Source organism: Acanthopleuribacter pedis (genome assembly GCF_017377855.1).
GTDB lineage: Bacteria > Acidobacteriota > Holophagae > Acanthopleuribacterales > Acanthopleuribacteraceae > Acanthopleuribacter > Acanthopleuribacter pedis.
The window spans coordinates 230,685-288,355 of record NZ_JAFREP010000001.1; the positions used below are offsets into that span (position 1 = coordinate 230,685).

Consider the following 57,671-nt stretch of genomic DNA (forward strand, 5'->3'; position numbering starts at 1 on the left):
CGCCGACCCCTGTTCCAAACCAAATGGTTATCAGGCGGGTTCCTGCAACAGCCTGGAGGCGGACATGGAAAACGGGGAAACCCTCAAGCAGCAACGCATCGCGGTCATAGGTGCCGGGGTAATGGGATGCGCGCTGATTAAAGGCATGTTGGCGGCGGGCCGTATTACCCGCGACAATGTGTGGGCCGTGGTGGCGACGAGCAATTCCCAAAAGCGGATTGCCGAGGAATTGGGTATTCGTGTTTACCGCGATTTGCCGGTCGACGAAATCGCCCAAACCGATACCTTCCTGATTTGCACCAAACCCTACCGCGTCGTCCAGGTACTCGATCAGCTAAAGGCGTCGAAGGCGTTGAAGCCCTCGGGTCTGGTGGTATCGATTGCGGCGGGCACCACCATTAAACAAATTGAAACAGCGTTACCGAACTACGCGGTGATTCGCGCCATGCCCAACACGCCCAGTTTGATTCGCGCCGGGGTGACCGTGCTCGCGGCCGGTTCCCATTCGCAAGACGATCACATGTTGGTTGCCCAGGAAATTTTCCAATCGGTCGGCAAGGTGTGGCAGTTGGATGAGCGCCATTTGGATGCGGTGACGGCGGTTAGTGGATCGGGTCCGGCCTACATTTACCTGATCCTTGAGTCCCTGGCGGACGGCGCGGTAAAAGTGGGCTTGCCCCGTGATATCGCGTTCCAGTTGGTATCACAAACCATGTTGGGTGCGGCGATGATGGTACAAGATACGGGCAAGCACCCGGCGACCTTAAAAGACGAGGTCACCACGCCGGCGGGTTGTACGATCAGCGCGCTGCTTACCATGGAAGACGGCCGCATTCGCTCCACATTGGCGCGGGCCGTGGAAGAAGCAACCCGAACCGCTGCCGGTTTGGGGAACGCTTAGGATGCTCGAGGTGGAAGCGATGGCGCCGGATTGGGAAAACCTACTTGAAGATTACGACACGGATTTAGCTGATTTGGGCGTGGCCGTTTTTGCGTTCGATGGCTTGGTCGCTTACTTGGAAATGGTGTGGGAAGAAAATCAGCGCATCAACTTGTTTAGCCGCAAGATGGAACCCCGTGTGCTGATTGAGGCGCACTTGCTGGATTCCCTCGCCGCGCTTCCTTTCCTGCCGGATGTTGCGGCGGTTGCCGATTTGGGTACCGGCGGCGGTTTTCCCGCGATTCCCTTGGCCTTATGCCGCCCGCAAACGCGCTTTTTCCTTTTTGAGAAAAGTCCGCAAAAGAACCGCAGCCTGCGCCGTTTTGAATCCTTGCCGCTCAAGTTGGAAGTCATGGGTGCGATTCCCGAGGACGGCGTGTTGCCCAAGGCGGTTAAGTTGGTGACGGCGCGCGCGTTTAAGCCGATTGGGACCATGCTTCACTTGACCCGTCCCTTTTACGAAAAAGGGGGTCGTTACATGTTGCATAAAGCACGACGCGAGAAAATCGACAGCGAGCTGGCGGCATGTGGCGCGGATGTGAAGGCGCGAATTCAGGCTTTGAAAACCTATGGCGGCGCCGAGGAACGCCACCTTGTTTGGATCAATGACTGATTGAGGGGTAACCGGTTCGTCGTTGTGATGCCGGTGCCTATTGTTCGTCCCTGCCCAGCATGTTCCTTTCCCGTTCAAAGTGTTGGAGCGCGGCCAGGATCATTGTCTCCTCATTGGCCGTGTCTTGTGGAGTGTAGGCTTCATCCGGGCGCGTGGGGTTGCTTTCGAGCCGTTGGCCCGCCGGGGTGGTTAAGTCGGCAACCGGGGCTTGGAGCCGGTAACCGTGGGGCAGATCGAAAATCATGCTGGGCAGCACCAAACCTTGGGTGGGGCTGCCAATCAGGCGAGCGCGGCCGTATTCCTGCAGCGTCGCCGCAAAAATTTCCCCGGAACTCGCCGTCCAATAATCAATCAGCACGACGAGGGGGCCTTGGTAAAAACGATCCTTGCGTTTGGCGCGGTGAACTTTGATGTTGGGTGTTAAGCCGGGGCGGTGCTTGTTCTCGCGAACCTCGTGGAAAAGGGCTTTGCCGTGGGGAATCATGAAGGACATGAGGTGCTTGAGGTTGCTGATCTCACCGCCGGGATTGGAGCGTAAATCCAGAATCAAACCGCCGGCGCCGGTTGCGTTTTCGAACAAAGCCTCAACCACATCTTCGTCATAGGTGCCGTTGTCAAAACTCGGGATGCGCAGGAAATAAATGTTTTGGTTGAGAATGCGTACCGGGCCGGGGCGTTCCTTGGCGTAAAGGCTGTTTTTGAGAACGCCGTCGCGTCCGATGTCCTTGTGCCGCCAGGAAAGGGCGTAAATCTGGTCTTCGTTTTTGCGTAGCTGGGAGAGTTTGGTTGCGGGCTCCCCATTGATTCTGGTGATCAGGTCGCCGCCTGCCAAGCCGAGGCGTGCCGCGGGACTGCCGGGCGTGACCCAAGTAATCATGAGGCCGTTTTCGGCCGGCATGGGATAAATTCCGAGCCCGCGTTTGCTGCCCAGTCGTTTGCGGCGCTCCGCCCGTTTGGTTTTGATTTTCACGTGGGAGACGCCGAACTCGGAAAGTGCGAGGTTCACCGCGTTCAGGAACGCCGTCTGTGAGTCGGCCGCTTCGATGGCGCCGCGGTGTTTGGCCAGATGGTCGGACCACCGCGAGAAATCGGTTTCCAGCGCAAAGGCTTCACGGTGGAGGATGCTTTCGATTTTGGCCAAAACCGCTTCGCGTGCCTCGCTTCCGGGCGGTTTTTCGGCGTGAACCGGCGCGGCGAGGACAAAGCCAAACAACAGGCACCACCAGAAAACGCGGCCGACGGTTGGGAAAAAGGTGCGGGAAGAGACGAGGTGCATGGTGTGAAACCTTCCTGGTGGTGGTTCGCCTATTGTAGCGGATTTGGACGGGAACACCGGTATAGAGAATTGAGGCGATTCGCGGGGATTAAGGGCGTTTTTTATTGTTGACGGATGACGGCCGCCTCGGCTTAAGTTTTCTGGAAACATAGACTTGGGTTTGCCTTTTTCGTGGCAAAGAGGGTGCCGTTCCCCGTCGGGTACCTGCTTTGTTGAACGCAAAGACGGGGTGAAACCTAAAGTGTGCGATTCGGGTGGATGCAATAGCCCAAGTATCGGCGCAGGACGCGCCGAGGGTTGGTGCGAAAGGTGTTGGAAAAAGCGCACCGGGGTCGCGCACGAGACGGGTACCTGGAAGGTACGTCGTGCATGTTTACGGCACGTTGCACCCCAACGCTTGGCGCAGGACGCGCCGATACTTGGGCAAGTGCGTCGCCAAGAATCGCTCACTTGAGGTTTAAGTTCCCACGTGGGACGCCGCGGCTTTTTTGTGGTGCTGCCGAACTGTTTTGCCACGAAAAGGTCCCGAGTGGCGCGAGGCGTGTGGATCCATCGCCTTGGCGGGGCGGCCGGCGTGAATGCTTGGTGGTGTTTATTCATTCAGGTTTGTTTCTTTCCAAATTGGATTTGACCTTGACCAGGGCTCCCTATAAGATGAACCTCTAACACCCCCTCTTATTTTCTTTCCGACCCGACCCCCATACACTTTTCAATTACGCAGTTTTATCGCGTTATTTGGTATATCCATCGTGCGAATGGTCGTGGTCCAGCCTGGGAGCAAGGTTATGTTTATGCGATGCGATTTGCGACGCACGATGCTGTTTTGTAGTTTGGTTATGGGTTTTCCCGTATATTCACAAATTTCCGACCGTTTTACCATGGTGGTCGATAGCGATCAAAACGCCGCCACCGGGTGTTCCTACACCTTGGCTGATGGACAGACTGTTAACGGGGTGGAACAACTCATTCACTTGGACGTCGTGCGTAACGGGTCCGCTTTGGAAGTGCGCAATATTCGCCGCCAGGTGTGCGGTGGCGCCGGCTTTGGTGCCGAGATTTTGCTTAGCCCGGGTGGATGGCCGGTTGGCAGTGATAACGGAAACGGCGGCGCCGATGTCATTGAGGGGCGCATCCCGCTCGAGCTGTTCCGCGGTAGTGACGGCTTGCGTTTGGTGCTGGAATCGGTGGCCGGCGACGGCGACTACGACGTGGTTAGCGCGGTGGCGCCGGGTGGCGCGCAAATTACCTACCTTTTTCCTGCACCGATTCCCACGCTGGGTGCCTGGATGATTCTGGTTTACATCGTATTGATGTTGGTTGCCGCGATGGTGTTGCGGCGTCGTGGGCGTATTGGGCCGGGTGCCAACCTGTGCCTGTTCATGATTGCTTTGTTCTTGATGGGTTTTGCCCAAAACATTTTTACGGACGGACAAGTGGGTGATTGGGCGCCTGAGGCCTTAGTGGCCCAGGATGCCGCGGGCGATACGCCGGGCGGGAACCCGCGTGCGGATATTGTGTCCTTTTATGCCTGCGATGCGGGCGGTTCCTTTTTCTTCCGCTTCGACGTGATCGATCTGGAGATTTTTGGGCCGGAAACCACCGCTGATGCGGTGACCACCGATGAAGAAACCCCGGTAAATGTGGCTGTGCTTGCCAATGACAACGATGGGAACGGCGGCGCGCCGGGTGCCAACCTCACCTTGGTGGGTGTGGAAGACGCACCCCAAAATGGGACCGCGACGGCGGAAGCGAACATGACCATCACCTACACACCCGCCGCCGATTTTGTGGGTGAAGATACCTTTACCTATCGCGTGCGTAATGGTCAGAACGATGAATCAGTGGGAACGGTTACCGTCACCGTGAACAACACCCCGGATCCGCCCACGCCGGCCGATGATACCGCGACCACCGACGAGGACAACGCGGTTACCATCGATGTGTTGGCCAATGATACCGATCCCGACCCCAACGACAGCTTATCGATTGTGGCCGTGGCGACGCCCGCCAACGGCAGCACCCAGATCACCGGCGATCAGCGCATTACCTACACGCCGGATGCCGATTACAACGGCGACGACACCTTTACTTACACCGTGGAGGACGGTGACGGCAGCCAGGTTAATGCCTCGGTAACCGTGACGGTGACCCCGCAAAACGATCCGCCTCAGGCTGTCGACGATGCAATTACCGTGACGGATGCGGCGGTTGGCGAAACCCTGGATGTTTTGGCCAACGACAGCATTGCACCCGATACGGGCGAAACGCTGAACATTACTGAAGTCGGCACGCCCTCACAAGGTGGAACGGTGGTGATCGCGGCCGGTGGCGCCAACCTGGCCTACACGCCGCCCAACAGCTTCCTGGGAACCGAAACCTTCACCTACACCATCAGTGACGGCAACGGCGAGAGCGATCAAGCGACCGTGACCATCACGGTGGTACCGGACAACAATCCGCCTGTTGTTAACGACGATACGGTGGCCCTTGCCGAGGACAGCACGGATAACGCCATTGATGTGTTGGCCAATGACACCACCGCGCCGGATGTTGGCGAAACCTTGACCATTGAAAGCGTCGGCACGCCGAACCAAGGTGGCGCGGTTTCCATCAATGCCGGCACCAGCCTGGTTTATACGCCGCTGACGAATTTCGCCGGCACCGAGACCTTTACCTATACCGCGAACGACGGCAACGGCTTAACCGCCACCGCCACCGTGACCGTGAATGTTGCCAACAGTGCCGATCCACCCGTTGCCCTCGATGACACGGCGACCCTGGACGAGGATGCGGACGTACTGGTGGATGTTTTGGCCAACGACAGCGATCCCGATCCCGGCGATACCTTGACGATTACCTTGGTCGGCACGCCTGCCAACGGGGCGGCCGTTTTGGAGAGTGGGCAAATTCGCTACACGCCCAACGCCGATTACAACGGTGGCGATAGTTTTACCTACACCATTGAGGACGCCGATAACCAAAGCGTCAGTGCCACCGTGACGGTCACCGTCAACCCGCTAAACGATCCCCCCAGTGCGGTGGACGACAGCTTCCAGGTTACCGATGCGGCCGTGGCCGAACCCTTGACCCCGCTGACCAACGACAGCTTTGCCCCGGATAGCGGAGAAACCCTAACCATCACCGCCGTGAGCGCGGCCTCCCAGGGCGGTACCGTCACCATTATTGACGGCGGCACGCGTGTGGCCTACACGCCGCCGGCCGCCTTTTTGGGCGATGAGACCTTTACTTATGACATTGCCGACGGCAACGGTGGTACCGACCAAGCCACCGTCACCGTGACCGTGGTGCCCGACAACAATCCGCCGGTTGTGAATGACGACGCCTTTACCGTGGCCGAGGATTCCAGCAACAACAGCCTCGATGTTTTGGCCAACGACACCACCGCCCCGGATGTTGGCGAAACCCTGGCGATTGAATCGGTGGGTGTGACGGACAATGGCGGGACCGTGGTGATTAACGGCGGGACCTCGCTCACCTATACGCCCGCGGCCGATTTCTTCGGGGCCGAAACCTTCACCTACACCGCCAACGACGGTAACGGGTCCCGTGCCACCGCCACGGTGACCGTGACCGTGACTGGTTCGAACGACGACCCCACCGCGGTAAATGATACGGCGACCGTTGCCGAGGACAGCACCAACACGGCGATTTCGGTGCTGGCCAATGACCTCATCGCGCCGGACACCGGTGAAACCCTGTCGATTACCGCGGTTGGTGTACCCGACAACGGTGGTGCGGCCGTGATTTCCGGGACCGACATCAACTACACCCCGCTCGCCGACTTCTTTGGCACGGAAACCTTCACCTACACCATCGGCGACGGCAACGGCGGCACCGCGACCGGCACCGTGACCGTCACCGTAACCCCTTTGAACGACGACCCTACCGCCGCGGACGATGCTTTTAACGCCACCGAGGACGACACGGTCGCCACCTTGCCGGTGTTAACCAACGACAGCTTCGCGCCGGACACCGGTGAAACCCTGACCGTGACCGCCGTGGGCGTAGCCGACAACGGCGGCACCGCCGTGGTGACCGCCGGCGGCACTGGTGTGGACTACACGCCGGCGGCCGATTTCTTCGGTACGGAAACCTTTACCTACACCATCGGCGACGGCAACGGCGGAAGCGCGACCGCAACCGTGACCGTGACCATTGCCGCGGGTAACGACGATCCCACCGCCAACGACGATAGCTTTAACGCAACCGAGGACGATCCTGTCGCCACCTTGGCCGTATTAACCAACGATTCCTTTGCACCGGATACCGGAGAAACCTTAACCGTGACCGCGGTCGGCGCAACCAACAACGGTGGCACGGCCGTGCCCGCGGCGGGTGGTAACGGGGTGGATTACACGCCGGCGGCCGATTTCTTCGGTACGGAAACCTTCACCTACACGATTGGCGACGGCAACGGCGGCAGCGCGACCGCGACCGTGACCGTGACCGTTGCCGCGGCCAACGACGACCCCACCGCGGTCGACGATGCCGCTACCGTGGCTGAAGACAGCAGCAACAACGCGGTCAGTGTTTTGACCAACGACAGCTTCGCCCCGGATACGGGTGAAACCTTGACCATCACCGCGGTTGGTGCACCCAATCAGGGCGGTGCGGCCGTGATCGCCGGCGGCGGTACAAGCATCACCTACACGCCGGTAGCCGATTTCGCCGGTACAGAAACCTTCACTTACACCATTGGCGACGGCAACGGTGGGACCGCAACCGCGACCGTCACCATGACCGTCACCAATAGCAACGACGACCCCACCGCGGTCGATGATGCCGCCACGGTCGCCGAGGACAGCACCAATAATGCGGTGACCGTCCTGACCAATGATTCCTTTGCGCCGGATACAGGCGAAACCTTGACCATTACCGCGGTCGGCGTACCCGACCAAGGTGGCGCGGCCGTGATCGCCGGCGGCGGTACCAGCATTACCTACACGCCGGTGGCCGACTTCTTTGGTACGGAAACCTTCACCTACACCATTGACGACGGCAACGGCGGCAACGATACCGCGACCGTGACCATGACGGTGACCGGTTCCAACGATCCCCCCACCGCCACCGATGATACGGGCACGGTCCTGGAAGACAGCACCAACACCGTGGTCAGTGTTTTGACCAACGATAGCTTTGCACCGGACGTTGGTGAAACCCTGACCATTTCCGCGGTGGGTGTGCCCAACCAAGGCGGCGCGGCCGTGATTTCCGGCGGCGGCACCACGGTGACCTACACCCCGCTTGCCAACTTCTTCGGAACAGAAACCTTCACCTACACCATCGGCGACGGCAACGGCGGCGGCGATACCGCAACCGTGACCATGACCGTTACCGGCACCAACGATCCTCCTACCGCCAATGACGATACCTTCGCCGCCGATGAAGACGATCCCACCGCCACCCTTTCGGTTTTGGCCAACGACAGTTTTGCACCCGATGTGGGCGAAACCTTAACCGTTTCCGCCGTGGGCGCCACCGACAACGGCGGTACAGCCACCATTACGGCAGGTGGGGTTGGGGTGGATTACACGCCCGCGCCGGGTTTTTCCGGTACCGAGACCTTTACCTATACCGTCAGCGACGGCAACGGCGGCAACGACAACGCCACCGTTACCGTCAACGTCGCCGCCGGCAACAGCCCGCCCGTGGCCGACGATGAAACCTACAACGTGATTGGCAATACCCTGCTGCATGTCAATTCGGCCGGCTTGATCGGTAACCCCGCCGCCGGGGCGGCTGTGTACGATTCCGCCATTGACCACCTGCTGGTGGGCGACACCGATCCCGACCTGGATACCTTAACCGTCACCGCGGGAACCTTTGCCACCACCAACGGCGGCAGTATTACGCTCGCCACCGACGGTTCCTTCAGTTATCGGCCCCCCGCCGGTTTCACTACCGATAGTTATACCTACACCGTCAATGACGGCAACGGTGCATCCGATACCGGTACCATCACCTTTAATATGAGCGAGATGATTTGGTACTTCGACGATTCCTTCGGCGGGGTGTCCGATGGGACTTCCTCCGCGCCGTTTAACAGTTTGCAGGATCTCACCGCCGCGCCTTTCGCGGACAACCACATTGTGTTCATTCACGAGGGGACCAGCACCACGCCGGGCAACGAATGGGACGGTGCCTGGACCTTGCGCAACGGCATGCGTCTGATCGGCGAGTCACGTGCCTTGGAAGTAAGTCACCCCGACGCCGTGGGTGATTTGACCCTCTTGGCCGCCGGCACGCACCCGGTTTTGACCAACGCCGCCGGCGACATTCTCACCATCACCGATGCCGCCGGGGTTGTGGTTGAAGGGCTCGACTTGCGCAACGCCGGCGACAATGCCTTGGCGATTACCGCCGCCGCGGCCGCCACCGGCGTCACCGTGCGCAACAACCTGTTCAGCGGTCACACCAACGAAGGCGTGCTGATTCGCAACAACCACACCGGCGACCTGACCGCCACCTTCGACAGCAACACCTTAAGTTCGGCCGGGAACGCCTTCGACGCCGCCTTGACCAGCACCGGCAACATCATTTTGCAAATGGACAACCATGCTGATGTGACCGCCACCGCGGGCAGCGCGATTGTGCTCAACGGATCCGGCGGGGCCGGTTCGCTGTTTGTCACCTCGTTCAGCGGGAACTCGATTTCCGGGGATACCGCTGGTGCCGGCCTCAACGCCAATACCGTTGTGTTCGACACCGATACCGCTCTACCGCTTGCCCAAGTCAACCTCGGCACCTTTGCTGTCGGGTCCGGCGCCAACGAGGTCGGCGGTACCGCGGTGAGCCTGACGGCTGTTGACGGCTCGCTGGCTTTTGACAACCTCAACCTCTATGGTACCGCGGGCGGTTTGGTGAGCAGCACCACCAGCACCTTCGACACCAATGCCGGCGGTTTGCGGTTGCAGACCACCGCCGCGGTGTTCCAAGCGACCACCGGCCCGGCCTTGACGCTGACCGCCTCGACCGCGCAGCTCGGCGTTACCACCATCAACTCCGTGAACAGTACGTCTACCGGCATTTCGCTGACCGGCGTCGAAGGAACCTTGACCACGACCGGTGACGCGACCGTGAGTGGCAGTACCTCGCATGGCTTCCAAATCAGCAACGCCTCCGTGGCCGTGACGCTGAACCGATTGGACATTGACAATGTCGGTGGTTCCGGTCTGTTCTTCGACGGCTGGAGCGGCATTGTAACCATTAACAGCAACGGCGCCGGCAGTGACATCTCCAACACCACCGGCACCGCGGTGGATCTCAACAACGGCTCGGCCAACCTGACCTACGCCGGTTCGGTTGCCAACACCTCCGGTCTGGTCGTGGAACAAACCGCGCAGCAGTCGGGCACCGTCTCGCTGACCGGCACCGTCACCAGTAATGGCGGTGGGCAAGGTGTCTCGGCGGCGAACAACGTCGGCGGCGAATTGGCATTTAGCGGTTCTGTCACGCTCAATACCGCGGCCAACGTCGCGCTGAGCCTCAGCAACAATACCGGCACCACGCGTTTTACCGGCAACCTCGACATCGACACCACCACCGCTTTGGGTGTCAGCGGCTCGAGCGGCGGTACCCTGCACATTCACACCGGGGTCAACACCCTCGACACCACCAACGGCCAGTCCTTGAGTTTGACCAACACCACCATCGGTGGCAACGGCACGACCGAGGGTTTGGTGTGGCTCAGCATTAACAGCAACGGCGGCACCACCGGGATTTCCTGTAACAATACCGGCACCGGCCGTTTCGTGGTTACCGGGACCGGGAGCACCGACGGCAGCGGCGGCACCATCCAAAACAAAACCGCGCGCGGCGCCGAGTTCATCAACGCGAGCAACATCAGCTTGTCCAACATTGATTTTGCCAATACCGCCACCACCGACGGGGCGGCCGCGAATTGCACGAGTACCGATACCGGCAATACCGGCTGTAACGCCGCCGTCCACCTGGAAACCGTGACCACCGCCGTGTTGGACAACATCAGCACGAATGGTGGGCAAACCGGGGTTAACGGCAACGCCGTCGCCAACTTCACGCTGAGCAACAGCACCGTGCAAAACCACGGCAACGGGGTCAATGAACACGGCGTTCGTTTGATCAACGTCACCGGTACCTCCGCGTTGACCAACTCGAACATTTCCAGCAACAACCGCTTTAACGTGTTCATTATCAACAACGGTACCTCGGTCCTGAACAGCCTTGCCGTGACCGGTTGCACCATCAACAGTGCGACCAACGAGTCCGGTTTCAAATACGAGGGCAACGGCAGCGCCCAAGGGACCCTGACCTTCTCCGGCAACACCATGAGCAACAACAGCTCGAGCGCAATCCTCTTCGACAGCACCGACAGCGCCGTTTCCGGGATCACCCTCGGGACCACCACCGCAACCGGCAATGCCACTTTCCTGCAAATTTCGGCCGACGATGCCGCCCAGGTGACCTACGATGTGAACGGAAACACCGGGGTATCCAGTACCAACCAGGCATTTGTGGTTGGTTCACCCAATACCGCGACAACCGCGACCCTAACCGGTCAGATTCGCAACAACTCGTTTATCATCACCGCGCCGACCACCGACGGGATGCGGGTGCTTGCCGAGGGGGGATTGACCCACGTCACCGCGATTACCAACAATTCCTTAACCTACACTGGACTGTTTTCCGCGCTGCTTGTCCGGGTTTCGGACGGTTCCGGTTCACTTTCCGCGACCATCACCGGGAACAACATTCAAACGACCAACAACTTCGGTTTGGAAACTATTGACATCACTTCCGGTGCCGCCGCGACCGATGCCGGCACCATGTGCGTTGAGGTTTCCGGCAACACCACGTCCCATTCGGGCGGGTTTGCCGATATCTACCTGCGCCAGCGCTTTTCAACCGTCTTTCAAATCGAGGGATTGGGCGCGAGCGGGGTGACCAACGGGGCCACGGTCGAAGCCTACCTCGCTGGGCAAAACCCCGCCTCCAACCTGGTTGAAGTGCGAACCTCCGGCTCGGGAACCGTGGTTGATTACGACGATCCCGGCGCGGGCGGGTGTGCCTCTCCCTAAACGCCTTGAGGGGTTTGGTCCGCCCCCAAGGCCTTTGAAGCATGAAGTCTTTCTCATCACCGCCCCGTGTTTCACGACACGGGTCCCATCAACACCAACCCGAACCCTTCTCGCCACGGGCGTTTCCGGCGAGAGGCAGTCAACCATGGGAGGAATGGATGTCCGAGCCCTTTTTAGCGGAAGTCCGTATTGTCGGCTTCAACTTCGCACCGCGAGGTTGGGCTTTCTGCGACGGTCAAATACTACCAATCAACCAAAACCAATCGCTCTATTCGTTGTTGGGGACGACCTATGGCGGCGACGGCCGCACCAGTTTTGCCCTGCCCGACATGCGCGGCCGGGCACCGATGCACGTCGGCAACGGTCACCGCGAGGGCCAAAAATCCGGCGAGGAGACCCACACCCTGGCTGCCAATGAAATGCCCAACCACCAGCACAGCTTAACCGCTGTCTCGACCGACGCGACCGCCGTTCTGCCCACCAGTTCTTTGTTGCTGGCGAGTGTACCCACCCGGCTTTATTCCGAATACAGTGCCGCCGAGGCCGTGACGCTCCATACGGGGACCATCGCCAATGTCGGCGGCGGACAGGCGCACGAAAACATGCAGCCTTACATCGCGGTTAACTTTTGCATTGCCCTGCAGGGTCTGTTTCCTTCACGCAATTAGGAGCTTTTATTATGTCGGAACCCTTTGTTGGTGAAATTCGAATGTTTGCGGGCAATTTTGCCCCGCGTGGTTGGGCCTTTTGCGACGGGCAGTTGCTGGCCGTTTCCCAAAATGACGCCTTGTTTAGTTTGTTAGGAACCATTTACGGAGGCGACGGTCGCACCACCTTCGGCCTCCCGGATATGCGGGGACGCATCCCGATTCACGCCGGCTCCGGTCCCGGTTTGAGCCCGCGCCGGTTGGGTGCCAAGGGTGGTGCTGAAAACGTCACCCTGACCGTTAACCAGTTACCCAGCCACGGGCACCCCTTGCGCGCGGTAACCACCGTAGCCGACCGTTCTAATCCTCAAGGTGCCGTGCTTGCCGCATCCCTTGCCGCCGATTCCTACAACACGGAATTGCCGACAGAAGGCCTTTCCAGCGCCGCGGTGTCGAAACTAGGGGGCAGCCGATCGCACACCAACCTTATGCCGTATTTGTGCATCAACTTCATCATTGCTTTGTTCGGCATCTACCCCTCGCGACAGTAAAGGAGCGCTCTTATGTCTGAACCGTTTATTGCAGAAATTCGCATTTTCGCCGGCAATTTTGCGCCGCGCAGTTGGGCCTTTTGTGACGGGCAACTCCTGCCGGTTTCCCAAAACACCGCCTTGTTTTCTTTAATCGGAACCACCTACGGTGGCGATGGTCGCTCCACCACCGCGTTGCCCGACCTACAAGGGCGGGTGCCCATGCACCCCGGCCGCGGGCCGGGTCTTACCTCGCGACGCTTGGGCCAGCGCGGGGGGGTCGAAATGGTGAGCCTCACCGAGGCGCAAATGCCGAATCATACCCACCCCATGAGTGGTACGCGGGATCGTGGTGATTTTACGACCCCGGCGAGTGGCCGCTCCCTGGCGCGTGCTCAAATTTACGGCAATGCGTCTAACACCCATGTAACCATGGCCTCCCAGTCGTTGCCGTCCGCGGGTGGCAGTCAACCCCACAACAACCTACAACCCTTCATCGCCATGAACTTCATCATCGCGTTACAAGGGTTGTATCCCTCGCGAAGTTAGTTTTTGATGCGCCGCCGCCGCGCCCGCGGCGGTGGCGATGGTTTTCGGCGTCACGTTCATTTTGCAAGAAGGGAGCACCATGACCGACCAACCTCGCATTCAACTACGACCTTGGCAGGAACATGACCTGCCGCTCTTAAAAGAAGTGTTCATTTCGACCCGTTGGGATGAGTTTATTGGGGCGGGTATGCCGGAAGAGCAGCTCCGCCCACTGATGGATCAGCAATTTCACGCCCAGCACACCCATTACCACAAGGCTTGGCCGGAAGCCGATTACGACATTATTCTGATCGACGGCGAACCGGCGGGGCGTTTGTACGTGGATCGGGATCGCAAGGTGGAACTACGCATCATCGATATCGCCCTGTTGCCCGCGTTCCGCGGCCGCGGCATCGGCTCGCGGATGCTTCGCGAGCTGATCGCAGAAGCCCACGGCCAGGGGAAAGCCGTGCGCATCCATGTGGAGCACAACAATCCCGCGCTGCGACTTTACGAACGCTTGGGTTTCAAGCACATCGACGACAGCGGCGTGTATTACCTGATGGAACATCCCGCGCCGGAACCCGCGACCGAGGGTGCGAGTTAGCCCGCCTTTCTCGTGAGGGCTTGCGTTGCGACCTTGAAACCCCTGGTATATCAACGGCGGCTTGGTGAAAAACACGGGCTGAGCCGCGCTTGTTCGCGGGGGTAAACCCAATGTCGCTCAAGTGATAGAACGCCATTCCACGGCACCTTTTGGTGTTGACCTTGCCGGGGCCTGCCAATTATCATCAAATCGTCCCCCGCATTTACGGACCTGAACAACGCACCAAGGAGCTGCATTAAGGCAACCGGCCCTGAACGTTTTTTTCGCACGCGCTTTTCTTGTTCAAGCGGAACGGCATAAGACCCGATTAGATCATCATGCGGTTATCCTCTTTAATTGGCGAGCCGTGGGTTCTTTTCCTTTTGCCCGTGTTTCACCCGGAATCGGTCCGTGTGGCGCTTACAGAACTTCAGACCTTTTGACCTTTTGCCGCGAACGGCGCTCGTTCAAGTTGGACATTACCCTATCCCGGAGGCCTTTGTTGAGAGTTCTGCTTATCTTATTACTTCAAGTCTGTTCGGTGATTGCGGTTGCTCAAAGTGCATACTTTGACGAAAAAGTTGATGCGGCGGTTGCCGACCTGATCGTCACGGTTGACGAAACGGGTATGATGCAAATTAAGGACGCGAATGTTAAAAGTCTCCAAGGACAAGACGTCATCTTTAATACATTCCTCGGGGTTATCGACGATTCCGGTGTCGAGCATTACGTGGGCAAGTTGATCACCAAAGATCCTGAACAGGTCAAATTTATGGTCAACGAGTTTTCCAAGGAAATGATCGACGAGAAAATCGCCGAACTCGTTAAGAAAGGTAGTTTGAAATCAGGCGGTACCGCGCCAAGTGGTACCCAGGTTGAATTCATTGTGCGCACCTCGATCGACCTCTACAAAAAGGTCGCTCGTTCCTATGCCAACATCCAGCCAAGTGGTTCAAACCTGGCTTTTGGCAAGGCGGAATCGTCTATTTCCTACACGCACGCCGCCAAGGAAAGCACCCAGACCAAGGCGAAAGACTGCAAAAACTGCCCGTCGATTCAATCCGATAACTACTTCTTTGCCGAACAACCCCAAACCTCCCTTAATGCCGCTGCAAAAATCGTATATCGCATTCCCAAAACCAATAAAACCATCATCTACGGCGTTGCCTTGTGCCTTGGCGAAGGTTGCGAACAGTAACATCTTTTGGTTTTATCAAAAACGAAACGCCCCGCGAGAACATGGTTCACCGCGGGGCGTTGTGGTTTTCGAGCCGGTTGTGGCGCCTTACGCGCCGTATTGTTTCTTGACCGCCGGGATCAATAGGTTTTCAAACGCTTTTACGAAGGCGTAATCCGGTTGCCAGCCCCAATCGCGACGGGCCGCTGAATCGTCCAGATCACGCGGCCAACTGTCGATGATTTGTTGCCGGAAAGGCACCACCTCGTAGCTGAGGTCGGCCCCGCTGAAATCGCGCAACACGCGTTCGCGGATTTCGGCCGCCGAGGCAGAGAAACCATTGACGTTGTAAACGCTGCGTGACAGGTCGCCGATTTGTGCGCGCGACAGGTCGAGCAGTGCTTTAACCGCGTCTTGCATGACCATAAACGGCAGGCGCGCTTCCGGTTTCACGAAGCAGGCATAGGGTTTTCCCTGAGCCGCCGCGTGCAGCATCTCGGGACCGAAATCACTGGTTCCGCCGCTGGGCACCGATTCAGCGCTGATGATGCCGGGAAACCGCAGGCAGCGGAAATCCAGATTCACCATGCGCTGTTCTTCCATGGATTTATCGCGCACGCTGAAATACTCGCCGAGTTGTTCGATGTAGTGCTTGTTAATACCGTACATCGTGGTCGGCCGCACATTTTCATGTTCCAGCAGTGCGCGGTCCGGGTTGGGATCGCCCAGCAGGCCGTAAACGGCGATGGAGCTTGTGAACATAAAAACCACCGGCTTGTGACGGCGGTTGGCGTCTTCCTGCGCCATTTTGAGAATGTTGATCGAACCGTTGACGTTCACGTCGTGGGCCAGGTATGGGTTCTTTTCACCGCTGCTCGAGAGCAGACCGGCCAAGTGAAAGACCTTGTCAAAACAGTGGTTTTGATGAATTTCGGCAATCAATTGGCTGTCGAGAATGTTGCCGACATAGAAGCGTGAACACAGACGGCTTAGTTCCGCCGTTGGTTCGCGTAAATCACAGCCGACCACTTGGTAACGCCCTTCTTCGGCGAGAAAGCGGATCAAGCTGTGGCCAATTTCACCGTTGGCCCCGGTAATCAATACTTCTGCCATGGTTCCCCCTGTTCCAAACAGAAAACAGCTTTATCTTAACCGAAAGCGCAGGCCGGGGCGGCTTCTTTTCGGCGCCCCTTACGGCGTGATGTTCGCGCCTTTGCTTCCCGCGGAATAGGGGTGTTTCGCGGGAGCGGATAAGGTAAAATGGACAACTCACTTTTTTCTTAAACCAGACCAATCGCGTAAAAAAAAGGGGTTCCCGATGGAAGAGCTAACCATCCCCACCGAATTGTCTGAAAAGTTGCGTGCGGCCAAGAAAGTGGTCGCCCTAACCGGGGCCGGCGTTTCAGCAGAAAGTGGCCTGGCCACCTTCCGTGACGCCCAAACCGGTTTGTGGGCCAAATACCGACCGGAGGAACTCGCGACGCCCCAAGCTTTTATCGCCAACCCCGAACTGGTTTGGAATTGGTACGCTTGGCGGCGGGAGCTGGCGGGAAAAGCCGAGCCCAATCCCGGGCACCATGCCTTGGTTGCCATGGCCGCCAAGGTTCCCGAATTGTTATTGGTCACCCAGAACATCGACGGCCTGCACCAAACGGCCGGCAGCGAAAAGGTGATTGAATTGCACGGCAACATCCACCGTACCAAACGTTTTGACGACAACCAAATCGTCACCGAATGGGCGGAGACCGGCGAGGTGCCGCCGCGATGTCCCGCCACCAACAGTTTGTTGCGACCCGATGTGGTTTGGTTTGGCGAAAACCTACCACCGGGCGCTTTGGCGCAAGCCGCGATTGCCGCCGCGGAATGCGACGTCTTTTTCTCCATCGGCACTTCCTCCGTGGTATTTCCCGCCGCTTCGTTGATTGGGGAAACCCTGCGCAACGGTGGCTTAACCGTGGAAATTAATCCCGGCGAAACCCCTCATTCCTCTGCTGTTTCCTTTGTCCTGCGCGGCCCCTCCGGTTCGGTTCTGCCGGCTTTGGTCAAGCAGACCTGGCCTGATTGATCGTGCGTCCGCCCGGTGTCTCGGCGGCATAAATTCCCCGCTTCGCGTGTTCTGTTTGTACCAACCCCGCTACCGGAGGCCCGCCATGACCCGTCGTACGCTGTTTCAAGCCGCCGACTTTGACCCCGATCAACTCGATGATTGGTTGTTTGTCGATTGCCGCTTTTCCATTAACAATTCCGAACAGGGCTATCGTGATTATCTCGAGGCCCATATTCCCGGGGCGCGCTATGCCCATCTCGACTTGGACCTGTCGGGCGCCTTTGAAGCGGGTATTACCGGTCGCCATCCCTTGCCCAAACTCAAAGAGCTCAATGCGAGTCTGTGCAAGCTGGGGATTCATCGCGAGTCGAAAGTCGTGGCTTACGACGATATGGGTGGGGCCATTGCGGCACGGCTTTGGTGGTTGCTGTATTACCTCGGCCACGAGGACACCTACGTGCTGGACGGCGGTTGGTCCCACTGGCTGGCGGCAGGGATGCCGACGGCGCGGGGTGAGGAACCGAGCGAGGAACCGGGTAATTTTGCCGGTTTGGCGCAACCCGAGTTGGTGGCCGACGCACTCGATGTGTTGGCGGTTCTGGAGGATCCCAAACGTACCTTAATTGATGCCCGTGCCGCCAAGCGTTATCTCGGTGAAGAAGAACACATTGATCCCATTGCCGGTCACATTCCCGGCGCGGTGAACATGCCGTTCACCGAAAACCTCGGCGAGGACCGGACCTTTTTGTCGCCGCAAGCCTTGCGCGAACGGTACGCTACCCAATTGGCCGGTTTTGATACCCAGGACTGTATTGTTTATTGCGGTTCAGGAGTGACCGCCGCACACCACGTCCTGGCGATGGTGACCGCGGGTCTTTGCCCCGCCAAGTTGTACGTGGGTTCTTGGAGTGATTGGATTACCGATCCATCGCGTCCGGTTGTGCCGCCGCGGCATTAGCATCGCCGGGCTTTTCCTGCTATGGTAAGGGGCTCCGCGCCAAGGACCCACGCCATAAGTTGGGTTTCCCAGAACGCCCTTGATGGAGGCTAAATCATGAAACTTTGCCCGGAATGTTTGTCCCCCTTGGACCACGTCCAGCACAAGGTGTTTGAGTGTTGGCGTTGTCCCGAGGATCACGGCACCCTTTATCCCAAGGGTGAGCTTGAAAAGGTCGTTGCCGCCGTCGCCGGTTTGGGTGAGGTGGATATGAACATCTGGAGCGACCACGACCGTTATTCCGTCATCCAGTCGCCGCTGATTAATCCCGAGACCCACACGCCTTTGCTCGAGGTTCGCGACAAGCAGTTTATGAACATCATCATTTACGGTGATCCGGTGACCCAAGACCTTTGGGTTCACAGCGGCGAGGAAGAAAAATTGTTGGAGCACATCGAACGGGCCCAAGAGGCGGACTCGGTGGGGACCTACCTCAAAATCGCCGCCGGTGAAGCGGCCAAAATTTTCGACGACGACGAGAACTCTATTGAAGCCGCCGGCCATTTGGTAACCGCTTTGAAACTGTTGGGAGACCGTTTGTTGCGCGCCTTTCCTACCTTCAGCATCTGAACCGACGGGCGCCCTGAACCCGCGGGGTTCAAGTCAGCGCGCGTTTGATCCGATGTTTTGGAAGGTCCATTGTCGGTAGGTTCGTTTTGAGGCTTCTTTGACTGCCAATCTCGCGCTGTTGAACGCACACATCGCCGTCTTTTTTATGGGGATCGCCGGGGTTCTTGCGGTCGCCTCCGGCTTTGACGCTTGGCTGGCGGCCGGCTACCGCGTCAGTTTCGGCGCGGTGATCCTCGGTCTTTATTGGCTCGTTTTTGCCAAAGATCGCCGTTTGCCGCCGTGGCCGATCGCACTGGGCGCCTTTGCCATGGGCGCCGTGCTCGGGGTGCATTGGTTTGCCTTTTTTCACGGCATGAAGCTATTGGGGGTGATGCTGGGCAGCGCCTCCATCGGATTGGAACCGCTGATTGTCGCCCTGGCCGCGCGTCTTGTTTTGAAGGAACGCCTACAAACCAAAACCCTGTGGGCCATGGGCTTTAGCTTGATTGGGTTCGCGCTCTTGGCCATGGCCGGCAACTGGGAGCGCGAGCATCTTTGGCTGGGTTTTGCCTGGATGGTGTTTTCCTATCTTCTGTTTGCCGTCCTCGTTTTGTGCAACCGCGTTTGGGTTCAAAAGGAATCGCCGGTCCTGATTACCACCCTTGAGATGGCCGGCGCGATTCCTGTCACGCTTCTGTTTTGCAGCAGCCCTTGGTGGCCGCAAACCCCGGTTGCCTGGGCTTATGCACTCGGCCTGGGTTTGTTGTGTACCGGTCTTGCGTACGCCCTTTACAATGCAAGCATGCAGGTGTTGGCGGCACCGACCGTGGGTTTGCTGCTTTCCCTCGAAGTCGTTTACGGCATGATCGGTGGGTGGGTGATCGGTGATTCTCTCACCTCGGCCGAGTTGGCCGCGGCCGTTTCAATTAGCAGCATTTTGGTGATCGATATCGGCTTGTTTCTGCGGCGGCGTTACGTGCAACGGCTTGAAGCACGCAACACGCCGCCCAGATAAAAGGGGGGTGACCATGGAACACGCGCTAGACTCGCCCGCCTGGGCCGCCTTTCGCCAATTTGTTTTGTCGCTTGGGTTTTCGGATGTGGCCGCCGCGCCCGTCCAGCCCGTCAAACGGGCCCAGGCCGTGAAGGATTGGGTAGCCGCCGGCCACCATGCCGACATGCACTGGTACGCACGCGGTCTGGAAAAACGACTCGACCCACGTTTGGTGGTGCCCGAGGCGCGCTCGATCATCGTTTTGACCATGCCCTACCATCCCGAACCGGTTACCTTGGCCGGTAAGAAGCTGGCGCGTTACGCCTGTGGTGACGATTACCACGACGTTATTCTCAAAAAACTGAAGTTATGCACCGCTTGGCTGAGCGAGCGGGTTCCCGATTCGGCCACGCGCCATTATGTCGATACCGGGCCCGTCCTGGAACGGTATTGGGCCCAAGAAAGTGGCTTGGGTTGGATTGGCAAAAATGGGAATTTGATCAGCCGCCGCGAGGGGAGTTACCTGTTTTTGGCGTCGATGGTCACCACCTTGCGGGTTCCCTACGGCACACCCCATCTCGATTTCTGTGGTTCGTGCCGCGCCTGTATTGACGCCTGTCCCACCGACGCCATTGTTGCCGACGGCGTCGTTGACGCCCGCAAATGCATCAGCTACTTGACCATCGAACATCGCGGGCCTTTTGAGGATGCCCCTGATTTTTCCGATTGGCTGTTTGGCTGCGATATCTGCCAAGAGGTGTGTCCTTGGCCCAATAAATTCTCTCAGCCTACCGCGGAACCCGCCTTTTTGCCGCGCGAGGCCTACGGGGAACTGACCGAGGAGGGGCTTGCCGCCATGGAGCAGGCCGACTTTAGCGCGACCTTTCGCAAGTCGCCCATCAAGCGCACCAAAATCGCGGGCATTCAGCGAAATCTCGAGCATTTGCAATCGAAAAACGAATAATTATCTTTTGTTCCGCGCGCGCCGATAACCTGGTCATATTCCCAATGAGGATCGCGGGTGGGCGGCTTGTTTGGTCCATCCATGCTTGGGTTGGAAAGGGGAACCTATGGAGAAAGCGCGTTTTTTGGGCGCACTGGTCGGTCTGGCCTGTGGTGACGCCTTGGGAACCACCGTGGAGTTCAAGTCACCCGGCTCGTTTATTCCCGTGCGCGATATGGTGGGTGGCGGGGTGTTCCAACTCAAGGCCGGTGCATGGACCGACGACACCTCGATGGCCTTGTGTCTGGCCGAGAGTTTGATTCAGCGGCGAGCCTTGGATCCGGTTGACCAGCTTACCCGTTATCTGCGTTGGTACCGTGACGGCTACCTGAGCAGCACCGGCGTGTGTTTCGATATCGGCAACACCGTACGCGCCGCCTTGCATCGGTTCGAACGCACCGGAAATGCGTTCTCCGGCTCCACCAACGCCAATACCGCCGGCAATGGTTCGTTGATGCGGCTTGCCCCCGTGCCCATGTTTTTTTGCAACGCCCCGCGCGAAGCCTTGCCCGCCGCCGCGGATTCCAGTCGTACCACCCACGGCGCGCGCGAGGCGGTTGACGCCTGTCGTTACTTGTGTGGCCTGCTCATTGGCGCCTTACGTGGCGAGGATCGCGAGACCTTACTGGCGCCGATGTACGAACCTGAGCCAGGTATCTGGCACGAGGAACCTTTGGCGCCAAAAATCGAAGCCGTGGCGCGGGGCAGCTATAAACTCAAGGCACCGCCCGATATTCGTGGTGCCGGCTATGTGGTTGCTTCGCTGGAGGCCGCCTTGTGGGCTTTTTACCACGGTGATTCGTTTGAGAGCGGTTGCCTCGCCGCCGCGAACTTGGGTGAGGACGCCGATACCACCGCCGCCATTTACGGGCAGTTGGCGGGCGCGTTTTACGGGCACACCCAAATTCCCTCAAGCTGGCGGGCCAAGCTGGTAATGGGTGAGACCATTGAACAGTACGCCGAGGCGTTGTTCTCATTGGCGCAAAAACGAGCCGCGTGAGCGGTTTGTAATACGGCGTCCGGCTTAATCCAAGGTGAAGCCGACCATGCTCATGTCGTCGTCGAACGGCTTTTTGCCTGCGAACCGTTTCACGTGGCTGAGGATGTCGGCAATGGCTGTCTCCGCGCCGGGATAGGCACAATATTTCAGCAATTGCATGAGTTTGGAATCGCCGAACAAGGCGCCTGCTTCGTTGGCCGTTTCAACCAATCCATCCGTGTAGGCGATCAGGTAATCGCCCGAGTGCATCTCGATTTCCTCAGCCTCGTAGTTGGGATCATCAAAAATGCCGATGGGCGGGCCGCCACCGTCCTCGAAGGTTTGGATGGTTTTGTGGCTGACAAATAAGGGACCGGGGTGACCCGCGCGCACAAAGCGAAAACGGCCGCACGCCAAATCGAGAATCCCATAGAGAAAGGTAAAAAACTGACCGCTCTGTTCCATCACCGGAAAGCGGCGGTTGAGGGTTTTGGCGACCTCGATGACGTCCGGGATTTCGTAGTAGGGTGGATGGTTCAGCCGGCGTTTGAGGATGCCCCCGTATTGGGCAAACGGGGTGAGCACCCGGCTGAGTGAAACCGACAGCAACGCCGCTTGCACCCCGTGTCCCGAAACGTCGAGGATGTACATGCCCATGCGGTGTTCGTCCAAATAAAAAATGTTGAGCATGTCGCCCGCGACCGCCTCACATGATTGAAACGCCCACGCCGGCTGGACGCCGCGAATGTTGGGGGTGCGATCCGGCAATAAGGAACGTTGGATTTTGCCCGCCGCCTCTAGGTCGTGTTGGAGTTCTTCATGCGCCTTTTGAAGATCCCTAAAGCGTTCCGAGAGCTTGGCTTCCAGGCGCGTAATGCGTTCGGCGACCCTTAACTGGGCTTTGAATTCCATCAGGTTTAAGGGTTTGTGGATGAAGGCGTCGGCGCCCGCTTCCATGCCCTCCAGCAGATCGCTTTTCTCTTCTTTGGCGGACAGCATAATAATGTGAATGTGCCGGTCCCGCTTGAGGCCCCGCACCAGCCGGCACAGTTGCAGACCGTTCATGCGCGGCATCATCCAATCGGTAATCAACAGAAAAATGTCTTGGTGCCGGTTGAGCAATTCCCAGGCGCGCTCGCCGTCGTCGGCCGTGAGCACGGTGTGGCCCCAGCGCTCCAAATGATGGGTTAACATCTTGAGCGTGATGCGGTCATCTTCGGCAATGAGGATCTTCATACCTAGCCACCCGTTTCGCGGTTACCGGCTCCCATGTCGCGGGGGAAGTTCGGGCTTCCGTTGATGTGGGGATTCAGAAGCGTTTCTGCGCGGGATCAGGTATTACTATCAATCGCCCATTCCGTGGATAGCTTGAGACAAAAAGCGGTGACATCCTGGTCGGAAACCAAGACAACCGTTGCCGCGCGCCTTAACCGATCCATCAGCGAGCGGCCGTGTCCAACCTCGCCGCATCCGTCGATCAGGATATGGCTCACACCTTCCTCGTCCATTTGACGGAGGTTCATGTACAGGTCGTGAATCAATGAATCGACACCGTCATCGCCATAAAAGTGGGTGCTGGGCGCGTCGGTTACCAGGTGGCGGCGTGTTCCGATATAACCCAGCTTGGTGCCCTTCTGCTTGAGAATTAAGTGTTGCAGGGTGTTGAAGGCCGCGTCGCCGACGTCGGGCGCAAGCACAAACAAAGCCGCGTCGGGACTGTAGTGACGGTAACGGGTGCCCGGTGAACGGTGGGCCTGTTTGAGGTCGGCCTCGCGGGTTACCGGGCTGCCCAGCACCTCGTCCAGTTGCGCGCCTGTGATCCAGCCAGGCCGCAAAACCGCCGCTTGGGGTTGGGATAGGTCGAGCACCGTTGACTCAATGCCGACGCGGCAGGGGCCACCGTCGAGAATCATCGGGATGCGGCCGTTGAGATCGTTCCACACGTGTTTGGCTTTGGTGGGACTTGGTTTTCCCGAGATGTTGGCGCTGGGGGCCGCCAAACCCAGACCGCTTTTTTTGAGCAGGGCAAAGGCCGTGGGGTGTGCCGGTACGCGAATACCGACCGTATCCAGGCCGCGACACACCGTGTCACGCAGGTGCGGCTTGGCCTTCAAAATCAAGGTCAAAGGTCCTGGCCAAAAGGCTTTGGCTAGAATACTAACCCGTTCATCCGTGTCTATGCAGAAATTCGATAGTTGGTCGCGTTCTGCCACGTGGACGATGACCGGATTGTCGTTCGGCCGGTTTTTGGCCACGTAGATTCGGGCCACCGCCGCCGCGCTGGTGCAATCCGCGCCGAGACCGTAAACCGTTTCCGTCGGAAAAGCCACCACTGAACCCGCTTGCAACAGCGCCGCCGCCTCGGCAATGGCCGGGTGGTCGACGCTGGGTTGATCGATCACGTGCAAGCGGGTTTCAAATGTCATGGTGACTTGCCTCTTGGACCTAGCGAGCGCCTACCATTCCAAAACGTGGCGGCGTTCTTTGATTTCGCTCGCCAGCATCGTGCGGAATTCGGAGAACGGCATCGTTTTCTGTTGCTTAATCTTGTATCGGCGAACCGTGACCGTTTCCTCCAACATTTCCCGTTCGCCGATGATCAGCAGGATCGGAATGCGACGAACCGTGTTGGTGCGCACCTTTTTGTTAAAGGTCTCGCTGGAGTTGTCGATCTCGGCGCGAACCATGTCGCCGAGCAGTTCTTCCTCGACCTTTTTGGCGTAATCGGCGAACTTTTCGCTGATGGGGATCACCTTGACCTGAACCGGGGCCAGCCACGTGGGGAAGGCGCCACCGTAGTGCTCGATCAGAAAGGCAATGAAGCGTTCGTGGGTGCCGAGCGGCGCGCGGTGAATACAGAACGGCGTGTGCTCCTGGTTGTCCGCGCCGATGTACTTCAAGTTAAAGCGTGGGGGTACCGCGAAGTCCAATTGGTTGGTGGACACCGTGAACTCACGGTCGGCAACCGTCAGGAACTGAATGTCGACCTTCGGACCGTAAAACGCCGCTTCGCCTTCTTCGACGCGGTAGGGGGCGCCGAATTCGTCCATGGCCTCTTTAATGAGACGCTCGGAATAGTCCCAGGCTTCTTCGTTTTCGACGTATTTGCCTTTGGTGTTTTCTTTGTCGCGCATGCTCAGGCGGAAGTAGTAATCCTTAAAGCCGAAGATGTCGTACAACTTTTTGTGTAACTCCATCACGCGGATGAATTCTTCCTTGATCTGCTCTTTGGTGCAGTAAATGTGCGCGTCGTTCATGGTCATGCCGCGCACGCGGGTCAAACCCTGCAAGGCGCCGGAACGTTCGAAGCGGTAAACCGTGCCGTACTCCGTGAAGCGCAGCGGCAAGTCGCGGTAAGAACGGGGGCGAGAGCCGAAAATTTTGTGGTGGTGCGGGCAGTTCATCGGCTTGAGGAAGTACCGTTCTTGGTGGTTTTCTTCCTGACCTTCCTCATTCAAACGCGTTTCTTCCAGCACCATCGGCGGGTACATGCCTTCCTCATAAAAGGGAAGGTGGCCCGAGGTGTAGTAAAGCGCTTCTTTGGTGATATGCGGTGTGGCGACCTTTTTATAGCCGTCTTTAAATTCCAGTTCAGCCGCGAGTTTTTCCAGTTCGTCGCGCAGAATTGTGCCGTTCGGCAACCACAGCGGCAGGCCTTTGCCCACCTCGTCGTCGATGTGGAACAGGTCGAATTCCAGGCCCAGCTTGCGGTGGTCGTTTTTGAGCGCTTCTTCTTTTTTCTGCTTATAGGCTTTTAGTTCTTTGCGGTTGGTGAACGCCAATGCGTAAATCCGCGTGAGCTGCACGTTTTTCTCGTCACCGCGCCAATAGGCCGAGGCGATGCTGTCCAGGCTGAAGCCGTCCTGCGGCAATTTGCTCGTGTTTTCCACATGAGGCCCTTCGCACATGTCCAGGAAGGGACCGTTGCGGTAGAAGGTCAGCGTCTCCAGCTCGTGTTTGGTGATCAGCTCTTGGGCGTATTCGAGCTTGTGGGGTTCCTTCATCTCGGAGGCGATGCGCTCCAAGGCTTCCGACGCCGGCAGCTCCTCGTAGGAGAATTCTTGTTTACTTTTGATAATGCGGCGCATGATTTTTTCAATCTTGGGCAAATCGTCGGGTGTGATCGGTTCCGGCAACAAAAAGTCGTAATAAAAGCCGTTGTGAATCGGCGGGCCGAAACCGAGTTTGGTTCCGGGGCGGTACTCCTGAACCGCTTGAGCCAGAACGTGCGACAGTGAGTGTCGCATCTTGTATAGAAAACTGTTTTCATCCACTTCTTTTAGCATGGTCGATCTCCCGAAAAAACGATGTCCCTGTTGCTGTCGGGTCCTGCTACGCCGCTTCGCTAGCGTGGGGTTAATCCGCATGAAATGAATGGATTAGCGAAGGTGAGGTTTTTTTTCGGCATCTTGCCGAAAGCCCCTTCCCGACAGAAACATGCATTATTGCACAAAACAACCTTATTTTGTCAGCGCTTCGCCCCGAAAGCCTTGGTGCCGACCATGAGCCTCGTTTCCCGCGTGCCCACGGGTCAAGACGGTCGTGTCGCGGTGCGGCGCATCACGAATCACATGGGGCCGCGAAACATGGGTGACGCCTTCCTTCCAAGATTCATGTTTCTTAGGTTGAATGATTCCCGAGAGTTTGCTTGGATGATCTTGAATCGCCCTTTTCCCCTTTGGACACCTCGCTTATGCGCCCCTTTTCAATCTGACCCGGTTTTTTCAATCCAGGTCGGCCCGATGGTAACCTGTTCCGCGCCTTGAGCCACGGCTGTCCCCGCGCGACCACCCCTGACGATGCTGTGATGGTTATTTCAGCGAAGGAGTTTCCCCTATGAATAAAGTTGCCCAGATGCTCAAGAAAGTTGGTGCCGCGTTTGGTGCCGGTTGTGCCTCTATCTTTCGCGCCTTTCCCCGCGGCGCCAAAGGGGTCAAGCTCGCTTCCGCTCTGATGCTGCTGTTGCTCCTCGGTTTGGGCGGGCTCGGTTGGTACTGGAGTCGTGAGCCGCTTGCCTTTGACGTGCGCGCCAGCCCCGCCTTGTTCAAGTCCACCCAGGGTCGCAATGTGGTCACCGGTTCCGTGACCACCGCTACCTTGATTCAGGTCGGTGAAACCTTGCTCGACAAACCCGGTGGTTATTTGAGCAATGACCGCACACCCCCCTCCATTTTTCTCGATAACATGCCCAACTGGGAATTTGGGGTATTGGTGCAGGTTCGTGATTTGACCCGCTCCCTGCGCAATGATTTGTCCCGCTCGCGCACCCAGTCCCTGGAAAATCCTTCGCTGGCCGCCGCCGAACCCCTTTTCAATTACGACAACAATTCCTGGGTTTTGCCCGCCTCCGAATCACAGTACCGCGAGGCTTTGAGCCATCTCCACACCTATATTCAAGGATTGTCCCAGCAGCAAAACCCCGATACCCAATTCTATGCCCGCGCCGATAACTTGCGCGATTACCTCACCATTGTGGAGAAACGCTTGGGCGGTTTGTCGCAGCGGCTGAGTGCCAGTGTCGGCCCAACCCGTGTCAACATTGATTTGGCGGGGGATCCCAACGCCGGTCAATCCACGCGGCCCGCGGTGACGCGTGGCCACAAAACGCCCTGGCTGGAACTCGACGATGTGTTTTACGAGGCGCGTGGTTCCACCTGGGCCCTGATCCATTTTCTCAAGGCGATTGAGGTTGATTTCGCCGATGTCCTGGAAGACAAAAACGCCAAAGCCTTGCTTCAGCAAATTATCTTGGAGCTGGAAGCAACCCAGCAGCCTGTTTGGAGCCCGATGATTCTCAACGGCAACGGTTTTGGTTTTTTTGCAAACCACTCGTTGGTCATGGCTTCCTATATTTCCCGCGCCAATGCCGCCCTGATCGACATGCGCGCCTTGCTCACCGACGGCTAAGCCGCCGATGGTTCCTCGAAAGGGTTTTATGAGATCATTGTAAGGTTGATTTTGCCCGGTGTCTTTGGTTTTGAGTCACCGGGTTTTCTGCATTCGCGCGTCGCATCGTAGCTTCGACCCTCTTGCCAAACGAAAGGGGTGAGAACGGCGCGTGATTCGCGGCAACCATCTTCCTTAAATATGGAGTGTCTCTCATGACATCGTTTCGATTGATTTTGGCGACCTTGTGTTTCCTGTCCTGTTTCCTGCTTTCCGCGGGGGAAAAATCCCATGCTCCTTGGTCTTATACCGGCGACACCGCCGCCGATCATTGGGGTAAGTTGGATCCCGCTTACAAACCCTGCGGTGAAGGCAAAGAACAATCGCCCATTGACATCACCGGTCAGTTTAAAAAATCGGCCCAGTCGATCACCTTTAACTACCATCCATCGCCGCTTCAAATTGTGAACAACGGTCACACCATCCAACTCAACATCGACCCCGCTTCCAAAAGTTCCATGACCATCGCGGGCACGCAATACAATCTCCTGCAAATCCACTTTCACGCGCCCAGCGAACACGCCGTCGACGGCAAGCTGTTTGCCATGGTCGCCCACTACGTTCATGCCGACAAAAACGGGCGTCTGGCCGTGGTTGGTGTTTTGATTGAAGAAGGTGCCGCCAACGACATGATCGGCAAGGCTTGGCAGCATCTGCCCGCCGATAAAGGGGCGCCCCAAGACCACAAAAACGTCAGCATCCAGCCCGCCGACCTGTTGCCCGCCAAACACGACCTCTACCGCTACGACGGTTCCCTGACCACCCCGCCTTGCAGTGAGGGTGTGCTTTGGAATGTCATGGCCGCGCCGGTCACCTTGTCCAAGGCCCAAATCAAAGCCTTTACCGATATCCACGGTGGAAACAACCGCCCTTTGCAACCCCTTCACGCGCGATCCGTCGTCTTTTGTGGCGGCAAATAAACTGCTTTGTTTCTGGAAAACGTGTCGCTCCAGGGCGATGCGTTTTCCAAACCAACCGAGGTTCTATGAAACTGTTGATGTACATGGCACACGCCTTTTCGTGGCAGCCCTATCAAAAAACCCTGGACGACAGTGACGCCGCCCAGGTGACCGGCACCGCCGAGGAAGCTGTTGTCGTGTTCTTACACGCCGAGGCTTTTGATGAAGCCAACCCCAAGCTGGTCACCAAACTCGTGAAACACATCAAATGGCTGGCCAACAAACGCGACCTAAAAACCGTGGTGCTGCATTCCTTCGCCCATCTCGCCGCGACCAACGCCGACCCCGGTTTTACCCAGGAAACCATGCGCGCCGCCGAGGCGCGCTTGGCGGCGGTAGGCTACCGCGTCCTACAAACCCCCTTTGGGTACACCTGCGCTTGGCAACTTTCCGTTTATGGCGAATCCTTGGGCAAAGTGTTTAAAGAAATTGGGCCGCCCGCCGGCGGTGACGGAGGCTGAGATGGAAGAGGTTGAAGGCCTGGCTTTTCGTGTCCATGGTCGTGTGCAGGGGGTTGGTTTTCGTTATTTCACCCAGACCACCGCCCGTCGTTTGGGCATTCGTGGTTGGGTAAAAAACGAAGCCGACGGCACCGTCTCCGGTTTTGCCGTCGCCGAGGTCGCCCCGCTGCAGGCGTTTATCCAGGCGCTTCACCAAGGGCCGCCCTATAGTCGTGTCGATCAGGTTGAGACCCAAACAACCGTCGAACCGAATCCCGGCCCCGAATTTCAGGTGCGTCGCTGAGGCGATTTGGTTTTCCCCGCTCCGTTCTTGGTTCGCGGTGCGGGCTGGGTGTATGATGAGGGCGCACCGTTGCGCACGGTCGAACCGACATTTGGACGAGGTACCTTTCTTATGAGTCAAGGCATTCCCTTTGTGGATCTTCGCACCCAGTACCAGCAACTTGAATCCCAAATCCGCGAGCGAATTGACGCCGTGCTCGACCACGGCCGTTACATCAACGGTCCCGAGGTCGATGAGTTGGAAGCCAAGTTGGCCGAGTTCTCCGGCGCGGAACACGTCGTGGCTTGTTCCAGTGGGACTGATGCGTTGCTGATCCCCTTGATGGCGTGGGGGATCCAGCCGGGCGATGCCGTTTTTACGACCCCTTTTACCTTTATTGCCACCGCCGAGGTGATCGCCTTGTTGGGTGCGACACCGGTTTTTGTCGATATCGACCCCGACACCTTCAACATGGATCCCGTCGCCCTGGAACAGGCGATCCAGCGCGTCAAAACCGAGGGGGAACTCAAGCCCAAGGCCGTCATACCGGTTGATTTGTTCGGCCTCTGTGCCGACTACACCCGCATTGAACCCATCGCCAAAGCCCATGATTTGCAGGTGCTTGAGGACGCGGCCCAGGCCTTGGGTGCGCGGCACGGCGACCGTGCCGCCGGTGCCTTTGGACATGCCGCCGCCACCAGTTTTTACCCCGCAAAACCCTTGGGTGGTTATGGGGATGGTGGTGCCGTTTTCACCAACGATGCCGAGCTGAAAACCTTGTTCAAGTCCATTCGCGAGCACGGCATGGGCCATCACCGCTACGAAAATGTGCGGGTCGGTATTAACGGGCGCCTCGACTCCTTGCAGGCCGCCATTCTTCTGGTTAAGCTGGCCGCTTTCCCGGCCGAGTTGGAAGGTCGCAACCGCGTTGCCGCTTGGTACGGTCAAAAGTTGAAAACCGTAAAAACGCCCGTGGTTCCCGACGGCACTTATTGTTCCTGGGCCCAATATTCGGTTCTGAGTGAGCAACGCGACGACCTCATGGCCAAACTCAAGGCGGAAAACATCCCCAGCGTGATTTACTATCCGCGCTGCCTCCATCTCCAGCCGGCCTTCGATCATTACGGTTACAAGGAAGGTGATTTCCCCGTCTCCGAGGAAGCCTCCCGCAAGATCTTCAGTTTGCCGATGACCCCCTTCCTGACCGAAGATCAGGTTGATCGTGTCGCCGAAGTGCTGAACAACGCTTAGACGAGGATCCCGTCGCCGGTGACGGTCGACGGGATACCCGTTAGCCTCATTTGAGGCGGCCGTTGCGGATACCGTAGGGCAGGGATAAATCTTCAGAAGCGGTGCTGTAGACCTGGTACACGCCGAGCAGCGGCTTTTCGGGGTTGGTATCCACACGCATGAACACCGCGACCGCGTCGTAGTTGAAGAACAGGTTCCCGCTCACCCGTTGGGCGGGGACTAGGACGTGGAGCGTCCGGTTGGAAAACGAAAGCCCGAAGCCGGGTGAATCCATGTACATGGGCATGCCGGGGTTGGTTGGTGGGAGCACCGTGGCCGCATCTTCCGTTGCAATTTCCCGTACCGCGAGTCCCCCCGGCACACGGCTGTCTTCTTCCAGAAGGACCCAGTGGGTGTGCCATTCGGGGCCGTCGTCCGCGTAGTCGCCGTTGTTGTTTTCGTCCCAGAGCGGGGTGTCGTCGAAATCGGGGTGAGCCGTAACCGCCAGAGCGACCAAACCGTCCTCCGCGATAAAACCGACGTCGCGCGGGGCCAGGGTTGTTGGGAAGACGTAACCCAATACCGGGGCGCCGTTGAGTTCGCCGTTGGCCCGGGGTTGCGTGCGGCCCGCGCGTCCTTGGACACGCAGAGAGAAAACAAGCAGGTCGAGGTTCGCATGGTAACGAACCACGGTATCGCGGATGCGCATGTCGGGGGTGTGGTAAGCCACGCCCGTGTCGGTTGCGGCGAGGGGAAGGCAGAGGCCGGCTAAGAGGAAGATTTTTACAAAGTGAACCATGAGGATGCTCCTGAAAAGTGACCGCACAAGCGAGATTCAAACGTTGCGCGTCAACGGATCGCGTTTCGACCGGGGGTAAACCCTTTTTCGCCGAAGCAGGATCGGGCAACTTTTGTCTCCGATGCTTGTTGGGTTCTGTGTATGGTCTGGCGGGGGAAGGCGGCCGGCGCGTCTTCCCTCGGCGACAGCGCGATTATGCGGCGCGAACCCAGCATCGAAAAGTAGGCACTTTGCGGTAAGCTAGGTTACCAAAGGGTCGCAATTGCGATTCCCCGGAGGTTTGTGACGGTGGAAAAAACGGGGACCCCCAGTGTCAAAAGAATGATTGAGGATGTTGTAGGCTGTAAATGGTCGTTATCCGTGATCGACATGGTCAAACGCGGCATTAATCGGCCAGGCGCAATGGTCCGAGAGGAAGACGGCCTGACGACCAAGGTTTTGAACCAGCGACTGGCCAAACTCAAACGGTATGGTGTTCTTGAAAAAACCATCTTTCCCGAGGTGCCCCCGAGAGTGGAGTATCAGCTCACCGATTTTGGGCGCTCTTTTGTGGCTATTCTTGAATCGATCGAGCAGTTACAGAGGCGTCACTTTGGCGCCGATACTTAATCTAAGGCGGTCCCTGTGACGCAAATCCTAGGTTTTAGGCGCCGGGGGATGAATGCGACCGGCAGGCATAAAAAAAGCCGGCCGGTGGGATCCCGCTCACAAAGGGTGCCGGTCCATTTGCACGTCCTTGCGCCGAGCGGGAGCCCCACCGAGCCGGGTGAAAAGGGTGATCGTTCATTGGGACTGCCGGTCTTTCCGTCGCCGCGGGATTGGGTGTTCTGACGGCAGAGGCTTTGACCTAAAGTGTTCGATTCGGGTGGATGCAATCGCGTAAGTATCGGCGCAGGACGCGCCGAGGACTGGAGCGAAAAGTGTTGGAAAAAGCGCACCGGGGTCGCGCACGACGCGTACTTGGAAAGTACGTCGCGCATTTTTACTGCACTTTGTAGCCCAGCTGGTTGCGCGAGTGCGCCGCCAAAAATCGCTCACTTTAGGTTTGAGCCGCCGTCAAAAGCAGCGTTACGGAACAAGGCTTACCGGGACTGGCTTCGTGACTGTGCCCACACACACCAAGTGGTGACGCAAAGACCGACAGACCGAATGAATCAGCGTGACAAGCTGAAATCGATTTTGAGCGTCATGCGGACATCCACCTTTCCGCCGTTGAGTTCTCCTGGTAAAAACTCCCATTGCTCTAGTGCTTTACGTGCGGCGTCCTCGAATCCGAAACGGCCTTTACCCAGCCCACGCAACACCCGAACATTCGTTAGGGTACCGTCGGCGCGCATGATCGCTTCGACAATTACATATCCTTGAAGGCCTACCCGCAGCGCCGGTTTGGGGTATTGGGGTGGTACCCGTTTGGTGATGACCGGCGGCGCTAAACCGAGGGCATCCTGCTCGAGGACCGAGGATACCGGGGGTGCGTCGGGGAAGTCGTCTTCGCTAAACGTGAAATCGTTAAAAATCGCAACATCCACATCCGGCAATTCCTGATCCGCCACTTGGACCAACTCAGGCTCCCGCGGCGTCGGGTCCGGCATCGGCCGTTTATTCCTTCGGCGCTGAATAGTGGGCTGGTTGTAAACGATTTTGTGTTCTACCTTGAGAATCGTTCGGTTATTGGGGGCGGGCGCATCAGCTTCATGGACCACCTCGTGGCGCGATTGCGCCATCGGGGTGTGAATCAGCACCAGCGTTAATATCAATGTCGCCAGTAAGGCTTTCTTGGGCAACGTGTCTTGTTGCTTCTGGCGGGCAAAGGCAATATCAAAATGAATACTATGGGAAGAATCAGGTTCTCGCATCATTCGTTCCTCTAACGTAGGGCCGACACGGCATCGCCGCGAATTGCGGGGTCGGGCAATTTAAATGGACGCGGTTTGGTCCACTCGATCATCAATAGGAACAACACAATCATCAGGAGACACCGCGGCCTTTGGACAATAAAAGTCCTGGCCAAACGCCCGTTTTCGTTGGTGGACACATGCTGAAGCACGGCGGCAACGGCAGGGGATGGGTGCCGAACGATGTTTGCGTTGTTTGTTAGGGACCAAGGATGTTTCTGTTAAAAATCAAGCCGGAATGAATGAAATGAAGATGACTTGACGTGATAAAAACCCAAATAACGATTTGTATTTAGGTAAAAGGAAACCTATATGAAATCGATCAGAGAAGATCATGCATCTAAAGCTTAGCTGGTGAAATTATGCTAATGGAAAAATAGGAATCTTAGTGTAAACACCGAGAAAAAAAACGTAAAGTGTTACCTGTTCTTGTGAAACAAACCGCTAAGTGCTTGGAAAAGTTGCATTTGTTTGGGATGTTGTCGGCTTGGGATTTGGGCGGGATAAAGTTCAGGATTTTGTTGTTACGAAAAAGAGCAGGGAGGTTTGCTGTTTTTTTACAGATGGCGCGACCTAAGCGCTTTTTTTTGAGGTGTATGTAAAAATGAGCCGAAAGCCGGAAAAAGAGCTTGAGATCTTTTTCCGCGACCCGCATCCTAAAAGTTTTGGGCTTTTGCGCGTGGGCGCCCGGTGCACTTGCATGCTTCCCCGAAACTTGTTTGAATGCAGGTTGCGTTCGGGAGGTAGCTTGAAAACCATTCGCGACCCTGTTCACGGCGACATGCGCTTTACCCGTGAAGAAATGATGATGATCGATACGCCCCAGTTTCAGCGCATGCGGGGCATCCGCCAGTTAGGGACCTCTAACCTTGTTTTTCCCGGGGCGGTCCATAGTCGGTTCGATCATTCTCTGGGCACCTGCTTCATGGTCAAACGCATGACCGCATTTATCAATCAGCGCGCTAAAACGGCCGGCATGCCCGATCCCATTGACGAGGATTTGGCGCGACTCATCGCCGCCGCCGCTCTGTTACACGATATTACCCATATCCCCTTCGGGCATACCTTTGAAGACGAGCGGCGGATTCTGCCCGCCCACGACGACAGCAGCGAGCGCTTGCGTTTTTTTCTTGAGCAAGGCGCTTTGGGTGATGTGCTGGCGCAGCTTGGCTTGCAACAGGATTTGGTCCGCTTCTTTTTAGAAGGGGAGAAGCAGGCCCATCCCTTTGCCTATCAATTGGTGGCCGGCCCTATTTGTTCCGATCTTCTCGATTACCTTAAGCGCGACGCTTTCTTTACCGGGCTTCAACTGGCCTATGATGATCGCTTGCTTAATTACCTGCACCTTGAACAGAACCAGCTCTGTTTTGATCTCTACAGCGAAAATGGTTTTCGCCAAGACGCTTGGTCCGAATTGGTGAACCTGCTCCGTATACGCTACAGTTTGACCGAACGGGTGTACTTCCATCACACCAAAATGGTGTCCGGTGCCATGCTTTCGCGTTTGCTTGAGGTCCTGTTGGAAAAAGGACGGATCGAGGTTGAGGAGCTGTACCACTTGCGCGACGACAGCTTTCTGTACATTCTCGAGCAGCGTGTCCGAAAAATTCGTCCCTACCGTCCCTTGCTCGACTGTTTCCTGGCCCGTAAGTTGTACAAACGGGTTTACATGGTTGCCAAGAATCCTTTGGACCTGAGCCATCCCGCGCCCGAGTATATGACCCGTTTTCAAAACGAGTTTCATCGCAACCAAAACGGCGCGCGTGCCGAGCTGGAAAAACGTTTGGCGCGGCACCTCAACATTCCCACCTCGGCCATCATTCTGTATGCGCCGGATATACACATGCGTTTGAAGGCGGCCAGGGTGATGGTTCGCGTCAGCGCCGGACCGTTAAAAAGCCTGGGCGATTTTAAGCACCCCGAGTTGGAAGCACTGAACAATCGACACCAGGCTTTGTGGAAGTTCTATTTATTTATGAGCCCGCAATACGAGCATCTTTTTGTAAAGGCCGGCAAATTCTTGGAACGTGAAATCGGTTTGCCGAACCAATTGGCGTTGTTTAACCGGGGGCAATTAACCCTGGGTTTTTAGGTTAAAACCGCGTCGGATCCTAGTGGTCCTGTTCCGCGCTGTTGCCGCCGCCGCGGAGGTTGCTTACCCCGCGTGAGACTTTGCCCGCGACGTTGCGCGAAGGGTTGCCCACGTAGCGGCGGTTCCAAACATGGTGTTTTTTGGCCGCATGGAACATGGTACCCGCCGGTACCCGTTCACCCACCCGACCGCCTTGTTTGGGAACGAACACCACCTTGGCGCTGCGTTTGTTTTTGCGGATATACACCAACATATTGTCCAAGAGGCTGTTCTGAAAGGTGCGCCACGTTTTAAAGGTGATCAGGATTTCGCCGTCCTCGGCGAGGTCCAAAGCCGTTACTTCGCCGATGGGTTCTCGTCCAATTAATACCAGGTTTCCGGGCTGCAGCCCCATGGCCGAGTGGTTTTTGACAAAGAAAAGGGCCGGTTCCGCCGCGTCGCCGGTTGGTGCCCGATCCCCGGCAAAGATTAGGGAACTCAAGCACACAAGAAAAAGGCCGAGAAGAATTTTTTTATCGGTCAACACAAATGCACCTCGCTGTGGGAAAGCAGGGCGTTGGCGTTTGGCATCGTCTGTTTCTTACATCAATTACCTAAATTTGAAGCTTGCTGCTGTGCGTTAACCGCTTTCTTTTTTGCGGGAAAGTCGGTGTTGGCTTGGTCCCGCGCACCTCGGTTCCCAAAAAATCCGCGTAAGATCATCATGGGGCGCCGCTCTTAAGGGCTGTCGACCGCGCTCACCGCGGACGGCGAATTTGGTTCACCGTAAAACCCGGCATTGGGTTGATGCTTTGCCTGGTTTTGACGATTTCAACCTCTTGAGGCCAAGATGTGCCAAAAAGGCTCTTGTGCTCGCGGTTTGTTTTTTTTAGGGTTAAGCAAAGATTGGGAAAGCGTTAGCATAACCCTGGTTTCTTTCTATTGATCATGTGAGGACGAATCGTTTCTCGGTGGAACCGTTTTTAGGTGGGTAAAGAACACATGACAAATTTAAACGTGTTGCGGAGGGAGCGATGAGCGAGCCTAATTGGGATCTTCTTTTAGGACCGGACACGGGAGCGCGCGAAGAACGAGACGCCCTCCTGACACGCCTTAGAACCGATCATGAAGCAAGAGAAACCTTTAAAAACCATGTATTGGTTGACGCCATGCTGGCCGATGTTTATGCGACCACACGGTTTAATTGCCTTGATATTGACATGCTTGGCGGCCTTGCCGCCGGAACCTATCGCTGCAGCAATGAGGACTTGATTCATTTGGCCGTGTGCCGTGCTTGTCGTGAAGAATTACAGCAGCTTGAAACCTTTCATGCATCACTTGAAGTTGAACCCGAGGCCGAACCCGCATGGCCGCAACGCTTGTTGGGTCTGGGTAAATCCTTTGTCGACCAATTGGCTGCACCACAAACCGCGCCGCTTTATGCCGCCGCCGGTGTCGGAAACGCAACGCTTCCCGCCATCACTTGTGGTATCTTGAGCCAGCCCATTACGTTTCATGTCGCCTCGGGGGAGCTTCAGATCGAGGCCGCCGTTCCGCTCCAGAAACCGCTCCAGGTAAAAGTTACCTCGGAACAAGGTGAAACCATGGTGACATGTGAAGGCGCCGGTCCCTTTAGCGTTAAGCTGGATCGTGTTTGGGAAATCCACATCGGCGAATAGTGAGGTAACTACGTGGCAGTTGTGCCTTTTACACCTGAAATGTTGACCGAAAAGTTGCGCAAACAAGTGATTGGAAGTTTGGTTAAAAAATCAAACGATCTCGATTGGCCTCGTGCCGAAGAGTTTACCCAAAATGCCGCCCTGAAAATTTTGGAAACCCACGGTCGTGATCCCATTATGCTGCGCTCTTCCTTGCTGAATTATTGGTTAACTGCCGCGTATTATTTATTCCTCGAAGAACGACGACGCGCCAAAACCCTGCGCAACAATTGGGGTGACCCATTGCGTGAATACGACGACAACGGCGAAGGCCGGACCGCCGTCGAAATTCCCGATGAGAAGGGCGCGCGCCCCGATCAAGAACTGTTCGACAAACTTAAAGTCGACGGTCTCAACATGATGGGCCGTGTGATTTCTAAAATGAAAGGCGATTGTCGCGAAGTCTTAACCGTGTACACCCGTCAGCGAGGCGGGGATCTGGCCGAGGGCGTTAAGCCCCATGAAATACTCAATATCACGCGCCAGAATTACGATGTGAAAGTGCACCGTTGTAAAAAGAAACTGCGGGACCTGCTTGAGAAGAAAAGCTGGTTTCGTGAGAACCGTGACCTGATGCTTTCTTAGCCGGTGTGCCGGTGGCCGGCGGCTCACGCTTGCGCTTTATGGTGTAAGTTTTTTATCCATATTGATTCTTAATGCTCGCGGGTGGTTTGTTCCCTCCTTCCATTCTTTCGCTATTGCTTTTTGTGGAACACCCCTGCTCATGGGTGCCGGTCGTTGTGGGGACGATTCGGTGCAAGGCGTGCATTGTCCTTTACCGTTGGGTTGTTCGGGAAGGCCTGGCATCACGTCGAAGTTTGGTTGTTACCTTGGTTGGCGGAGTTCCGTCGCTTCGAACCGCGACACCAGGTGGTGTTGTGTCCCTGGGGAGGGTTGTACATGCGTGCCAAAGCGCCTATTGCCTTGAATCTCGACGATGTCTGGGAAGTGTTTCTCGACCATTTGCGTCGCCAAATGGAAGCCCAAAATCCAATACTCAAAACCGAAAGTGATTACAAACCGGAACCTGAGCCGTCTTATATCGATTCCGGGGCCCATCATGTCGTGAAAAACCCAACCTTGGATCAGGGTTAGGGGGTGGACCGTGGCTTGGAAAACCCAAATCAAAAATTTAGTGAATCTAGATGCGGTGAACCGTTATTTCGAGGAATTGCTCGAGGTAAAGCTGCCGCTTAAGTTACAGCCCGCGGGGGACTTAGCCCTGCAAGGTATCGATATTGTTCGCCAGTGTGAGAAAGTTGCCGAGGAGAATCGGGTTGTTATCGACCCCAAGCGAACCGTCTACATGCACGAATGTTTTATGGTGTATTTGAATCCCGACGATTTTAAGCGGCTGGATCCTTTGTTGGATGAGATTCGCAAAGACGCCGTGGAACATTTGGGTGTGCTCAAACGCATGAAAAGTTACCTCACTCGGAATGCCTTTGAGGTGGATTTTCAAAAGAATCCGCGGGTGAGTACCGGCACCTGTATTGTGGTTTCCAGCACCCGTAAGAAACTGATTCGCACCGTGATCGACAGTGTTCAACTTCCACCGGATTCGCCGCTTTCACTTGAAACGGCTTCGCTTCAGCTCGATGAACCTCAGGCCGAGGCGCTCAAAACCATTTTTGCCCAGTTTGACCGCGGTGATCGGGAGGAAGCCCAGAAGGGAATCCAACGTCTTAACCAAGAACATCCTGACTGGCAAATCGGCCAACTGTTGGAGTGTATGTTTTGGTTTATTGGGGGAAACAGCACCGCCGGCTTGCGTTATTTGAACACCCATCCGCGACTTGCCGCCGATGAACAAGGCGCCTATCTAAAGGCTTTGGCTTATTTAGATGTGGCGGATGTAACCCGGGCCGATGAAATTCACCAACGCACCTTTCAGCGCCGTCCCAACGCCCTGGGTTATTTGGTGAAGGGTTTGATCAATCTTGCCAAGGATGATCGCGAGACTGCCGAGAAAGAGCTTAAATTGGCCGCTACCATGGATGATCTGTTTAAGCATCTTCCCGCGACCTACCTGCGTCAACACGCCCATTTATCTCAGGTCTCCTCGCAGCACGGTGTCGCGGAGGCAACGACCGCGCCCTTTTTGCGTTTGATCCAGCCCTTTTCGCGCCGATCCTACACCATTTGTGTACGGCGTACCCTGGATGTTCAGTTGCTCAAAAGCAGCCGCATTGCCGACCAAATTCTTAAGCCGGTCGCCAACGCCGAAAAAAGTCATTTCCGATTGGGGCGTGACGCCCAGGGGTTGTGGATGTTTGTCCAAGAACCTTTGGCCGACGAACTGATGCTCAACGGGAAAACCATTGATCATCGCGACGGGTTTAAGCTGCGAGATGAAGACCTGCTGCAAATGGGTTCGGTCACCTTGGAATATCGATTCGGGCTCATTAAGGCCGGACCCAAGTTTCATTTGGGCCGACGCGATCCCGGCCAAGGTTGCCACTTCCTCACCGTGAGCGAGGGTGGCGCGGTCAAAGAAACCTGGCTGTTCCCGGTTGACGAGGCCGTGACCCTTGGTCGTGGCCGTGATCGCGGCAACGATCTCCTTTTGGAAGATCGAGGGATTAGCGCCGAGCACGGTGAAATCAGTTGGAATGCCTGCAACTTCTATTTCACCGATAAAGACTCGAGCAACGGAACCGCCAAAAACGGCAAGCCGTTTAAAGGAAAGGTTTCCTTGCTTCATGGTGATGTGATTCAGTTGGCCGGCTTAAGTTTAGAGGTTCGTTACGGCGGGGTGATGTCGCAACCCATTTAACCGCGTTCTTTGCCCCATTCCTTGCTTGACTGCACTCACCGGGTAAATCATGATAGGGATTTTGTGGATGGGCAGAAACCCTGTTTCCAAAGGTGTGTTGACCTTGTTTGTCGGCTGGAAGTGCCTCGTCTCTTCCGACCCCTGATAAATGACCCCGGCTGGGCGGTTTGGCTTGGAAGAAAATTCCGCCGGACACCGATGTCCGAACCTTGCCGAGTTTGGCGTGGTTCCTTCTCGCCGTGGGTTGCCGACCCGTATTGTGGTTTTTAGGCCGGATACGACCTCAGCACAGTCTTTTGGTGGAATGCCTGTTAATTTCGTGAAGGCGGTAGATCATGAAACTTGGAACCTTAAAAAAAGCCGGCAGTCGCGACGGCGAGCTGGTCGTTGTCAGCCGAGACAACCAAACCGCGGTAAAAGCCGGTCACGTTGCCGGTTGTCTGCGTGAAGCGATTGAGAACTGGGCGCAAGCCGCGCCGCAACTCGAGGCGCTTTACGCCGAATTGAATGAAGGCCGTGCCTCTGAATCTTTTGCTGTCGATCAGACGTTATTCCACTCGCCGCTACCACGTACCTGGGGATGGATTGACGGTTCCGCGTTTATCCAACACATCAAATTGGTGCGTCAAGCGCGTAACGCGCCTCTGCCCGAGGGCTTGCATACCGATCCGTTGGTGTACCAAGGTGGCAGCGACACCTTCCTCGCCCCCCGCGAAGATGTACCACAGATTGATTTTGCCCACGGTATGGATTTCGAAGGCGAGGTCGCCGTGGTTCTGGACGACGTCCCCATGGGTACCAAAGAGGCCGATGCCGAAAAGTACATTCGCTTGGTGATGTTGTGTAACGACGTTTCCCTGCGTGGGCTTATTCCGCCGGAATTGAAAAAAGGATTTGGTTTCTACAATTCAAAACCATCCTCCGCATTTTCACCTTTTGCATTGACCTTGGATGAGTTGGGCGACAACTGGCGTGACGGCCGCTTGCACCTGCCGTTGCACGTGACTTACAACGGTGCGTTCTTTGGCAACGCCGACGCCGGGCACATGCATTTCTCGTTCCCGCGTTTGATTGAGCATGCGGCGATGACGCGTGCGCTTTCAGCCGGCACCATCATCGGAAGTGGTACCGTGGCTAATGAAGATACCAGCCGCGGTTCTAGCTGCTTGGCTGAAAAACGCATGCTGGAAAAAATCAATACCGGTGAGTTCGTTACCCCGTTTATGAGCGAGGGCGACACCATCAAAATTGAGATGTTGGACAAAGACAACAACAACTTGTTCGGCACCATTGATCAAAAGATCGTGGCGTTTAAATAAGCTATCTTTATCCCTAAACAAAAAGAAACCCGGCCAACCTTTGAGGTTCGCCGGGTTTTTTTATGCTTGTGCGCCCGATTGTTCGTGACGGCGGTTAGGCTTCTTTATCACAGGCCTTGGGTTTGTGTGGCAGAACTTGCCATTCCGTGCCCTGTGGGGTGTCCATCACCGCGATACCGTCCGCGATAAGGCTTTCGCGAATGTCGTCGGCCTTCTGCCATTCTTTGTTTTCTCGGGCCGCGACCCGCTCTTGCAGGCGGGCTTCCACCTCGGCCGGGTCGATGTTGCGTGCCCGAATCAGGTATTCCTGGATTTCGGCCAAGGCTTGCTTGCTCGGGTTTTGGCACAGGCCGAGAATACCCAAGCAGGTTTTGATTTCGTCGGCCACCGCCAAAATCACACCCGCCTTTTGTTTCATCTTGGGTTTTTTGGCCGCGACCAGATCGTTGATGAACTTAAAGCCCGCGTTGATTTCGCGAATGGCGGCCACCGTGTTGAAGTCGTCGTCCATGACTTCAATGAATGCGTCCTTGATGTTGGGAACCGTGATGTTGGCCGGCGGTGTGGCCTCCGCATCCGGGAACTGCTCGCGGATTTCCTCCACCCGTTTGAAGGTGTTGTAGAAATAGAGCATGCGGCTGTAGGCGTCGTGGAACGCGCTGTCGCAGAAGTCGATGTTGGCCGTGTAGTGGCTCTTTAGTATCGTGTAGCGAATCGCCTCGGGGTGAAATGCTTTGACCGCATCTTGAATGGTGTAGAAGTTTCCCTTGGATTTGCCCATTTTTTGGCCGTCAACCAAAATCAGACCGTTGTGGATCCAGTAGCGAGCATAGCAACTGTCGTGGGCGGCGCAACTTTGCGCAATCTCGTTTTCGTGGTGCGGGAAGATCAGATCGCGGCCGCCGCCGTGAATGTCGAATTCCCGGCCAAGGTACTTCTCTGCCATGGCCGAGCACTCAATATGCCAGCCAGGTCGGCCTTCACCCCAGGGGGACGTCCAGGAAACTTCGCCTTCCTTAGCCCTTTTCCAGAGGGCGAAATCCAGTGGATCATTTTTCTGTTGGTTGATTTCAATGCGAGACCCGGAACGCAATTCCTCAGGGTCTCGGTTTGAAAGGCATCCGTATTTGGGGAAAGACCGGACTTCAAAGTAAACATCACCTTGGCTTTCGTAAGCGTGCCCTTTGTCGATGAGCTTTTGGATAAGTTCGATAATTTCGGGGATATGTTCGCTAACCTTGGGCTCAATCGTTGCCGGCTTAACCCCCAGCAATGCCATGTCCTTCAGGCTAAGGTCAATCATCTCTTGGGAATAAACCAATGCCGGCTTGTTCTCCAGGGCGGCCCGTTCGATGATTTTGTCGTCTACGTCCGTGTAGTTGCGGACGTAAGTTACCTCGTAACCGCGGAACTCAAAATAATTGCGGATCATGTCGTAAATAATCGCCTGCATGGCGTGGCCGATGTGGCTCTTGTCGTATACGGTGAGGCCGCAGGCATACATCGACAACTTACCCGGTTCTTTTGGTTCAAAAGGCTCGCGTTTTTTCGTCATCGTGTTGTAAACATAGGCTGTCATCGGGTCCCCCCCGCAATAGATACAGTTCCCCCCCTTGGGAACGAACGGTCATCATATCTCAACCGAATACCCCATGGCCAGGGGGTACCGTCGGAAAATGAAAGGGCGTGACCCTGGCCCGTTCAGCTCGGGCTGCAGCTTACCTTTTCAATTCGGTGGTGCGTCCTTGCGGTAGTAGTGAAATCTAGGCTTTTGTCCTTCGGCTGTACCCGTAGCTGCTATAGCCGTAACCGTAGCCATAGCCGTAACCATAACCGTAACCGTAACCGTACCCTTTGCCATAGCCGCTCTTGCCGCCGAAGTCGGCGTCGTTGAACAGCGTGCCAATCGGCTTGATGCCGTTGGATTGCATGATTTGAATCGAGCGGGCCGCTTCGTCCCGATGCGTGGCCCCCGATTTGGTCACGAAGATGGTGGCATCGACCATGTTGCCGATGATGCAGGCATCGGTTACCAAAAGAACCGGGGAGGAATCAAACAGGACATAGTCAAATTGCTCGCGTAACGTCGCAATCAATTCTTCCATGCTTTTTGAAGCCAACAATTCCGAGGGATTTGGTGGAATGGTGCCTGTCCCGAGTAAGGAAAGATTGGGAATGAAGGTTTCCTGAATACAGTTGCTCAGGGGCTCGCGATTGACCAAGTGGTCGACCAAACCCAACTCACCGGGCAGGTTAAAAACTTTGTGAAGCTTGGAACGGCGCAAGTCGCCGTCAATCAGCAGCACTTTTTTTTCGTCTAGCTGGGAAAAGGCAATCGAAAGGTTGATGGAGGAGATGGTTTTACCTTCGCTGGGAACCGAGCTGGTCAGCAAAAACACGTTGTTTTCATTATCTGCTTTTGAATAAAGAATGTTGGTGCGCAGGTGACGGTATGCCTCGGAAAACACGTGGGTTGGTTTGATATGAGTCATGCATCCGATGACCTTGCGAACCCCGATCCGCAATTCTTTTTCATTGACATTGCTGTAGCCGTACGCGTCTTCCTCGCGGTCCATCATCGCGTCCATGCCGAGTTTGTTGTCGGCCGCGAATCGGCGCCGTTTTGGTTTATCCTCCTTCGTCTCAGCAATTTCTTCACTGATTTTGCCGCTGCCCAAAGAGCGGGCGTAATTGGCCAAATCGTAAATGCGCACCAGGCTTGCATGCCGGCCAGGATTGCCGGCTTGCTTGACCTCGTTTTTGCAGCGCATGTACAGCGAAACAATATCCTCCATCTTTTCGGATAGATCCGTTGAAAAGCGCTCCAGCTCTTTACCCTGCAAATCATTGAACTTTTTGCCGCGGTATTCTTGGGCGATGTCGTGGATCTTGGCCAGTTCCGCGATGGTGAGATGTTTGCTGAGTTCGCCTGATCTTTGGAATATTTCCTCGAAGGCTTTTAGCTTAAAATCCTCGGCTGCCTTCTCCAACATTTTTTCCCTGATGTTGGGCACCATTGCCAGAATGGGAAGGCCGGTGATGTTTTGCAGCATATCGGGGGTATGAATGGTGCGGTCGGTAATTTCCAAAAGGAACATCACACCCATGGCCAACATCGCACCGAGAAACAAACCGGCCGCGACGTGACGGCGGAGTGACGGGGCGTAAGGCCCCTTCGGAAGGGAAGCTGTTTCCACGATGACTTTGTCGGTGCGACCGATATCTTTGAGACCCAAGGCCAAATTGAGTGCCGCTTTGCGCTTGTCGAGTTCCTCCAAGGTGGTTCGTAAACCCGCGATTTGATCCTCCATGTTGACGATGGAGGTTTCCAGTTCCTTTTTGGTGGAAACACTGTTGGCTTTCAAGCGGTCGGCGTCCTTTTGCAACATCGCGATGGCCGACTTTTGGGCTTCGACCTCGGCACGCAAATCGCTTAACAACTCGCGGTGAATGCGCCGTTGTTCCTTGCGGAGTTCGGTTTGTTTTGCATCAATTTTGCCGCGTTTTTCCTGCATCCCCGCTGCTTCCGGTTTGTAAATCTTGAGACCGGCTTGATATTCCGCACGCAGTTGAGCCAGCTCTCCCGACATGCGGGTGACGCTCGACATTTGACTGACATCAATCGAGCTCTCCGGCGTTGAACTCTCGAGTTTGCGCAAACGCGCCTCGGTGCGAATGACTTTGGTGCGTGCATCGGACAAATCACGGTTACGCTGGATCAGGGATTGCTCGTCTGCCAAAGTGTTGTTGCCCAACTTGAAAGCGTTTGACTGTTTCTCTTTCTCTGCCTTTTTCGTGACGAGTTCTTCAATGGCGCGGCGAAGTTTGACGGATTCTTCACCCAAGAAGGTGTGTGCTTGCTTGTTCTTTTCGTACTTCTGCTCTAGCTCGTATTGAATGTAGGACTGGACCCAGGCATTGACCACCGCTTGGGCGGTTTGCGGGTTTTGGGAGACAAAGCTCAGTGAAACCAAGTTGGTCGAGCGGATTGCTTCCACTTCCAGGCCGTTGCGCAGTGTGTTCAGCAGACGTTCGTAATCCTGTTCTTTTTTCTGTTCCGGGGTTAATTTGGGTTTGGGTTTGAGCGATTCGCGGATGAAACCAAAAAGGGACGTCGAGCGTTTCGGCGGTGGAAAATGGGTTGCGATAAACTCGCTGTCCAGGCGAAGAATCACACGGTCGATGACCGGATTGCTTTCCATGATTTCAAATTCAGTTTTTAGGTATTCCTCGCGGAAGAACCGCGTGTAGGGGTTGTAAAACTCCCCGTAATTGAGGATATCCTGTGAGTTCTGATCCATTTTTAAGGTTGCCTCGGCGCGGTACACCGGCGGCTTCATCCACCACAAGGTCATCCCGATGACGGCCCCAACAAAACTCGCAATAATCATGGTTTTCATGTGCTTGCGGATGATGCCGAGGTACTCGAAGACGTTGAAATCGTTTTGAGGGGCAGGTCCCTGTGGTTGTGGTGAACGTTGGAGTTCTTCCATAAATGGATCCTCGCTGGTGTGAAATAGCCTTGGATGTTTCGCGATGGTGTGGCCGACGGCCGCTTCCCGCTCAATGGATCGTTTCCACGGCCTTGTTCGGTGTCCGGTCGCCTTTCGCGATGTTTGACCGGCAACCTTTTCTTACGCAATCTCGGGATCAGAGGCGGGGCGCAAGGTGTTTCGGGAGGTTGGTTCAGATGAAAACGCGGGGTGCATATTCGTCCGGTGTTCCTCGAAATTCCCAACATCCCGGCTTCTCGATATCGATTCGCGTAAGAAATGCAGGCTTATTATGAAAAATCTTAGGGCTCATTCTAACGTAACGCTGATGGCCGCGCATCTGATTTTCAGCCAATAGGGGCGTTCCCTTTCAATTCATTGGATTTCAGCCCCATTCTCAACCTGGCCGCGAGAATAGAGCGAGACGCTACCTTTGATGATCAGGTCCAGGTCGAAAGGTGCTTACCTTTTCACGGCCTTTTGGGCACAAAAAAAGCCGGTCACAAGGACCGGCTAAAACCAAGACTCAAAAGTAGGGTGTGAATCTTTTGAGGTATGGGACAGATATGGAAGTGTGTGGGCCGCGCCCTTCTTCTGAAGCAAGGCGCGGCATGCGACCCGATGGTCGTGATGGGGAAGCATCACCATCATCGGGTGCGCGGGCGGATTACTTTTTTTCTTTTTTGGGTTTAGGGGCGGCTTCACTTTTACGGCTTTTCAACTCCTGCAGTTGCGCTTCCAGCAGCTCCAGGTTTTCATGCAACATGTTTTCCGCGTCTTGCAAGGTTTCGATGCGGACGTGGGGTGCATCCCCATCGATTACGAAGGAATTGCCGTTGTTGAAGTGGTAATTAAAATGCTTAATCTTTTTCTCTGCCTGGCCCAGGACGACTTCAAAGCTCATCGGCTTTTCACGGCGGATCACCTCAACGGTCATTTCGTCGCCTGGCTGATACTTGCGCATGGCCGCGCGAAGGTCCTTTGGTTTGGCGACCAACTCGCCGTCGAGACTTTGAACAATATCACCGGCTTCCAAGCCGGCCGCCTCGGCAGGGCTTCCTTCAACCACGCTTTCGATCAGAACTCCTTGGTCGACTTTGAAATACCGCGCCATTTGAGGTCCGAGTTGGTCCATGTTAATGCCGAGAAAGGCTTGGTCTTCGTCGGGAACAAAAAAGGCGAAGCGCCGAGCGACTGATTCTGCCAGATCACCCTTTTCGCCAAGTATCGCCGCCAACTCCTTGCTTTCACCATCGCGCAAAACTTTTAACAGAACTTCATCGCCGGCGTGGTGCTGGATGATTTCCTCAACCAACCCCGAGGAAGTATCGATAACTTCGCCGTTCACCGAAATAATCAGATCTTCCGCTTCCAGGCCCGCTTTGGCCGCGGCTGAGTCGGGCAGTACCTTCAAAATTTTTACCTTGGTTTCACCGTCTGATTTGATGGTTTCGATATTAACGCCCAGGTAGCCTTTGTCTTTTTCTTTGCTTTTCTCGCCCGCGCTGAGGCTTGATACAGTCAACATAAGGCTGACCAATAAAACCGTAAGCCACGTTTTTAAAGTCTGACGTTTCATGATGTGATCCTCCCAGGATGGATGATGATGTGGTAATGGGTGTTGGGGCAAAGGAAACCCAACGCTTGGCCGCAAGATGGTGAAGCGTTAGGTTGTCGTAGAGAATCGCCCCGTTAAGTGTTTTTGTAGGGTTATAGCGTCGTAAAGTCCGAGGATGTCTCCTCGTGGGGCGGCGGTTCTTTTGGCGGGATTTCCGTATAAACCCAAACCCTCTGTCCGGTACCCAGCTCAAATTCGCGCATGACCATCACTTTCTCACTATTGGTCGGCCGGATCGGCCCTGGCGAAGTCGACAGTTTTTTGGAAAACAATTGTTCCAAATAGGCTTTGTCGTTCTGGGGATCCACCACTTGCAAGAAGCGCCGATCCCTGTCGCTGTAAAAATGCGTGGGTTCGCCTGTTTGAACCGGTTCGAAGCTGGGGAGCGGCGAGGCTTCCGCGAGCCGGCTTAGGTTTGAAGTGGGTGACCGGCCGAGGTCCTCGGCAGAGTTGTTGACCAAGACGTGGGGATTGAGAAGGAGCAACACCAACACCGTGGCCAAGGCGCTACAGGTAAAAAGCGCGCCGTAAAAAGCCGGTTTGTAGATTGAGTCGGTCGCACCGCGGCGGCTTTCCTCAATGAGTGCGCGCCGCAAGTCTTGCTTGAAGGACGGAACCTGAAGTTTGGGTTTGTCCAGCGCGTTCAGTGTTTTCTCTAAGTCGTTCATGGTCGATTCCTCGTTCTTCCAAATGGGCCCGCAGGGCGTTTAAGGCTCGATGGGTTCGCATCGTCACCGCGCCCACGCGTTTTCCCGTGATATCCGCGATTTCTTTGAAGCTTTTTTGCTCCAGGAAGCGCAAGACGATCAGGGTTTGGTCGATGGGTTTTAGTTTGGTAATGCTTTCTTGGATCGCGCCGAAAGCCTGGAATTTAGCCAATTCCCGTTCGGCAGAGATCAGCTCTTGGTCGGCCGGGTTGGTCCCGCCGGTTTGGGTTTCGTCGAAGCGGGCGCCGTCGGTAAGGACCCGCCTTTTGTTTTTTCTAAGGAAGCTGTTGGTTTCATTGCCCGCAATACGGTAGAGCCATGCGAGGACGGGAACGCCCTGCCAGCGGAAACGCCAGTGGTTCTTGAGCGCTTTGAAAAAGGTTTGGGCCGTGAGATCCTCCGCGTCGGCTGCGGAGCCGACTCGGTAGAGGATGTGGTGGAAAATGGTGTCGAAATAGCGATCATACAGTTGCTCAAACGGAACCAGATTTCCTTGTTCATCGCGAAAGCGAACATTGGCGGCATCAGCACTGGTGGGGTTCATGTTCCTTCACTTCTGGGTCAACCAAAACAGCCAAACCCTTGTCTTTTTCCTGGTTCAGGTGACGCGTGTTTCGATTGGTAAGGTGTGATCTGTGCTCGTTGCAGTTCTAGAGGGTAGCAACGTGGGTTTTGGCCGAGGCCGACCTTTTCTTGCCGAGCACATCTGCCTTAACGCAAACCCGCGGGAATCATCACACAATTTTATTAATTTTTTTTTGGGCTTTTCTTTGAGCGGCCCACGCCCCTGTCTTGCCGGCTTACAGGGAGGGTATACGTGGCGGGTTGCGGAAATTTTCGTCCTATTTCGGAGCCTGTTTGTGCGATCCTTTAGTAGATCACCCCGTTTCACCTGTATCTCCCTTGTTGTGTTCCGCTTGTAATATTTCCTTTTTCGGAGTCGGCGATGGCGTCTTTTTCTATGCACGGGCCTGTTCAGGCCGAGCCTTGCTTTTCTGTTCCACCTTTAGACCGCTTTTCCTACGAAGATTTTTTGGCCAAACTACTCCTTCGTCGTCTCGTTTTTTGCTGGGCGCCCCCGTGTTTTGGAACCACAAGCTTGCTGTTGGCCGTCCGCGACGACTTGGCCGATACCACCGACAATGCAACGCCGACTTCCGGTTTTCAGCTTGACCCACTGTATGTGGATTTCTCCGCGGCTGTTCTGGGTGAACAGCCGCTTGAGGATCGGGTGTTGGCAGTGATGACCGAAATCGGGCTTGCCGCCCGCAACCAGTTAGAAGAACTCGAACCGTTGGACCTTGTTGAAGAGGTGTTCGGTATCCACGGTCCGGCCGCCTCAATCCGTACCCAGCTCCAGCGTTGGCGTCGTTTGCGCAATGCCCCCCTGCTGCTTTTGGTCGATGGCATGCAAGGATGTGATCCTGTTGTCGCCGGGCTCATCCTTCAACAATTGTCGCCCTTCGATGCTTCCGACCCCGAGCAGGGGCTTTGGTTGTTGGTTGCCGGTCATGGTTCTTTGGATTGGATGTTTCCCGACGGCCCGCCGGCCATGGTTCATCGAGCGGGGCACATTACCTTGAGTGCGTTTTCCGCGACCCAGGTTCAGCAAATGGCCGAGCTGTTTCGGTTGGAAACCGGGCGGTCCGTTAACCACGAGGCCGTCGACCTGATCATGCAGCTAACTCAGGGGCATCCCTGGCTGGTGAACTTAATGCTCGAACAAATGACCACGTCTTCCGAGGACCGAGAAATACGGGGTGAGCATGTTGCCGAGGCCAAGGAACAACTTATCGGATCGGAATCCTCTCCATTGCAGCGTTGGTTCCATTACTTCCAGCGTCCCGGCATTCAGCGTGTTGTTGAACCGCTTCTGATTGCCGCGGATGCGCCCTACTTCCTTGAGCCCTCCCATCTGGAAGAAGCCCGAGCCTTGGGTTTGGTGCAAGGTTTTGCTCCTGTTCGTTTTGCCAACCGGCTTCTGGAAGAATGGATTCCACGACGGATGGTTCTCGGAAACGATCAGTATTTGAGCCGCCAGGCCGAAGTGGTGGTGGAAGAGGGAGGGCTTAACTTCGTGGTTTTGCTGTCCGAATGTCAGCGTTATTTTTCCGGCGAAGGACGACGGATATTGACCTCAATGCCCTATCAGCAAGCCGGACCTTTATTAATGTTGCAGGGGTTCATTTCACGATTGGTGCGTAATCATGGGCGCATCGAACGGGAAGTGGACGCCCTGAGGCACATGATCACCCTATTTATCTTTTGGCAATCGGGTGACGACATCCAGACCGTTATTTTGGGCTTAAAGGTACTCGATCAGCGGCGCGAGGCAACCCTTCATGGTGATCTCGCACAAATTGGCCGATTCATGAATCTTTGCGAAACCAAAGAAGGACACTTGGTCGTGTTGCCGCCTATCGATTTGGGCGGCGATAACGGTTTGCCCGGGGATCATTCCAAAGAGCAGGTTGAAGACAATACCGTTCATCTTTGGCGTTTTTGAGCCTCGGCCGCCGGGATTAGGTTCACGGCGCGGGCGGTTGTGTCAGTCGAGGCGTTTTTGAGCCTCGGCCGCCGGGATTAGGTTTTACCGCCCGGGCTTGATCCCTGATTTTGTGGAACCTTGCCTCGCCCGCATTTCTCACAAGGAATTCTGCTACGGGGCAACCCATGCGATTACGAGGGTTTGCCTGCCGTCTTACTCGGGCGAGCAATACGCCACCTAGCGCTGCTACGCCGAATGGTCGGCCCCGCTCCGTTTGCGCTTGGTCGTCCTTTTCGTACTCACAAGGCTTTCAGCTTCTCGCGACGAATCCTCGTGAGAAATGCGGGCTAGGTTTCAACTGCCTGCTTTGCAGGTTTTCTCGTCTGCCATGGTGGTGATCGGTGATTCTACCGGGAGCCTCTCATTCTGACTGGAAGAAACGGCGACATTGCGGTAACTTTTTTTGACGCAATTCTGTGGAAGCTTAAGGGGATTAAATTGAGTGGCTTGGGCCGTTTGAGGCAGCCTTTGGGGTTAGAGTTGTCAGATTTTCAATTTTTTTCAAAATTTGAGTTAATTCTTCGGTTTTAAACTATTGATTTTATTGGTTTTGTTGTTTGTTCGCGGTTGTAATTTTGGCCCGTGCCTTGCTCCAGAGCTAAAACGTTCCTTACTCCGATCTTGAATTCCACAAGAAGTCGAGGTTTGGCAGGTAGGTTTGGCCTGGTTGCGGGCATTGTCTGTCTTTCTGCTTGCTGGGTCGGGAATAAATAAACACTGGGAAGTGACTTATGCTTTCGATTTTGAAACACGGGTCCCGCGCGCAAGGTGCATGGACTCGTTTCGCGATGATGGTTTCTTTGGTTTTGATGACCGCCGTGGGGATGGCGGCCGATGGCAAAAAAGCGGGTGGTACCGATGTGAAACCCCCTGAGACAGCCCAGAAACAGGTTGCACCCGCGCAAGCTTTGGTAAACATCAATACCGCTAATTTGGGTGAACTCCAAAAGCTCCCGCGGGTTGGTGTCAAAACGGCGCAACGCATCATCGACTTTCGCGCCGAGAATGGGAAGTTCCAAACTGTTGAGGAACTGATGAACGTAAAGGGGATTGGTGAAAAAACTTTTGATCGCTTAAAGCCGCTGATCACCATTTAGAAAACGCTGATGATGCTCCGCTTCCCGTTCTTCATTTTATAGCGGGTTATTTAGCAAAATCGCAGACCAACGAGCTTTTTGTGTTGGGAAGAAAAAGCTCTCCATTTCTGAGGGAACCCTTTTTGGGGCGTTTTTCAGTCCTCATACAAGACGCGTCGATCACGAGATTTTCGATGATGGTGGGTATGGTTTTTGGTGGTCTATCTCTGCTGCAAATAGGTGTCTCCATGATGGCAATCAGGGGGAGACAAATGACTTCCTGTAGGGCTGTCCACCGAAAACTTGGGAAGGAACGGGTTTGAACCGCATTTAACCGATTGGATCCTTTTGGACGCTTGGTCCATGGTCGAAATTCGTTTCCATTCCTCTCATGGCTGCCTTGGGGTACCGCCGTTGGAAAATCAACTATCGCAAGCCGAGCACGATCGGGAAAAACCCGCCAGGTAACCATTCATGGGCTCAGCCTTTTGGCCAGGAAAGACATAAGGTTGAGTATGTCCACACCTCGAAGAAGCGGATACTGGGGCGTTTTATCCGAATTAGGGGAGTTGATCCATCTGGTTGTAGAGAGAACTCGTGTGGTTTGGGCTAAGGCGCAAACATAAAGAGTTTAATCAACAGAAAACGGGATGGATCAACTTCGTGAATGCATTTTTGCCGGAGTTTGGAAGGGAAGCAAGGTTTTTGCTTGGTGCCGGCAGGTTGGTTCTGTGACGAAAGGGATTTCTTGGGGGTCGGCAATGAATAAACGGCGTTTTTGGAAGTTGGATCACGGCAATCTGCTTGAGAGGAAAAGGGTTTGTTCTGTCAGGGCGTGCCGAAAAAGCGGCCGGCCCTTTCTGGTTGTTTTTTTTAACGCGCCCTTTTGGGCGCATTTGGGTGGGCGGCGTATTGCTGCTTGCTTTATTCATTCTCTTTTGTGCGAACAAGTTCCCTCGGCCTTTCTGTCGGGGCTTCTTGGGAGCGTTACGCGCATAGCCCGCATTGCTCACGAGGATTCGTCGCGAGAAGCTGAAAGCCTTGTGAGTACGAAGGTGGCGACCGAGAGACGGCACGGGGGGCGACTTTTTGCGGATCCGACCTTTTGGAGGGGGCGACCTCTTTTTGTGGGTCCGACCTTTCGGGGGGGAGCGACCTCTTTTTTTGTGGGTCCGACCTTTCGGGGGCCGACCTTTCGGGGTCCGACCTTTCGGGGGCCGACCTTTCGGCGTAGCAGCGCTACGTCGCGTATTGCTCGATTGAGTAAGGCGGATGGTCGCTCCGCGGATGGCCGCCCCGGAGAAGGTCGCCCCGGAGAAGGTCGCCCCGGAGAAGGTCGCCCCGGAGAAGGTCGCCCCGCGGATGGCAAATCCTCGTGATCGCATGGGTTGCCCCGCGGCAGAACGCCCCGGGGAAGGTCGCCCCGCGGATGGCAAACCCTTGTGATCGCATGGGTTGCCCCGCGGCAGAACGCCTTGTGAGCAATGCGGGATAGAGAGACAAGGCTGCTCCGCCGTGAGGCTTCACGGGTTTAGGAGCAAGGCCTACTCCCCCGAGAATCAAAGAGTTGGGAAGCTCTATTGATTCCGAACGGTGGTCGGCGCAATGTTTAATCAGTCACAAGGGGAGGGCTGAATTGCGTGACATCTGAGGGGATTGGTACATCCGGGGGACTGCTGTGGCGGTAGTGCAGCGGATGTACCATCCCATCCCTTGGTATTGATGGCTGAATTTTACGTCTGCTGATTGTTGGGATGAGGGCTGTGATTCGTCCGTTGCGGGGATTTTGGCTGCTGCACCGTCCGTTCTGAACTGATTGACCGGCGAATCGGGAACCAAAAAAAGCCGCGGATGGTGCCGCGGCCTTTTGTGGGTTTAACATGGGCGTCACCCCGCGCGTTGCGGGGTATTTGCTGATAACCGCTTTTTAGGGCGGTGTTCCGGTTAGCTCTTTTCTTTTTTTTCCGGGTCCTTGAGAAGGCCGGCTTTGGTTTGTGTGAATTTCTTGGCCGTGAAATCGCCGAGTTCGTAGACCCAACTGCCATGGCGCTGATTAAAGGCTTGAACCTCGTTCATGCGCTCGAGAAGCGAGGCTTTTTCTTCAAGCTGCTCCTCGGAATCTTCCATGGATACGCCGATGCGTTGGCTTTTGTGGTTGGCGCTGATTTTCAGGTAGGTTTTGTTGTCTTTTACCGCGGTCGTGACGCGGTAGTCCGATTCGTCCTTTAGGTTAAAGGTAACTGAATTGGTGAAAGCCAGACCTTGGACTTGGGGGTCGTCGGCCAGATAAACTTTCTCGAAGCTCAGGCCCTTAAGGGCCGAGGTCACATTGTTGAGTTCCGAGGTGTTTACCTCTTTTCCGGCAGGTACATCGTTCAGGGCCAATTGGTTTTCCTGCGTGGTGATGCTGAAGTCGGGAGCGGACACTGACGCGATTTCCTCGGCGGCGATGTCCAGGATCTCTTTGTTGAGGAACTGGTCGTTTCCGGTACTCAGGAAAATGCCTTTGCTGGACAGGTAAATGTTCTGGTCGTTACCGTCAAAACGTTGCAGGTACCGGCCGCGACCGTCCTCGGTCGCTTTACCCACGCTGAAATGGACCATTACGGTCTCGGGACCACTCTTGAGGGTGATTTCGATGTTCTCCTCGGTACCGGGCTTGGTGTGAAGCTCTGCCGCGTCGCTCTCGCCGCTGCCGGCTTCTTTTTCAAGCGCGATCTCGAGGATGTCCTTGATGAAACGGTTCACGGATTCGTTTTTGGCGGGATACCCGTGATGGCCGGCGACGACAAATTGGTCCTCGTTGCGTTTGAGAACCACTTCTTCATCGCCTTTTTTTATGTCTATTTGTTTGATGTTGTCGGGGTTGAGTTGGGAAAGGAACTTCTGCCCGCGTTCGAAACGTTCGGCGCGGGTTTGGGTGCCCTGGTAGGAAAAAACAGAGAGAAGGAAAAGCGCGGCGGCCGTCAATCCCAAGATCGCATTTTTGTTCATGGTGATTACCTCCCCTGAATGTTGCGTTTATTGCGGCGTGAAACCACGTTTGCCAAACCAAAAATACAAACGAATAAGGGGACGGCGCCGATCATGCTGCCGCGTACCCAGAATTCGACGCCTTCCAGGCGGGCGCGTTTTTGTTTCCGGATTTCACGCAGCTCGCGGTTTCCGTCGTTGATTTTGGCGTTCAGGGTGTCGATTTCGTCCTGCAGCTTTTTCTGGAGCAGGGCCGCGTTTTTCTCGTTGATGCCACGCTGCTTTTCGCGCAAATCGTTTTCAAACTGCTCGATTTCCGTGCGAATCTTGCGTTCTTGCTCAAGCATTTCGCTATCAGCTTGTGCTTCGATTTGGTCAAACAGCTCAAACGGGCGCTTAATCCGCTGTTTGCTGCGAACATTCATCAACTCTTTGGCGCCGAGCAGGTAGTCGACCGAGTTGAGCAACACCTTGTAGTTGTCGTTGGCCGCGGCCAAGCCGAAAAACGAGCGCTGGAACGCGAGTTGATCGGTGATGAAGTCAACATCGCTGAATACCAGCACGCTTGCATCGGCGTGGGTGGCGGGATCAATGGCCTCTTTTTTGACCATCTCGGCATCTTCAGGAACGGGCATTTGCATGCCTGGCGGCATACCCGGCGGTGGTTTTGGTGCTTCCTTCGGGAATTCCAAGCCCTCGGGGAAGGCGTCGGCCAGACGGCCTTTGATCAGGTACGCCAGTACAATCTCTTCTTCTGACGCATTGTATTGGTCGAGGAATTTGGTGGGTGTGTTCAGGTCGGTGAAGTGAAGCGTGTCACCGCCTTGGCTGAAGCCGGGAAGAATGGTGAGTGTGCCGCCGGCGGCGGTGGTTTTCAGGATGGGGGTGAATTCGGCGGTGGCCTTGTCGGTTTTTTCGAGCGGCCCGGCAAGGAAAAAGCGCAGGTTGCTTAAACCGTTGGTGATGGGAATGTCAGGATTCGCCACGGCCGCCATGTGTTTGTCTTCGATGGACAAATCGGTGATGACCTTTTGCGCATGGCCGCGGCGGTCGACCATCCGTTTGGCGCCCAGCTCGTAATCAACTACAAACTGGTCCTCGGGACGACGAAGGCCCCAGGCGTCGGTCAAGGGGTTCAAGCTGGAGGCCGGCTTGTACTGAATGGCGGCCCAGGGGTTTTGCGGATTCTGTTCGGGTTGGTCCTCAATGCTGTAGGGATCCAGGAACAACATGGTATTGCCGCCGGTGACGACCCATTCGTTAATCGCCCACAGCTGTTTTTGGCTGAAATCGCGGGGGTGGATGATCATCAACAGATCGTAATCTTCCTTAGAGTACTGCTCCGCCTCCGCGTCGACCAACTTCACATCGTACTGCTCCTTGAGCACTTCCATGCTGGACCAGGGCTGGCTGGGCGCTTTACCCTGCGCTTGCAACAACTGGTTCATGTAGGGGTTGTTGTCGGGCAGTGGCTCAACACCGGACACAATGCCGATACGCTTTTTGGTGGGCCAGATCAGGTTGTAGATGCGCTTGGAGATTTCGTACTCAATGGTTTCCTGTTTGTCCGGCGACATGAACTCGATGATGTCGCGGCTGCCGGTTTGGGTTTGGAAGACCATCCCGAAAAAGAACAAGTCCCCGTATTGGTTGATGGGTTTGCCGTCGAGGCCGAAATCCGTCGCGTCCTGAGCTTCGTCGCTGTCAGGTACGGGGTCGATGAAAGACACCTTAATTTTGCCGTTACCGTAGCGCTCGTATTCTTTGAGCAGATTGCGAATGTAGTTTTCGTAAGTGACGAATCCTTTGATCATTTGTGGCAATGATTTACCGGCGGTGTGGGAGAAATACAAACGCACTTCTATCGGTTTCACACCCTCGTTTTGCATCTTTTCGAGGATTTGGTGCGTGCCCTCGGTCAACGAGTAGAGTTTGGTCTCGGTGAGGTCGAGTCGGACGCCCTGGGTGTGGTTGTAAATCAAATGGACCGAGAAGATGGTGATCAAGGCGATAAAAAGAATGGTGATGGGTCGATTATTTTTCAAGGTTTCCTCCTAAGACGCCTTGAGTTGGTTGAGCAACATCATGCCGCAGCCGAGCCAGCCGACAATCAAGACGGCAAAAAAGGCAAAGACACGGAACTCAAGCAACCCACGCGTTAAAGAGTGGAAATGATCGAAGAGGCTTAAGGCGGCCAGGATCTGCTCCAGGTAACCGCCGATGAAGGCGATGCTCCCGAAGAATTCGAGAACCTGTGGCAGGCCCAAGGAAAGCAGGCTCACGGAAGCGGCGACCGACAAAATAAAGGAGACCACCTGATTTTTGGTCAGTGCCGAGAACAACATGCCGATGGCGAGAAAGGCTCCGGCCAAGAGGAACGAGCCTAGGTAACCGGTGATGATGGTGCCCCAGTCGGGATCACCGAGAATCGCGACCCAAATCACCATTGGGAAGGTCAGCAGCAGCGCGACTCCCAAAAAGGACCAGCCGGCGAGGAACTTACCCAGGTAAGAACCCTCAAGGGTGATGGGCAGGGTGAACAGCAGTTCGACGGTGCCGGTTTTGCGTTCTTCGGCCCAGAGCCGCATGGCGACAGCGGGCACCAGCATGACAAAAATATGCGGAAGGAAACGGAAAAACGGGGTAAGGGCGGCCTGGCGGATTTCGAGGAATTGTCCGAAATCGCGGGAAACCGTCAGCCAGCCGCTTGCCATTAGGAAAATCACGAGAAAAATGTAACCCAGCGGTGTGGCGAAGTACCCTTGGAACTCGCGTTTAAACACGGCTTTTAGTCCGGTGTAGCGACTCATGCACAGACCCCCTCGGTAATTTCGCGAAATAGTTCTTCCAGGCGTCCTTCCAAAACCGCGATGGATT

General features: G+C 55.8%; 46 protein-coding genes and 1 pseudogene (1 of these 47 only partly in view). 29 read left to right on the forward strand and 18 right to left on the reverse strand.

The features are described 5' to 3' along the window. The first annotated feature begins 64 nt into the window (after positions 1 to 64). Both proC and J3U88_RS00730 read left to right on the forward strand, forming a co-directional pair. The gene (gene proC, locus J3U88_RS00725; protein ID WP_207856198.1) at positions 65 to 901 is read left to right on the forward strand and encodes a pyrroline-5-carboxylate reductase; all 837 of its coding nucleotides are present in this window, start codon (positions 65 to 67) and stop codon (positions 899 to 901) included. A gap of 1 nt (position 902) precedes the next feature. After that, entirely contained in the window at positions 903 to 1,553 is a 651-nt protein-coding gene (locus J3U88_RS00730; protein ID WP_207856199.1) for a 16S rRNA (guanine(527)-N(7))-methyltransferase RsmG, read from the forward strand. A 37-nt stretch (positions 1,554 to 1,590) separates the two neighbouring features. Here the strand turns inward: J3U88_RS00730 and J3U88_RS00735 are convergent, their stop codons facing one another. Beyond that, the gene (locus tag J3U88_RS00735) at positions 1,591 to 2,829 is read right to left on the reverse strand and encodes a S41 family peptidase (RefSeq protein WP_207856200.1); all 1,239 of its coding nucleotides are present in this window, start codon (positions 2,827 to 2,829) and stop codon (positions 1,591 to 1,593) included. A 785-nt stretch (positions 2,830 to 3,614) separates the two neighbouring features. Here J3U88_RS00735 and J3U88_RS00740 point away from each other — a divergent pair. The 6 genes from J3U88_RS00740 to J3U88_RS00765 all read left to right on the forward strand — a co-directional run bounded on the left by J3U88_RS00740 (position 3,615) and on the right by J3U88_RS00765 (position 15,395). Beyond that, on the forward strand, positions 3,615 to 11,906 hold the full coding sequence (locus J3U88_RS00740) for a beta strand repeat-containing protein (protein ID WP_207856201.1): 8,292 nt from the start codon (positions 3,615 to 3,617) through the stop codon (positions 11,904 to 11,906). Positions 11,907 to 12,064: 158 nt separating this feature from the next. Further along, a complete protein-coding gene (locus J3U88_RS00745; RefSeq protein ID WP_207856202.1) occupies positions 12,065 to 12,574 on the forward strand; it encodes a phage tail protein in 510 nt (169 codons plus the stop codon). A gap of 11 nt (positions 12,575 to 12,585) precedes the next feature. Beyond that, positions 12,586 to 13,104, forward strand: coding sequence for a phage tail protein (locus tag J3U88_RS00750; RefSeq protein ID WP_207856203.1), 519 nt, complete (start codon positions 12,586 to 12,588; stop codon positions 13,102 to 13,104). A gap of 12 nt (positions 13,105 to 13,116) precedes the next feature. Beyond that, on the forward strand, positions 13,117 to 13,632 hold the full coding sequence (locus tag J3U88_RS00755) for a phage tail protein (RefSeq protein WP_207856204.1): 516 nt from the start codon (positions 13,117 to 13,119) through the stop codon (positions 13,630 to 13,632). Positions 13,633 to 13,711: 79 nt separating this feature from the next. Further along, positions 13,712 to 14,218 carry a GNAT family N-acetyltransferase gene (locus J3U88_RS00760; RefSeq protein ID WP_207856205.1) on the forward strand — a complete coding sequence of 169 codons (507 nt, stop codon included), beginning with the start codon at positions 13,712 to 13,714 and terminating at the stop codon, positions 14,216 to 14,218. A gap of 478 nt (positions 14,219 to 14,696) precedes the next feature. Continuing rightward, a complete protein-coding gene (locus J3U88_RS00765) occupies positions 14,697 to 15,395 on the forward strand; it encodes a hypothetical protein (RefSeq protein ID WP_207856206.1) in 699 nt (232 codons plus the stop codon). 87 nt (positions 15,396 to 15,482) lie between these two features. Here J3U88_RS00765 and J3U88_RS00770 read toward each other — a convergent pair whose 3' ends face one another. Beyond that, positions 15,483 to 16,487 (reverse strand): NAD-dependent epimerase/dehydratase family protein, encoded by a 1,005-nt coding sequence (locus J3U88_RS00770; protein ID WP_207856207.1) that lies wholly within the window; start codon positions 16,485 to 16,487, stop codon positions 15,483 to 15,485. Positions 16,488 to 16,692: 205 nt separating this feature from the next. Between J3U88_RS00770 and J3U88_RS00775 the strand changes: the two genes are divergently transcribed. The 6 genes from J3U88_RS00775 (at position 16,693) to J3U88_RS00800 (ending at position 21,964) form a co-directional block, all read left to right on the forward strand. Further along, positions 16,693 to 17,439, forward strand: coding sequence for an SIR2 family NAD-dependent protein deacylase (locus tag J3U88_RS00775; RefSeq protein ID WP_207856208.1), 747 nt, complete (start codon positions 16,693 to 16,695; stop codon positions 17,437 to 17,439). An 85-nt stretch (positions 17,440 to 17,524) separates the two neighbouring features. Next, positions 17,525 to 18,379: a sulfurtransferase gene (locus J3U88_RS00780; RefSeq protein ID WP_207856209.1), complete on the forward strand. Its 855-nt coding sequence runs from the start codon at positions 17,525 to 17,527 to the stop codon at positions 18,377 to 18,379. 96 nt (positions 18,380 to 18,475) lie between these two features. After that, positions 18,476 to 18,988, forward strand: a complete 513-nt coding sequence (locus J3U88_RS00785) for a TFIIB-type zinc ribbon-containing protein (RefSeq protein WP_207856210.1) — start codon at positions 18,476 to 18,478, stop codon at positions 18,986 to 18,988. A 97-nt stretch (positions 18,989 to 19,085) separates the two neighbouring features. Beyond that, positions 19,086 to 19,982, forward strand: coding sequence for a DMT family transporter (locus J3U88_RS00790; protein WP_207856211.1), 897 nt, complete (start codon positions 19,086 to 19,088; stop codon positions 19,980 to 19,982). A gap of 13 nt (positions 19,983 to 19,995) precedes the next feature. Continuing rightward, the gene (gene queG, locus J3U88_RS00795) at positions 19,996 to 20,925 is read left to right on the forward strand and encodes a tRNA epoxyqueuosine(34) reductase QueG (protein WP_207856212.1); all 930 of its coding nucleotides are present in this window, start codon (positions 19,996 to 19,998) and stop codon (positions 20,923 to 20,925) included. Between the two features lie 106 nt (positions 20,926 to 21,031). Continuing rightward, positions 21,032 to 21,964: an ADP-ribosylglycohydrolase family protein gene (locus tag J3U88_RS00800; protein ID WP_207856213.1), complete on the forward strand. Its 933-nt coding sequence runs from the start codon at positions 21,032 to 21,034 to the stop codon at positions 21,962 to 21,964. A gap of 24 nt (positions 21,965 to 21,988) precedes the next feature. Here J3U88_RS00800 and J3U88_RS00805 read toward each other — a convergent pair whose 3' ends face one another. From J3U88_RS00805 to thrS, 3 genes are all read right to left on the reverse strand, one after another. Beyond that, positions 21,989 to 23,179: a PP2C family protein-serine/threonine phosphatase gene (locus J3U88_RS00805; RefSeq protein ID WP_207856214.1), complete on the reverse strand. Its 1,191-nt coding sequence runs from the start codon at positions 23,177 to 23,179 to the stop codon at positions 21,989 to 21,991. Between the two features lie 95 nt (positions 23,180 to 23,274). Then, the gene (locus tag J3U88_RS00810) at positions 23,275 to 24,369 is read right to left on the reverse strand and encodes an L-threonylcarbamoyladenylate synthase (RefSeq protein ID WP_207856215.1); all 1,095 of its coding nucleotides are present in this window, start codon (positions 24,367 to 24,369) and stop codon (positions 23,275 to 23,277) included. Between the two features lie 30 nt (positions 24,370 to 24,399). Continuing rightward, positions 24,400 to 26,229, reverse strand: coding sequence for a threonine--tRNA ligase (thrS, locus tag J3U88_RS00815; RefSeq protein WP_207856216.1), 1,830 nt, complete (start codon positions 26,227 to 26,229; stop codon positions 24,400 to 24,402). A gap of 550 nt (positions 26,230 to 26,779) precedes the next feature. On the opposite strand from thrS, the gene J3U88_RS00820 reads away from it, so the two are divergent. The 5 genes from J3U88_RS00820 (at position 26,780) to J3U88_RS00840 (ending at position 30,822) form a co-directional block, all read left to right on the forward strand. After that, entirely contained in the window at positions 26,780 to 27,850 is a 1,071-nt protein-coding gene (locus tag J3U88_RS00820; RefSeq protein ID WP_207856217.1) for a DUF2333 family protein, read from the forward strand. Positions 27,851 to 28,044: 194 nt separating this feature from the next. After that, positions 28,045 to 28,809, forward strand: coding sequence for a carbonic anhydrase (locus tag J3U88_RS00825; RefSeq protein ID WP_207856218.1), 765 nt, complete (start codon positions 28,045 to 28,047; stop codon positions 28,807 to 28,809). Between the two features lie 65 nt (positions 28,810 to 28,874). After that, positions 28,875 to 29,309, forward strand: a complete 435-nt coding sequence (locus J3U88_RS00830) for a threonyl-tRNA synthetase editing domain-containing protein (RefSeq protein ID WP_207856219.1) — start codon at positions 28,875 to 28,877, stop codon at positions 29,307 to 29,309. A 1-nt stretch (position 29,310) separates the two neighbouring features. Next, a complete protein-coding gene (locus tag J3U88_RS00835) occupies positions 29,311 to 29,592 on the forward strand; it encodes an acylphosphatase (RefSeq protein ID WP_207856220.1) in 282 nt (93 codons plus the stop codon). A 111-nt stretch (positions 29,593 to 29,703) separates the two neighbouring features. Beyond that, positions 29,704 to 30,822, forward strand: a complete 1,119-nt coding sequence (locus tag J3U88_RS00840) for a DegT/DnrJ/EryC1/StrS family aminotransferase (RefSeq protein WP_207856221.1) — start codon at positions 29,704 to 29,706, stop codon at positions 30,820 to 30,822. Positions 30,823 to 30,868: 46 nt separating this feature from the next. Here J3U88_RS00840 and J3U88_RS00845 read toward each other — a convergent pair whose 3' ends face one another. Then, positions 30,869 to 31,600 carry a hypothetical protein gene (locus J3U88_RS00845; protein ID WP_207856222.1) on the reverse strand — a complete coding sequence of 244 codons (732 nt, stop codon included), beginning with the start codon at positions 31,598 to 31,600 and terminating at the stop codon, positions 30,869 to 30,871. 282 nt (positions 31,601 to 31,882) lie between these two features. On the opposite strand from J3U88_RS00845, the gene J3U88_RS00850 reads away from it, so the two are divergent. Beyond that, positions 31,883 to 32,209 (forward strand): winged helix-turn-helix transcriptional regulator, encoded by a 327-nt coding sequence (locus J3U88_RS00850; protein WP_207856223.1) that lies wholly within the window; start codon positions 31,883 to 31,885, stop codon positions 32,207 to 32,209. 545 nt (positions 32,210 to 32,754) lie between these two features. On the opposite strand, the gene J3U88_RS00855 is transcribed toward J3U88_RS00850, so the two are convergent. Beyond that, positions 32,755 to 33,459, reverse strand: coding sequence for an energy transducer TonB (locus J3U88_RS00855; RefSeq protein WP_207856224.1), 705 nt, complete (start codon positions 33,457 to 33,459; stop codon positions 32,755 to 32,757). 784 nt (positions 33,460 to 34,243) lie between these two features. Here J3U88_RS00855 and J3U88_RS00860 point away from each other — a divergent pair. Continuing rightward, complete coding sequence (locus J3U88_RS00860) at positions 34,244 to 35,587, forward strand: HD domain-containing protein (protein WP_207856225.1); 1,344 nt, start codon at positions 34,244 to 34,246, stop codon at positions 35,585 to 35,587. Positions 35,588 to 35,606: 19 nt separating this feature from the next. Here J3U88_RS00860 and J3U88_RS00865 read toward each other — a convergent pair whose 3' ends face one another. Then, positions 35,607 to 36,113, reverse strand: coding sequence for a hypothetical protein (locus J3U88_RS00865; protein WP_207856226.1), 507 nt, complete (start codon positions 36,111 to 36,113; stop codon positions 35,607 to 35,609). A gap of 487 nt (positions 36,114 to 36,600) precedes the next feature. On the opposite strand from J3U88_RS00865, the gene J3U88_RS00870 reads away from it, so the two are divergent. From J3U88_RS00870 to J3U88_RS00890, 5 genes are all read left to right on the forward strand, one after another. Next, positions 36,601 to 37,245 (forward strand): hypothetical protein, encoded by a 645-nt coding sequence (locus tag J3U88_RS00870; protein ID WP_207856227.1) that lies wholly within the window; start codon positions 36,601 to 36,603, stop codon positions 37,243 to 37,245. A 12-nt stretch (positions 37,246 to 37,257) separates the two neighbouring features. After that, positions 37,258 to 37,869 carry an RNA polymerase sigma factor gene (locus J3U88_RS00875; protein WP_207856228.1) on the forward strand — a complete coding sequence of 204 codons (612 nt, stop codon included), beginning with the start codon at positions 37,258 to 37,260 and terminating at the stop codon, positions 37,867 to 37,869. Between the two features lie 315 nt (positions 37,870 to 38,184). Next, positions 38,185 to 38,379 carry a hypothetical protein gene (locus tag J3U88_RS00880; protein WP_207856229.1) on the forward strand — a complete coding sequence of 65 codons (195 nt, stop codon included), beginning with the start codon at positions 38,185 to 38,187 and terminating at the stop codon, positions 38,377 to 38,379. Between the two features lie 10 nt (positions 38,380 to 38,389). Continuing rightward, positions 38,390 to 40,060: an FhaA domain-containing protein gene (locus J3U88_RS00885; protein ID WP_207856230.1), complete on the forward strand. Its 1,671-nt coding sequence runs from the start codon at positions 38,390 to 38,392 to the stop codon at positions 40,058 to 40,060. Between the two features lie 335 nt (positions 40,061 to 40,395). After that, positions 40,396 to 41,379: a fumarylacetoacetate hydrolase family protein gene (locus J3U88_RS00890; RefSeq protein ID WP_207856231.1), complete on the forward strand. Its 984-nt coding sequence runs from the start codon at positions 40,396 to 40,398 to the stop codon at positions 41,377 to 41,379. 94 nt (positions 41,380 to 41,473) lie between these two features. On the opposite strand, the gene cysS is transcribed toward J3U88_RS00890, so the two are convergent. From cysS to J3U88_RS00915, 5 genes are all read right to left on the reverse strand, one after another. After that, the gene (cysS, locus tag J3U88_RS00895; RefSeq protein WP_207856232.1) at positions 41,474 to 42,958 is read right to left on the reverse strand and encodes a cysteine--tRNA ligase; all 1,485 of its coding nucleotides are present in this window, start codon (positions 42,956 to 42,958) and stop codon (positions 41,474 to 41,476) included. 184 nt (positions 42,959 to 43,142) lie between these two features. Beyond that, the gene (locus J3U88_RS00900; protein WP_207856233.1) at positions 43,143 to 45,872 is read right to left on the reverse strand and encodes a polysaccharide biosynthesis tyrosine autokinase; all 2,730 of its coding nucleotides are present in this window, start codon (positions 45,870 to 45,872) and stop codon (positions 43,143 to 43,145) included. Between the two features lie 667 nt (positions 45,873 to 46,539). Next, on the reverse strand, positions 46,540 to 47,451 hold the full coding sequence (locus J3U88_RS00905) for a PDZ domain-containing protein (protein ID WP_207856234.1): 912 nt from the start codon (positions 47,449 to 47,451) through the stop codon (positions 46,540 to 46,542). A 131-nt stretch (positions 47,452 to 47,582) separates the two neighbouring features. Then, positions 47,583 to 48,158 carry a hypothetical protein gene (locus tag J3U88_RS00910; RefSeq protein ID WP_207856235.1) on the reverse strand — a complete coding sequence of 192 codons (576 nt, stop codon included), beginning with the start codon at positions 48,156 to 48,158 and terminating at the stop codon, positions 47,583 to 47,585. Further along, entirely contained in the window at positions 48,067 to 48,741 is a 675-nt protein-coding gene (locus J3U88_RS00915; RefSeq protein ID WP_207856236.1) for an RNA polymerase sigma factor, read from the reverse strand. Before J3U88_RS00915 ends, J3U88_RS00910 begins: the two co-directional genes overlap by 92 nt. A 555-nt stretch (positions 48,742 to 49,296) precedes the next feature. Between J3U88_RS00915 and J3U88_RS00920 the strand changes: the two genes are divergently transcribed. The 3 genes from J3U88_RS00920 (at position 49,297) to J3U88_RS35200 (ending at position 53,055) form a co-directional block, all read left to right on the forward strand. After that, positions 49,297 to 50,703 (forward strand): P-loop NTPase family protein, encoded by a 1,407-nt coding sequence (locus tag J3U88_RS00920; protein ID WP_207856237.1) that lies wholly within the window; start codon positions 49,297 to 49,299, stop codon positions 50,701 to 50,703. 773 nt (positions 50,704 to 51,476) lie between these two features. Next, entirely contained in the window at positions 51,477 to 51,842 is a 366-nt protein-coding gene (locus tag J3U88_RS00925; protein WP_207856238.1) for a ComEA family DNA-binding protein, read from the forward strand. 1,084 nt (positions 51,843 to 52,926) lie between these two features. Then, positions 52,927 to 53,055 carry a pentapeptide repeat-containing protein gene (locus tag J3U88_RS35200; protein ID WP_207856239.1) on the forward strand — a complete coding sequence of 43 codons (129 nt, stop codon included), beginning with the start codon at positions 52,927 to 52,929 and terminating at the stop codon, positions 53,053 to 53,055. Positions 53,056 to 53,134: 79 nt separating this feature from the next. On the opposite strand, the pseudogene J3U88_RS35205 reads toward J3U88_RS35200, so the two are convergent. The 5 genes and pseudogenes from J3U88_RS35205 to J3U88_RS00955 all read right to left on the reverse strand — a co-directional run. Then, a pseudogene (locus J3U88_RS35205) lies at positions 53,135 to 53,206 on the reverse strand (hypothetical protein); the annotation flags it as partial. A 559-nt stretch (positions 53,207 to 53,765) separates the two neighbouring features. Further along, complete coding sequence (locus J3U88_RS00940) at positions 53,766 to 54,815, reverse strand: DUF4340 domain-containing protein (protein WP_207856240.1); 1,050 nt, start codon at positions 54,813 to 54,815, stop codon at positions 53,766 to 53,768. 5 nt (positions 54,816 to 54,820) lie between these two features. Continuing rightward, the gene (locus J3U88_RS00945) at positions 54,821 to 56,839 is read right to left on the reverse strand and encodes a GldG family protein (protein ID WP_207856241.1); all 2,019 of its coding nucleotides are present in this window, start codon (positions 56,837 to 56,839) and stop codon (positions 54,821 to 54,823) included. A 9-nt stretch (positions 56,840 to 56,848) separates the two neighbouring features. Next, positions 56,849 to 57,604, reverse strand: a complete 756-nt coding sequence (locus tag J3U88_RS00950; RefSeq protein ID WP_207856242.1) for an ABC transporter permease — start codon at positions 57,602 to 57,604, stop codon at positions 56,849 to 56,851. Then, positions 57,601 to 57,671: the final stretch of an ABC transporter ATP-binding protein gene (locus tag J3U88_RS00955; protein WP_207856243.1), read on the reverse strand. It continues 859 nt past the right edge of the window; the window shows 71 of its 930 coding nt (coding positions 860–930); the start codon falls outside the window, past its right edge; its stop codon occupies positions 57,601 to 57,603. Before J3U88_RS00955 ends, J3U88_RS00950 begins: the two co-directional genes overlap by 4 nt.

What these genes read in the sequence shown, in the direction of transcription:
- proC (WP_207856198.1), top strand. Translation starts at nt 65, where the DNA reads ATGGAAAACGGGGAAACCCTCAAGCAGCAACGCATCGCGGTCATAGGT.
- J3U88_RS00730 (WP_207856199.1), top strand. Translation starts at nt 903, where the DNA reads ATGCTCGAGGTGGAAGCGATGGCGCCGGATTGGGAAAACCTACTTGAA.
- J3U88_RS00735 (WP_207856200.1), bottom strand. Translation starts at nt 2,829, where the DNA reads ATGCACCTCGTCTCTTCCCGCACCTTTTTCCCAACCGTCGGCCGCGTT.
- J3U88_RS00740 (WP_207856201.1), top strand. Translation starts at nt 3,615, where the DNA reads ATGTTTATGCGATGCGATTTGCGACGCACGATGCTGTTTTGTAGTTTG.
- J3U88_RS00745 (WP_207856202.1), top strand. Translation starts at nt 12,065, where the DNA reads ATGTCCGAGCCCTTTTTAGCGGAAGTCCGTATTGTCGGCTTCAACTTC.
- J3U88_RS00750 (WP_207856203.1), top strand. Translation starts at nt 12,586, where the DNA reads ATGTCGGAACCCTTTGTTGGTGAAATTCGAATGTTTGCGGGCAATTTT.
- J3U88_RS00755 (WP_207856204.1), top strand. Translation starts at nt 13,117, where the DNA reads ATGTCTGAACCGTTTATTGCAGAAATTCGCATTTTCGCCGGCAATTTT.
- J3U88_RS00760 (WP_207856205.1), top strand. Translation starts at nt 13,712, where the DNA reads ATGACCGACCAACCTCGCATTCAACTACGACCTTGGCAGGAACATGAC.
- J3U88_RS00770 (WP_207856207.1), bottom strand. Translation starts at nt 16,487, where the DNA reads ATGGCAGAAGTATTGATTACCGGGGCCAACGGTGAAATTGGCCACAGC.
- J3U88_RS00775 (WP_207856208.1), top strand. Translation starts at nt 16,693, where the DNA reads ATGGAAGAGCTAACCATCCCCACCGAATTGTCTGAAAAGTTGCGTGCG.
- J3U88_RS00780 (WP_207856209.1), top strand. Translation starts at nt 17,525, where the DNA reads ATGACCCGTCGTACGCTGTTTCAAGCCGCCGACTTTGACCCCGATCAA.
- J3U88_RS00785 (WP_207856210.1), top strand. Translation starts at nt 18,476, where the DNA reads ATGAAACTTTGCCCGGAATGTTTGTCCCCCTTGGACCACGTCCAGCAC.
- queG (WP_207856212.1), top strand. Translation starts at nt 19,996, where the DNA reads ATGGAACACGCGCTAGACTCGCCCGCCTGGGCCGCCTTTCGCCAATTT.
- J3U88_RS00800 (WP_207856213.1), top strand. Translation starts at nt 21,032, where the DNA reads ATGGAGAAAGCGCGTTTTTTGGGCGCACTGGTCGGTCTGGCCTGTGGT.
- J3U88_RS00805 (WP_207856214.1), bottom strand. Translation starts at nt 23,179, where the DNA reads ATGAAGATCCTCATTGCCGAAGATGACCGCATCACGCTCAAGATGTTA.
- J3U88_RS00810 (WP_207856215.1), bottom strand. Translation starts at nt 24,369, where the DNA reads ATGACATTTGAAACCCGCTTGCACGTGATCGATCAACCCAGCGTCGAC.
- thrS (WP_207856216.1), bottom strand. Translation starts at nt 26,229, where the DNA reads ATGCTAAAAGAAGTGGATGAAAACAGTTTTCTATACAAGATGCGACAC.
- J3U88_RS00820 (WP_207856217.1), top strand. Translation starts at nt 26,780, where the DNA reads ATGAATAAAGTTGCCCAGATGCTCAAGAAAGTTGGTGCCGCGTTTGGT.
- J3U88_RS00825 (WP_207856218.1), top strand. Translation starts at nt 28,045, where the DNA reads ATGACATCGTTTCGATTGATTTTGGCGACCTTGTGTTTCCTGTCCTGT.
- J3U88_RS00830 (WP_207856219.1), top strand. Translation starts at nt 28,875, where the DNA reads ATGAAACTGTTGATGTACATGGCACACGCCTTTTCGTGGCAGCCCTAT.
- J3U88_RS00835 (WP_207856220.1), top strand. Translation starts at nt 29,311, where the DNA reads ATGGAAGAGGTTGAAGGCCTGGCTTTTCGTGTCCATGGTCGTGTGCAG.
- J3U88_RS00840 (WP_207856221.1), top strand. Translation starts at nt 29,704, where the DNA reads ATGAGTCAAGGCATTCCCTTTGTGGATCTTCGCACCCAGTACCAGCAA.
- J3U88_RS00845 (WP_207856222.1), bottom strand. Translation starts at nt 31,600, where the DNA reads ATGGTTCACTTTGTAAAAATCTTCCTCTTAGCCGGCCTCTGCCTTCCC.
- J3U88_RS00855 (WP_207856224.1), bottom strand. Translation starts at nt 33,459, where the DNA reads ATGATGCGAGAACCTGATTCTTCCCATAGTATTCATTTTGATATTGCC.
- J3U88_RS00870 (WP_207856227.1), top strand. Translation starts at nt 36,601, where the DNA reads ATGAGCGAGCCTAATTGGGATCTTCTTTTAGGACCGGACACGGGAGCG.
- J3U88_RS00880 (WP_207856229.1), top strand. Translation starts at nt 38,185, where the DNA reads ATGCGTGCCAAAGCGCCTATTGCCTTGAATCTCGACGATGTCTGGGAA.
- J3U88_RS00890 (WP_207856231.1), top strand. Translation starts at nt 40,396, where the DNA reads ATGAAACTTGGAACCTTAAAAAAAGCCGGCAGTCGCGACGGCGAGCTG.
- cysS (WP_207856232.1), bottom strand. Translation starts at nt 42,958, where the DNA reads ATGACAGCCTATGTTTACAACACGATGACGAAAAAACGCGAGCCTTTT.
- J3U88_RS00900 (WP_207856233.1), bottom strand. Translation starts at nt 45,872, where the DNA reads ATGGAAGAACTCCAACGTTCACCACAACCACAGGGACCTGCCCCTCAA.
- J3U88_RS00905 (WP_207856234.1), bottom strand. Translation starts at nt 47,451, where the DNA reads ATGAAACGTCAGACTTTAAAAACGTGGCTTACGGTTTTATTGGTCAGC.
- J3U88_RS00910 (WP_207856235.1), bottom strand. Translation starts at nt 48,158, where the DNA reads ATGAACGACTTAGAGAAAACACTGAACGCGCTGGACAAACCCAAACTT.
- J3U88_RS00915 (WP_207856236.1), bottom strand. Translation starts at nt 48,741, where the DNA reads ATGAACCCCACCAGTGCTGATGCCGCCAATGTTCGCTTTCGCGATGAA.
- J3U88_RS00925 (WP_207856238.1), top strand. Translation starts at nt 51,477, where the DNA reads ATGCTTTCGATTTTGAAACACGGGTCCCGCGCGCAAGGTGCATGGACT.
- J3U88_RS00940 (WP_207856240.1), bottom strand. Translation starts at nt 54,815, where the DNA reads ATGAACAAAAATGCGATCTTGGGATTGACGGCCGCCGCGCTTTTCCTT.
- J3U88_RS00950 (WP_207856242.1), bottom strand. Translation starts at nt 57,604, where the DNA reads ATGAGTCGCTACACCGGACTAAAAGCCGTGTTTAAACGCGAGTTCCAA.